Origin of the sequence: Pseudomonas sp. NPDC089406 (assembly GCF_044900265.1) — a bacterium.
GTDB lineage: Bacteria > Pseudomonadota > Gammaproteobacteria > Pseudomonadales > Pseudomonadaceae > Aquipseudomonas > Aquipseudomonas fakonensis.
This window is the reverse complement of record NZ_JBJDNC010000044.1, coordinates 1-46,715: the sequence shown is the minus strand read 5'-3', so window position 1 is coordinate 46,715 and position 46,715 is coordinate 1. Positions and strand designations below refer to the sequence as shown.

Here is a 46,715-nt window from a genome sequence, read left to right as displayed (position 1 = left end):
CTTGCCGGCGATAGGGCCGGCACAGGCGAATGCTGGCACCGGCTGTGCCGGTGATCGCCGGCAAGCCGGCTCCTACAGGATCGCGCGAAGCCCGAGCCAAGCGCAGTCCCTGTGGGAGCGGCTTTAGCCGCGAAGCAGGCGCCGCGGTGTCTGGCACCGGCTTCGCCGGTGTTCGCGGCTAAAGCCGCTCCCACAGAATCTTCGTTAAATCAACGAGTTGTGATTTGTTCCAGAGGAGCCGACTTGCCGGCGATGGGGCCAGGGCTGGCTTCAACAAAACCCCTAAAGCGCCTTCTCCCGACAATGCAGCAGCGCATCCCGGATCATCGCATTCACCAACGGCGGCGACACCCCCAGAATCTTGGCGATCTCGCGCTGCTTCATGCCATGAATACGGCACATCTCGAACGCATAGCGGGTGCGTTCGGGCAGGTCGGCCAAGGCCCCGCTAACCCGCTCCAGTACCTGCTGGTCCGACACCAGCGCCTCGGGGGTATCGCCGAAGATCGTCGCCGACTCGCTGCTGTCGGTGTCAGAGCACATCAGCCGCTCCTCGAACTGGCGACGCCGGTAATGGTCGATCGACAGGTTGCGCACCACCCGGGTCAGGTACGAAGCCTGCGAACGGATCTGCTCCGTTTCGCCAGCATCGTCCACCTTCATGAACGCTTCATGAACGATGTCTTCGGCGTGGCTGCGGCAGCCAATGATCTTCGCGGCAAGCCCGATCAGGCGCGAACGCTGGTCAAAGAACACGTCAAGCAAGGGGGAACCGCTGCGGGCTGCACCGTGTTTTTGCATGAGGCACCTGATCCATTCTTGAAGTCTGCCAGCGAGGGTGGAGAATCTAGTATTGTTAAGAACTATTTGCAACAAGTCTCCGATTTCGCTGTAGGCAGGATCTGACAATCGGTTACGAAACAGTCTTCTGAAGTTATTTGACAGTCATTCGTCGATGTAGGAAATCGCGCCGCAGGCCATTGCGCCAGGCGCCTTCAACCGACAGAGACGGAGAGATTTCAGATGGCTTTCGACCGCGAAGACGCAACGTTCAAGGTACTGGTCAACGCCGAGGAGCAGTACTCGCTGTGGCCTGACTACAAGGCCGTGCCGGCCGGCTGGCGCGAAGCCGGCAAGAGCGGCGCCAAGCAGGCGTGCCTGGACTACATCGAGTCGGTCTGGACCGACATGCGCCCCCTGAGCCTGCGCCAGCACATGGACGGGCAGGCCGGCCGGTGAGCGCCGTGCTGACCCTGTTCTGCCTGCCCTATGCCGGCGCCAGTGCCATGGGCTATGCGCGCTGGCGGCGCAGCGCCCCGGCCTGGCTGGATATTCGCCCGCTGGAGCTGCCAGGGCGGGGCAGCCGCGCATCCGAGCCGCTGGCCACCGACCTGGTCGACCTGGCCGCGCAACTGGCCCGCGAGCTGCGCGGCGAAACCTGGCGCCCCTACGCGCTGTTCGGCCACAGCATGGGCTCGTTGCTGGCCTTCGAGCTGGCCTGCGCCCTGCGTGCCCAAGGCCTGCCGCCGCCGCAGGCGCTGCTGGTGTCCGGTGGCGCGGCGCCCGGCATGCGCGACTATTTGCGTTTTCGTAACCCGATGAGCGACGAGCAACTGCTGGCCGAGCTGGGCGCGTTGCAAGGCACCCCCGACGAAGCCCTGCAGGACCCGGAGCTGATGCGCCTGGCCCTGCCAGTGCTGCGCGCCGATTTTCTGCTGTGCGGCCGCTACCGCTTCCAGCCCACCGCGCCGCTGCAATGCCCGCTGCACGTGCTGGCCGGCAGCCAGGACACCGCCCGCGAAGCGCAGCTGCTGGCCTGGCGCAAGCTGGCCGCGGTCGGCTTCAGCCTCAAGCTGTTCGACGGCGGCCATTTCTTCATCCAGTCCCATGAGCGCGCGGTGCTCGCGCACCTGGCCGAATGCCTGGCGCCCCACGCGCCGGCGCCGGCCGCCCGCCCCGATTCCCACTTCTTAGCAAAGGTGTGACATGACAGCTCTCCATGGCTCCCTGATCGAGGCGCTGGTCGCCCATGCCGGCCAGCAAGGCAGCAAGCCTGCGGTGCATTTTCTTCTCGACGGTGAAAGCCAGCGCCTGACGCTGAGCTACGCCGAACTGGACCGCCGTGCCCGCGCCCTGGCTGCCGAGCTGCTGCGTCACACCCAGGCCGGGGAGCGCGCGTTGCTGCTGATGCAAAGCGGGCCCAGCTACGTGGTGTCGTTTTACGCCTGCCTGTATGCCGGCATCATCGCCGTGCCGGCGCTGCCGCCCGAGTCGCTGCGCCAGTACGAGTTGAGCCGGGTGCGGGCGATCCTCGACGACGCCGAGCCACGCCTGGTGCTGACCGAGGCGCATCTGGCCGACTCGCTGCAGCAGGCCTTCGCCGAGGCGCTGCCGATGGTGCTGGCGGTCGACGCCCTGGCGCTGGACGAAGCTGCAGGCTTTACCCCGCAGCCGCCGGCAGGCGAGGCCGTGGCTTTTCTGCAGTACACCTCAGGCTCCACCGCCACGCCCAAGGGCGTCGAGGTCAGCCACGCGAACCTTGTGGCCAACGAGAACATGATGGTGCACGGCTTCGACCTGAACCCGGGCGACACCTTCGTCAGCTGGCTGCCGCTGTACCACGACATGGGGTTGATCGGCTGCTTGCTGCTGACCGTCTACCGCGGCGCGACCCTGGTGCTGATGTCGCCGCGCCAGTTCGTCGAGCGCCCAGCGCGCTGGCTCGAAGCCGTCAGCCAGTACCGCGCTACCCACACCGGCGCGCCGGACTTCGCCTTCCGCCTGGCTGCCGAGCGGGTCAGCGACAGCGTGCTGGCCAACCTCGACCTGGGCAGCCTGCGGGTGCTGTTCTCCGGCTCCGAGCCCATCCGCCAGGACAGCCTGCAGGCCTTTACCCAGCGCTTCGCCGCCTGCGGCTTCAACCCGCTGGCGTTCCTGCCGTGCTACGGCCTGGCCGAGGCCACGCTGTTCGTCACCGGCACCACCGCCGCCGAACCCTTCGTCAGTGCAAGCTTCGACAGCCATGCCCTCGGTGAGCACCGCGCTGAACCTGGGCAGGGCAGCCTGCTGGTCAGCAGCGGCATCCTCCACCCCGGCCTGGACGTGATCCTGGTCGACCCGGCCAGCGGCCAGCGCCAGCCCGACAGCCGCATCGGCGAGATCTGGACCAGTGGCGACAGCGTCGCCCGTGGCTACTGGCGCAACCCCGAGGCCACTGCCCGCGCTTTTGTCGAGCGTGACGGGCGCACCTGGCTGCGCACCGGCGACCTCGGCTTTTTGCGCGAAGGCCGCCTGTTCATCACCGGCCGGCTCAAGGACATGATCATCGTCCGTGGCCAGAACATCTACCCGCAAGACCTCGAACGGGCCGTGGAGTACAACGTCGAAGGTGCGCGCAAGGGCCGGGTGACCGCCTTTGTGGTCGACCAGGCCGACGGCGAAGGCATTGGCATTGCCGTAGAGATCGGCCGCGCCACCCAGCGCAAGATCGGCGCCGCCCAGCTGTGCGCCGAAATCGACCGCGCGCTGGCCGACGTGTGCCAGCAAACCCCGGTGTGGGTGGCCCTGCTGCAGCCCGGCGAGCTGCCCAAGACCTCCAGCGGCAAGCTGCAACGCTCGGCCTGCCGGCAAATGCTCGAACGTGGCGAGCTGGACTGCTTCCACCTGCGCCGCAACGACCAGCGCCCGCAGCGCCAGGGCCAGCCCCTGCAAGGTGAGCACCAGCAGCAACTGGCGGCAGTGTGGGCCGAAGTGCTCGGCCAGGGCGAGGTGTTCGCCGACGACAACTTCTTCGCCCTGGGCGGCAACTCCATCGCCGCCGCGCAAATCATCGGCCGCCTGCGCGAGCGGCTGGGGGTGAGCCTGCCGCTGGCTTGCCTGTTCGACCACCCGGTGCTGGCTGCCTTCGCCGGGCAAGTGGCCGAAGCCGCCGCCGCCCACGCCCAGCCGTTGCTCGCTGCTGACCCCCAGGCGGCCCTGGTGCCATCGTTCGCCCAGCAGCGCCTGTGGTTCGCCTGGCAGCTGGAGCCGCACAGCTCGGTGTACAACGTGCCGATGGCCCTGCACCTGCGCGGCCCGCTGGACAGCGAGGTGCTGCGCGCCGCCTTCGCCACCCTGCAGCAGCGCCATGGCGTGCTGCGCACCACCTTCCACGCCGACGGCGAGGGCGTGCGCCTGGTGCAGCACGCTAGCCTGGCGCTGGCTTTCAGCGTCGAACAAATCGCAGACCTTGCCGAGGCCCGCCAGCGTGCGGCGCAACAGGCGCGCCAGCCTTTCGACCTGGCCGCAGGCCCGTTGCAGCGGGTATGCCTGCTGCGCCTTGCGCCCCGCGAGCATGTGCTGTTGCTGACCACCCACCACATCGCCGTTGACGGCTGGTCGATGCGCAACCTGGTCGACGAGCTGGAGGCGCTGTACGCCGCAGGCCTTGCCGGGCGCGACGCCGCGCTGCCGGCGCTGGCGGTCGGCTACGGCGACTTCGCCCGCTGGCAACGCGCACTGCTGGCCGGCCCCGAGCAGGCCCGGCAACTGGCTTACTGGCAGCAGGCCCTGGCCGGCGAGCAGCGCTTGCTCGAGCTGCACAGCCAGCGCCCGCGCGGCACCGGCGCCAACGCCGTGTGCGAGCAGTTCAGCTTCAGCGGCGTGCAAACCAGCGCGCTGCGCGCCTACGCCAGCGCCCATGGGGTGACGCCGTTCATGCTGCTGCTCGGCGCCTTTGCCATCAGCCTGCGCGAACAGAGCGGCGAGTCGCGCATCCGCCTGGGCAGCGATATCGCCAACCGCAGCCACCCGGCCGCCGAGCCGCTGGTGGGCTTTTTCATTAACCAGCTGGTGCTGCAACTGGACCTGGACCTGGCCGCCGGCAGCGATGCGCTGCTCGAGCAATGCCGGCGCGTGGTGCTGGGCGCCGCCGGGCACCAGGACCTGCCGTTCGAGCAGTTGGTCGAGGCGCTGCGCCCACCGCGCCGGGCCGGGCGTTCGCCGTTCTTCAGCATCAAGCTCAACTACCAGGAAGGCGAGCCACCGTTGCCGCGCCTGCAGGATGTACGGGTCGAGGCCTTGGCCTGCGAACACCAGGCCGCCGAGCTGGACCTGATCCTCGGCTTCTACAGCAGTGCCGGGCGCCTGGAAGCCCGCTTCGAGGTGCCCCAGGGCCTGTTCCAGGCCTGCGAGCTGGCCGAACTGTTCGCCCAGATCCAGGCCGTACTCGACTGCTGGCTGGGCCAGCCCGGCCGTACCCAGGCCGACCTGCTGGAGGCCGCCGCCCAGGTGCGCCGCGCGGCGCGCAGCGCCGACAACCAGCAGCGCCGGCAACTGCTCGACAGCCAACGGCCGATGCGCCGGCGCGCCGTGCAGCCCACCCCTAACGCACAGAGTGTTCAGGAGCAATGATGAACGACGCCAAGGTCACGGCACTGCCCAGCATGGGCCGTGCACGCAGGAGCATCACCGCCGGCCAGGAACAGCGGGTCGTGTTCACCCCGTTGCTCGAAGGGCATGCCCTGCCGGCGCTGTGCCGGCCACGCTTTGCCGGCACCGACCTGGTGGCGTGGCTGGCGCAGAACCGCGATCAGGTGGAGGCGCGCTTGCTGGAACATGGCGCCATCCTCTTCCGCGGCTTCGACGTGGAGGGCATCGATGGCTTCGACCGCTGCGTGCAGGCGGTTTCGGGGGGGGCGCTGGAATACCTGTTCCGCGCCTCGCCGCGCACCCAGATCACCCGTCAGTTCAATATCTACAGCTCCACCGACTACCCCAGCAACGAGCGCATCTTCCCGCACAACGAGCACTCCTACTCGCCGGTGTTCCCGCTGCATTTGTACTTCTACTGCGACCTGCCGTCGCTGACCGGCGGCGAAACACCGCTGGGCGATACCCGTGCGCTGCTGCAGCGCATCGACCCGGCGGTGCGCGAGGAATTTCGCCAGCGCCGCATCATGTACGTGCGCAACTACGGCGATGGCATGGGCCTGCCCTGGCAGACCGTGTTCCAGAGCGAAGACCGCGCCGAGGTGGAAGCCTACTGCGCGCGCATCGGCATCCGCCCGGAGTGGAAACCCGGCAACCGCCTGCGTACCCGCCAGGTTGGCCCGGCCATCGTCCGCCACCCGCGCAGCGGCGAACAGCTGTGGTTCAACCACGGCACCTTCTTCAACGCCCTGACCCTGCCCGACACCCTGCGCGCCGCGCTGATCGCCGAGTTCGATGCCGACGACCTGCCGCAGAACACCTTCTACGGTGACGGCGCGCCGATCCCCGACGAAGTCATTCGCCACCTGCAGCAGGCCTACCGCGACGTCATGGTGGAGTTCCCCTGGCAAAAGGGCGATGTGGTGCTGCTCGACAACATGCTCTCGCTGCACGCCCGTAACGCATTCACCGGCCCGCGCAAGATTCTCACCGCGATGGCGATCGCCCAGAAAAGCGCCGACCTGGCACAAGATTGAGGTTCCCCCACATGCAACTGCCTGCCCACCAAGACGCCTTCCCCCTTTCTGCCCAGCAGGGCGCCGTGCTGGTTCGCCCCGGGCAACCGCTGGCGGCCTTTGCCCGTGTGCGCGTGCCGGGTGCCTATGACGAGGCCCGCCTGGGCCAGGTGCTCGCCGAGCTGCAACGCCGCCACGAAGTGCTGCGCACCCGCTACCTGCGCCTGGACGGCCTGCGCCGCCCGGTGCAGGTGGTGGAGCAGGGCGCCCTGGCGCCGCTGCAGCCGGTTGCCGGGCGCGAGGGCCTGGAGCAACTGCCCTGGGTCGCGGCGCTAGAGCAAGTGGAGGGCGACAGCTTCGTCGTGCGGCTGGGCGTGGCCCTGGCCAGTGTCGACCGGCAGGCGCTGCAGCAACTGGCCAGCGAGTTGCGCGCCGGTTACGCCGGCAGCCTGGCGCCGGCCGACGAAGAGGCGTTGCAGTACATCGACTATGCCTCGTGGCAGGGCGAGCTGGCCGGCGAGGACATGGGCCTGCGCGGCGCCGCCTACTGGCGCGGCGTGCTCGACGCCATCACGCCACGGGCGACGCTGCCATTCGAACACAGCGTGGGAGCGGGCTTGCCCCGCGATGCGGCCCGGCAGGTCACCCTGCCAGCCGCCCCCCTGCTGCAAACCCTCGATACCTACGCCAGCGAGCAAGCCCTGGCCAGCGACGACCTGTTGCTGTTCCTGTGGGCCGGTTTCCTGTGCCGCCTGGGCGAGCAGACCCAGGTCTCGCTGCTGGCCTGCGTGGACGGTCGCAACGCCCAGGTCGAAGGCATGCTCGGGCGCTTCGAACGGCACATGCCACTGAACCTGGCATACCCTGCCGACGCCACCCTGGCCCAGGCCCTGGAAGAGTTCCGCAGCCGCCTGGAGCAGGCCCGTTCGTGGCTCGAATGCCTGGACGAGGTGGCCGTCGAAAATGCCGACAGCCTGTACGCTTTCGCCGCCAGCCACACGCCGCAGGACGGTGTCGAACTGGAGCTGGATGCCAGCGTACTGGCGCCGCTGGGCCTGGCCCGCGTGGGTAATGAACTGCAACTGCACTACGTTGCCGACCAACTGGAACAAGACGTGGCCGCGCTGTGGCTGGGGCAGTTCGCGGTATTTGCCGCCCTGGCGCTGGGCGACTTCGAGCAGCGCCTGGCCCAGGTCAGCCTGCTGGGCGAACCGGAGCGTGCGCGTATCCAGGCCTTCGAGCAGGGCGCGGCCATGCCGCTGGCCAGTCCAGGCTTGCTGCACCGTTTGTTCGAGCAGCAGGTTGCCCGGCAAGGCCAGCGCGGCGCCGTGCGCCAGGGCGACCAGGTGCTCGACTACCTTCAGCTGGAGCAGCGTGCCAACCAGTTGGCCCACGCCCTGCAGGCGCAGGGGGTCGGGCGCGACAGCATCGTTGCCGTGTACGCGCCGCGTTCGCTGGCCGCGCTGGTGGCGATGCTGGGTATTCTCAAGGCCGGAGGCGCCTACCTGCCGCTGGACCCGGACTACCCGGCCGAGCGCCTCGGCTTCATGCTGGCCGACGCCGACGCCGGCGCCCAGTGCCTGCTGGCACTGGATGCCCCGGCCGCCGACCTGGTGCTGCCCGCCGGCCTGCCGGTGCTGTCGCTGGCCGAGGCCTCGCCGGTGTGGCAAGGCCCAAGCACACCGCTGGCGGTGGCGGTCGGCGCTGACGACCTGGCTTATGTCATCTACACCTCCGGCTCCACCGGCACGCCCAAGGGCGTTGCCGTAAGCCACGCCAACGCCCTGGCCTCGACCCTGGCGCGTTTCGTTCATTACCCGGCGCCGGTCGAATCCTTCCTGCTGCTGTCGTCGCTGTCGTTCGACAGCTCGGTGGCCGGGCTGTTCTGGACCCTCGGCCAGGGCGGTTGCCTGCACCTGCCGAGCGCCGCCCAGGCCAAGGACCCACAGGCCATTGCCGCACTGCTGGGCGAGCAGGGCATCACGCACTACCTGGCCTTGCCAGGGCTGCACGCCGAAGTGCTCGAGCACCTCGGCCAGCACGCCCTGCGCACCGTGGTGGTGGCTGGCGAAGCCTGCACCCCGGCGCTGCTGGCCCGCCACCAGGCGCGCCTGCCCGGCGTGCTGCTGAGCAACGAATACGGCCCCACCGAAGGCAGCGTCTGGTGCACGGCGTGGAACGCAAGCCAAGGCCCGGTCTCCATCGGCCGCCCGGCGCCGGGCATGCGCGTGCTGGTGCTCGACGCCAACCGCGAGCCGGTGGCGGTGGGGCAGGTGGGCGAGCTGTATGTCGCCGGCCCCGGCGTTACCCGCGGCTACCTGGGCCGCCCGGCACTCACCGCCGAGCGTTTCCCGACCCTGGCCGACGGCAGCCGCGGCTACCAGACCGGCGACCTGGCGCGCTGGCGCGCCGACGGCCTGCTGGAGTTCCTTGGCCGGGTCGATGCGCAGGTGAAAATTCGCGGCTTCCGTATCGAACTGGGCGAAGTGGAGGCGGTGCTGGCCAGTTGCGCAGGCGTTGCCGAAGCCGCAGTGGTGGTGCGCGAGGGCGCCAGCGGTGCACAGCTGGTGGCCTTTGTGGTTGGCGCCGACGAAGACGGGCAACTGGCCGGCCGCCTGCAGGCGGAACTGGCCCGGCGCCTGCCAGCGCACATGCTGCCCACCGCGCTGCGCAGCCTGGCACGCCTGCCGTTGATGCCCAACGGCAAGGTCGACCGCCGCGCCCTGGCCGCCGAGGCCGTGGTCGGCCAGGCCTACCAGGCGCCGCAGAGCGAACTGCAGTGCCTGCTGGCCGGCATCTGGCAGGAGGCGCTGGGGGTTGAGCGGGTCGGGTTGCAGGACAACTTCTTCGCCTTGGGCGGCCACTCGCTGCTGGCCACCCGCCTGCGCGCGCGGTTGCAGGAGCAGATGGGCATCGAACTGCCGCTGCGGCTGTTCTTCGAAGGCGACACCCTGGAGCGCTTCGCCGCCAAGGTGGCGGAGCTGCAACAGGCCCCGGGCAACGACCTGGATGCCCTGGAGAACCTGTTCGCCGAAGTGGAGGCACCATGACTGTGGTCGATCGTTCCCTCGCCCTGGCCCGGCGCTTCGCCGAGCTGGACCCGGCCGCACGCCGCGCCCTGGGTGAAAAGCTCAAGGCCCAGGGCATGAGCCTTGAAAGCCTGCCGATTCCACCGCGTGCCGAAGGCCAGCCTGTGGTGGCCGCCTCCTATGCCCAGCGCCGGCTGTGGACCCTGTGGCAACTGGACCGCAGCAGCGCCGCCTACAACCAGGCCGGCGTGCTGCGCCTGGACGGCGTGCTGGATGTCGCCGCCTTGCAGGCAGCCGTGAACGCCCTGGTGGCGCGCCACGAAATCCTGCGCACCCACTTTGCCGAAACCGATGGCCAGCTCACCCAGGTGGTAAGCCCGGCGGCCGGCCTTGCCCTGGATCACCTCGACCTCAGCGCCAGCGCCGACCCGCAAGCGGCGCTGCAGGCCGCCTTGCAGGCCGCTGCCGGCCAGGCCTTCGACCTGTACCAGGGGCCGCTGCTGCAGCTCACCCTGGTGCGCCTGGGCGAACAGCGCCACGGCCTGCTGCTGGCCATGCACCACATCATCTCCGACGGTTGGTCGATGCAGATCCTGCTCGACGAGCTGGCCCAGGGCTACGCCGCCCACCTGCAAGGCCAGGCGCCGCAGTGGCCGGCCTTGGCCGTGCAGTACGCCGACTACGCCCTGTGGCAACGCAACTGGCTCGAAGCCGGCGAAGGCGAGCGCCAGCTGGCCTACTGGCGCGCCACCCTGGGTGAGCGCCCACCCATTCTCGAACTGCCCGCCGACCGCGCGCGCCCGGCCGAAATGAGCCAGCGCGGCGCAAGCCTTGGCTTCGAGGTGCCCGCAGCGCTGGCCGCGCAGCTCAAGGCCCTGGCCGCCGCCAGCGGCACCAGCCTGTTCATGGTGTTGCTGACGGCGTTCAAGGCGGTGCTGCACCGCTATACCGGCCAGCAAGAACTGCTGGTGGGCGTGCCGGTTGCCAACCGCCAGCGCGCAGAAGTACAGGGGCTGATCGGCTTTTTCGTCAACACCCAGGTGCTGCGCAGCACGCCCCACGCGCGCTTGGCGTTCCGCACCCTGCTCGGCGAAGTGCGCCAGGCCGCCGCCGCCGCCCAGGACTGCCAGGACCTGCCGTTCGAAGAACTGGTGGACGCCCTGGGCGTGGAGCGCAGCCTGAGCCGCAACCCGCTGTTCCAGGTGATGTTCAACCACGAGCAGCGCGGCGCCAGCAGCCTGGCCGGCCTGCCCGGGTTGCACGCCTGGCTTGAAGTGGCAGCCCCGGAGGTAGCCAAGTTCGACCTCAGCCTGGACACCGAAGAGCTGGCCGACGGCCTGCTGCGCGGCGCCTTCACCTACGCCACCGACCTGTTCGATGCAGCGCGCATCGAGCGCCTGCGCGGGCATTTTTTGCGCCTGCTGGGCGACTGTGCCGAGCGCCCCGACAGCCCGCTGGGCGACCTGGCCATGCTCGAGCACCACGAGCAGCAGCAAGTGGTCGAGGCGTTCAACGCCACCGCCGTCGACTACCGCCAGGCACAGTGCCTGCAAGTGCTGATCGAGGCCCAGGCAGCCGCCACGCCGGATGCCACGGCGTTGATCGCCGATGGCCTTGAGCTGAGCTACGCCGAGCTCAACGCCCAGGCCAACCGCCTGGCCCATTACCTGCGCAGCCGCGGCGTTGGCCCCGAGCAACTGGTGGGCATCTTCGCAGAGCGCTCGCAGGCCATGGTGGTGGCCCTGCTGGCCGTGCTCAAGGCCGGCGCCGCCTATGTGCCGCTGGACCCGGACCAGCCCGACCAGCGCCTTGCCTACATGCTCGAAGACAGCGGCGCGAGCCTGCTGCTGACCCAGCAGCAGTTGCTCGGGCGCCTGCCCGCCGGCCTGCACGAAGTGCTGTGCCTGGACTTTGATGCCGGGCAGTTTGCCGCCAGCCCCGACAGCAACCCGAGCCTGCAAAGCCACCCCGACCAGCTCGCCTACTGCATCTACACCTCCGGCACCACCGGCCGGCCAAAGGGCGCGGGCAACAGCCACGCCGCCTTGTGCAACCGCCTGCAATGGATGCAGGCCACCTTTGGCCTGGGCGCCGGTGACCGGGTCCTGCAAAAGACCCCGTTCGGCTTCGACGTGTCGGTGTGGGAGTTCTTCTGGCCGCTGATGACCGGCGCCACCCTGGTGATGGCGCCGCCCGGCGCCCACCGCGACCCCGCCGAGCTCAAGGCGCTGATCGCCGGCCACGGCATCAGCGTGCTGCACTTCGTGCCGTCGATGCTGCAGGCCTACATGGCCAGCGAAACCCTGGCCGGCTGCCCCAGCCTGCGCCTGGTGATGTGCAGCGGCGAGGCACTGCCGCTGGACCTGCAACAACGTTTTCTGGCCCAGAGCAGCGCCGGCCTGCACAACCTGTATGGCCCAACCGAGGCGGCCATCGACGTCAGCCACTGGGCCTGCCACGACGCCCCTGGCCTGGGCAGCGTGCCGATTGGCCGGCCCATCGCCAACCTGCGCCTGTACGTGCTCGACGGCCAGTTGCAGCCGGTGGCCAGCGGCCTGCCGGGTGAGCTGTACATTGGCGGCGTGGGCCTGGCCCGCGGCTACCTGGGCCGCCCGGGCCTGACCGCCGAGCGCTTTGTCGCCGACCCGTTCGGCCACGGCGCGCGGCTGTACCGCACCGGTGACCTGGCGCGCTGGCGCGACGACGGCGCCGTGGAGTACCTGGGGCGCATCGACCACCAGGTGAAGATCCGTGGCCTGCGCATCGAGCTGGGCGAAATCGAGGCGCGCCTGCTGGAACACCCGGCCGTCAGCGAGGCGGTGGTGGTGGTCAGCGAGGCTGCTGCCGGTGCCAAACAGCTGCTGGGTTATGTGGTGGCAAGCGCCGACGACGGGCTGGCCGATGCCTTGCGCCTGCAACTGGGCGAGGCGTTGCCGGACTACATGGTGCCGGCGCAGGTGATCGTGCTTGCGCAGATGCCGCTGAGTGCCAACGGCAAGCTCGACCGCAAGGCGCTGCCGCAGCCGGTAGCGGTCGAGCGCGCCTTCGAGGCCCCCCAGGGCGAGGTGGAGCAGGCCCTGGCCAAGGTCTGGGGCGAGGTGCTGGGTATCGACCCGGTGGGCGCCCAGGACAACTTCTTCGAACTGGGCGGTGATTCGATCATCGCCATCCAGGTGGCCAGCCGCGCCCGCCAGGCCGGCTGGCAGTTCGGCCCGCGCGAGCTGTTCCGCCACCAGACCTTGCGCCAGCTGGCCCAGGTGGCCACGCCGCTGGGCGGGCAGGGCGCAGGTGCTGCGCGCCCCGAACGCGGGGTGATTGCCCTGACGCCGCTGCAGCAGCGCTTCTTCGCCATGCCCATGGCCCAGCGCGGGCACTGGAACCAGGCCCTGCTGCTGGCGCTGGAAACTCCACTGGCCGCTGAGCCACTGGAGCAGGCACTGAACGCGGTGGTCGCGCACCACGACGCCTTCAGCTTGCGCTTCAGCCAGGGCGAGCAGGGCTGGCAGGGCGCCTACGCGGCCAACCTCGCCGTCGAGCTGTGGGTACGTGAAGCCGAGGACGAGCAGGCCCTGCTGGCCATCGCCAACCAGGCCCAGCGCAGCCTCGACCTTGCCGCCGGCCCGCTGCTGCGTGCCGTGCTGGTCAACCTGCACGGCGCCGGCCAGCGCCTGCTGCTTACCGCCCACCACCTGGTGGTGGACGGCGTGTCGTGGCGCATCCTGCTCGAAGACCTGCAACAGCTGCTGGCCAACCCGGGCGCCAGCCTGCCACGGCGCAGCCACGCCTTCGGCGACTGGACCCGCTTCCTCGTGCAGCACGCCCAGGCCAGCGAAACCCTGGCGCAGCTGCCTTGGTGGCTGGCCCAGTTGGGCGAAGCCGCAGCCGAGTTCCCGGGCGCCCGGCATGCCGGCCCTGCGCCGGTGGCTGAAGCCATCACCCTGCCGCTGGCGCTGGACGAGCAACTGACCCGCCAGCTGCTGCGCGATGCCCCGGGTGCCTACCGCACCCAGGTCAACGACCTGCTGCTGTGCGCCCTGGCCCGCGCCTGGCAGCGCTGGAGCGGGCAGCCAGAGCTGCTGGTGGAACTGGAAAGCCATGGCCGCGAAGAGCACCTGGCCGGGCTCGACCTCAGCCGCACGGTGGGCTGGTTCACCGCCACCTACCCGCTGCGCCTGGCCGCCAGCGACGACCTGGGCCACAGCCTCAAGGCCATCAAGCAGCAACTGCGCCAGGTGCCGGACAACGGCCTGGGCTTCGGCCTGCTGCAACAACTGGCGCCCGCCGAGGTGCGCGCACAGCTGGCAGCGCGGCCACAGCCGCGCATCACCTTCAACTACCTGGGCCAGTTCGACGCCAGCTTCGCCCCCGGCATGCGCCGCGCCGAGCAAACTTGCGGCGACAGCCAGGACCCGGCCGCCCCCCTGGCCAACTGGCTGTCCATCGACGGCGGGGTCAACGAAGGCCGCCTGCAACTGGGCTTTACTTTCAGCCCCCAGCAGCTCGACGCCCAAGGCCTGGCGCAACTGGTGGCGCTGTTCGAGGGCGAGCTGCAGGCGCTGGTCGGGCATTGCCTGGCGCCCGGTGCCGGTGGCGCCACGCCATCGGACTTCCCCCTGGCCAATCTCGACCAGGCGCAGCTCGACGCCCTGGGCCTGCCGATCACCCAGATGCAAGACCTCTACCCGCTGTCGCCGATGCAGCAGGGCATGCTGTTCCACAGCCTGTACCAGCCCGGCGACGGCAGCTACATCAACCAGGTGCGCATGGATGCCGAAGGCCTGGAGCCTGCGCGCCTGCGCGCGGCCTGGCAGGCGGCGCTGGACAACCACGCCGCGCTGCGCACCGCCTTTGTCAGCACTGCGGCGGGGCAGCCGCTGCAAGCAGTGCTGCGCCAGGCGCAACTGGCCTGGCGTGAAGCCACCGGCGGCGACCTTGACGCCCTGGCCGCCGAGGAGCGGCGCCCCTTCGACCTGCAGCAACCGCCGCTGATGCGCCTGCTGCTGGTGGCTACCGATGCCGGCCACCACCTGGTCTGGACCTGCCACCACCTGCTGCTGGACGGCTGGAGCCAGGCGCAACTGTTCGCCGAGGTGATGCAACGCTACGCAGGCCAGGCACAACCGGCACCCGTGGGCCAGTACCGCGACTACATCGCCTGGCTGGCCGGGCGCGACCAGGCTGCCAGCGAGCAGTTCTGGCGCGAGCAACTGGCACCCTTGCAGGCGCCGACCGCGCTGGCCGGCGCGGTTGCCCTGGAGCAGCCCGGCAGCGGCACTGCCGAGCACCGCGCTAGCCTGCCGGCCGCCGCCAGCGAGCATCTGCGCAGCTTCGCCCGCCAGCGCAAGGTGACCCTCAGCAGCTTGTTGCAGGCCGCCTGGCTTTTGCTGTTGCAGCGCTACACCGGGCAAAGCTGCGTGGCCTTCGGCGCCACCGTGGCCGGGCGCCCGGCGCAGTTGCCGGGCATCGAGCAGCAACTGGGCCTGTTCATCAACACCTTGCCAGTGGTCGCAAGCCCCGATGGGCAGCAGACCGTTGGCCAGTGGCTCGAGCAGGTGCAGGCCCTGGGTGTGGCCGTGCGCGAGCACGAACACAGCGCGCTGTACGACATCCAGCGCTGGGCCGGGCAGGGCGGACAGGGCCTGTTCGACCAGATCCTGGTGTTCGAGAACTACCCGCTGGACAGCGCCATGCTCAGCGGCCAGGGCGACGGGCCGCGCTTCGCCAACCTGGTCAGCCGCGAGCAGGGCAATTACCCGCTGATGCTGCTGGTCAACCAGGGCGAGGCGCTGAGCTTCTGCTACAGCTTTGACCGGGCACGCTTCGATGCTGCGGCCATCACGCGGCTGCACGGGCACCTGCAACAGCTGCTGCAGGCGTTGAGCGAGAGCGCCGAGCGCCAGCTGGGGCAACTGCCGCTGCTGACGGGCGTGGAACGCGATGAGCTGCTGGCAGCGGGTGCTGCCGATAGCCATGGCATCGGCGCGTTCGACCTGGTCGAACAGTTCGAACAGCAGGTTGCCCGTGTGCCCGAAGCAATCGCCGTGCGCCAGGGCGAGGCTTCGCTCAGCTACGCCGAGCTGAACCGCCGCGCCAACCAACTGGCCCACCGCCTGCAAGCCGCAGGTGTTGGCCCGGATGTACGTGTGGGCGTGTGCCTGGAGCGCACCCCGCAACTGCTGGTTGCCTTGCTGGCGGTACTCAAGGCTGGCGGTGCTTACGTACCGCTGGACCCGGAGTTCCCGGCCGAACGCCTGCGCCATATGCTCGACGACAGCCGTGCACCGTTGCTGCTCAGCCAAAGCTCGCTGCAACCGGCGCTGCAAGCGCTGGGTGCCGAGGCCGAATGCTGGTGGCTGGATCAGCTGGTCGAAGAGCGCAGTGAAGCCAACCCGGCGTTGCAAGCCCAGGGCGACCACCTGGCCTACGTCATCTACACCTCCGGCTCCACCGGCAAGCCCAAGGGCGTGGCCGTGCGCCGGGCCGGCGTGGGCAACTTCCTGGCGAGCATGGCCCAGGCCCCGGGCCTGGCTGCCGACGGGCGCATGCTGGCGCTGACCTCGCTGTCGTTCGATATCGCCGTGCTGGAGCTTTACCTGCCGCTGGTCAGCGGTGCCAGCGTAGTGCTGGTGGACCGCGACACCGCCCGCGACCCCGAGCGCCTGTGGGCGCAGATCGAGCAGCAGCAGGTCACCGCCATCCAGGCAACCCCCTCGACCTGGCGCATGCTTGCCGACCACCCACGCCTGCCGGCGTTGGCCGGGCGCCAGGTGCTGTGCGGCGGCGAAGCACTGCCGGCAGACCTGGCCGAACGTCTTATCAACGTGGCCGGCAGCCTGTGGAACCTCTACGGCCCGACCGAAACTTCGGTGTGGTCGGCCCGTTGCCACCTTGAAGGCCAGCAGCAAGTGATGCTGGGCGAAGCCCTGGCCCACACTGCACTGCATGTGCTGGACGACGACCTTGAACCACTGCCGCTTGGCGTGGCCGGCGAGCTGTACATTGGTGGCGAAGGCCTGGCCCGTGGTTACCACGACCGCCCGGGCCTGACTGCCGAGCGCTTCGTCGCCGACCCGTTCGGCAGCGGCGCGCGCCTGTACCGCACCGGCGACCTGGTGCGCCGCCGCGCCGATGGCGCGCTGGAGTACCTGGGGCGGATCGACCAGCAGGTGAAAATTCGCGGTTTCCGTATCGAGCTGGGCGAAATCGAAGCCTGCCTGCTGGCCGAGCCTGGTGTGCGCGAGGCCGCCGTGGTGGCGCGCCAAGGGCAACTGATCGGCTATGTAGTGGCCGACGATGACGCGCTGCTGGCAGCCCTGCGCGAGCGCCTGCAAGCGCAACTGCCGGATTACATGGTGCCGGCACGCCTGATGCGCCTTGAGCACATGCCACTGACACCGAACCGCAAGCTCGACCGCAAGGCATTGCCCGAGCCGGAGCTGCAAGTACGCGAGCACGTGGCGCCGGAAGGCGAGGTGGAGTGCACCCTGGCGCAGATCTGGCAAAGCGTGCTGAACCTGCCGCAGGTGGGCGCCGAGGACAACTTCTTCGAGTTGGGTGGCGATTCGATCGTTTCGGTGCAGGTGGTTGCCCGTGCCCGCGAAGCCGGCCTGGCATTCACCCCGCGCGAGCTGTTCGAGCAACAGACCATCCGCCGCCTGGCCAAGGTGGTTGGGCAGCCGGCAACTGTCGCCGCCACCACACCAAGCACCGGCCTTGCACAACTCAGCGCTGCCGAGCGGGCGCGCCTGCCGGCGGACCTGGAGGACGCCTACCCGCTGTCGCCGATGCAGCAAGGCCTGCTATTCCATGGCCTGAGCGGTGCGGGCGAGGGCGAGTACATCAACCAGCTGGCCTTCGACCTGGACGCGCTCGAGCCTGCGCACCTGCGCGCGGCCTGGCAGCAACTGATCGCGCGCCACCCGATCCTGCGCAGCGGCTTTGCCTGGGACGGCCTGGAGCAGCCGCTGCAACTGGTCTACCGCCAGGTGCCCGAGCTGTGGCAAGAGCACGACTGGCGTGGCCAGGAGTGCAGCAGCGAGGCGCTGGACGCCTTCGCCAGCCAGCAGCGGGCACAGCCGTTCGACTTTGCCCAGCCGGCCCTGCAACGGGTAGCGCTGCTGCGCCTGGCCAACGGCCGCCACCGCCTGGTGTGGACCTACCACCATCTGCTGCTCGACGGCTGGAGCAGCGCGCGGCTGATCGAGGAATGGCTCGGCCGCTACGTGGGCGAAACCCCGCAGGCTGCGGCTGGGCGCTACGGCGACTACATCGCCTGGCTGCAACGCCAGGACCCGCAGCGCGGCGAAACCTTCTGGAAGGCCCGCACCGCGCAGCTCGATGCACCCACCTTGCTGGCCGCCAATGCGCCGGTGGCAGCGGGCGGCAGCGGGCAGCACGCCTGCGAGCTGCTGCTCGATGCCGCGCACAGCGAGGCCCTGGCCGCTTTCGCCCGCAGCCAGCGGGTCACCCTCAACACCCTGGTGCAGGCTGCCTGGCTGCTGCTTTTGCAACGCCACAGCGGCCAGCGCGTGGTGTGCTGCGGCGCCACCCTGTCGGGGCGCCCGGCAGAGCTGGCTGGCAGCGGCGACATGCTGGGGCTGTTCATCAACACCTTGCCGCTGATTGCCGAGCCTGCGCCGCACCAGGCGCTGGGCGACTGGCTGCAGGCCTTGCAGGGTGAAACCCTGGCCCTGCAGGAGCTGGCCCACGTACCGCTGTACGACGTGCAGCGCTGGGCCGGCAGTGCCGGGCAGTCACTGTTCGACACCTTGCTGGTGTTCGAAAACTACCCGGTAGATGCCGCCCTGCGCAGCCAGGCGATGCAGCAACTGGGCATCGATGGCGTGGCCCAGCGCGAGTCGACCCACTACCCGCTGACCCTCACCGTGCACCCCGGCGAGCGCCTGCAACTGGCCCTGGCAGCCCGCGCCGATGCCTTCAGCAGCGCCACGCTTGCGCAACTGGCCGAGCACCTGGGCCAGTTGCTGCGCAGCCTGCCGGGCAACCCGCAGCGGCGCCTGGGCGAGCTGGCGATGTTGTCGGTGCAGGCCCGCCGCCAGGCCCTGGCCCGCGCCGCGCAACAGCCGGTATTGGGCGCCGGGCAAAGCCTGCCGGCGTTGTTCGCCGAACAGGCGCGCCGCAATGGCACGCTGTGCGCGGTGAGCGACGGCGCGCAGCGCCTGGACTACGCCAGCCTCGACCAGGCCTCCAGCTGCCTGGCCCGGCACCTGCTGGCCCATGGTGTGGGCGCCGGCAGCCTGGTGGCGGTGTGCCTGGAGCGCGACGCGCAACTGCTGGTGACCCTGCTGGCGGTGCTCAAGGCCGGCGCCGCCTATGTGCCGCTGGACCCGGAGTTCCCGGCCCAGCGCTTGCGCCACATGCTCGACGACAGCGGCGCGCAGCTGCTGCTGACCCATAGCGCCTTGCTGGCGCAACTGCCCGAGGCCGCTGCCGGCCAGCAGCGCTGGTGCCTCGACCAGCTGGCACTGCCCGCAGGCGACACGAGCGCCTTGCCCGCCATCGACCCCGAGCAACTGGCTTATGTGATCTACACCTCCGGCTCCACCGGCCTGCCCAAGGGCGTGGCCGTGCGCCACGGCGCGCTGGCCAACTTCCTGTTGAGCATGGCTGAAGCACCGGGCTTGGCCCGTGGCGAAAAAATGCTCGCGCTGACCTCGCTGTCGTTCGACATCGCCGCGCTGGAGCTGTACCTGCCGCTGCTGCAGGGCGCCAGCGTGGTCATGGCCGACCGCGCCATGGCCCGCGATGCCGGGCGCCTGCTCGACTACATCGTCGCCCAGGGCGTGGGTTGCGTGCAGGCCACGCCGTCGACCTGGCGCATGCTCAGCGAGCACCCGCGCTTTGCCAGCCTGCAAGGGCTGCGCGCGCTGTGCGGCGGCGAAGCGCTGGCCGGCGACCTGGCAGCGCGCCTGCAAGGCGTGGTGGGCGAGTTGTGGAACCTGTACGGGCCCACCGAAACCACCATCTGGTCGGCGCGCATGCGCCTGGGCCAGCAGGCCACCCAGGTGCTGCTGGGCGAAGCCATCGCCGGCACCTCGCGGCATGTGCTGGACGAGGCCCTGGAGCCGGCCGCCGATGGCGTGGCCGGCGAGCTGTACATCGGCGGCGCGGGCCTGGCCCGTGGTTACCACCGTCGCCCGGGCCTGACCGCCGAGCGCTTTGTCGCCGACCCGTTCGGCGCCCCGGGCGAGCGCCTGTACCGCACCGGCGACCTGGTGCGCTGGCGCGGCGAGGCGCTGGAGTACATCGGCCGAATCGACCAGCAGGTGAAGATCCGCGGCCACCGCATCGAGCTGGGCGAAATCGAAGCCTGCCTGCGCCGTTGCCCTGGCGTGCGTGAAGCCGCCGTGGTGGCGCGCCCAGGCCCGGCCGGCCCGGTGCTGGTGGGTTACGCCGAGGCCGACGACGCGCCGCAGCTGGCCGTGCAGCTTAAAGAGGCGCTGCAAGCGGCGTTGCCCGACTACATGGTGCCGGCCCAGGTGCTGGTGCTGGCGCGCATGCCGCTGACCCCCAACGGCAAGCTCGACCGCAAGGCCCTGCCGGCCCCCGACTGGCAGGCCCGCGCGCATGTGGAACCGGCCACGCAGCTGGAGCGCCAGCTGGCGGCGATCTGGTGCGAGGTGCTGGGGCTCGAGCGGGTCGGCAGCACGGACGACTTCTTCGAGCTGGGCGGCCACTCGCTGTTGCTCACCCGCCTGGTATCGCGGGTGCGCGAGGCGCTCGGGGTGGACCTGGCACTTCATGAAGTTTTTGACCACTCAAGCGTCAGTACCCTTGCAGCACACCTGCAAAGCGCGCCCCCGGCCGCTGACGACTTGCTGGAAGTGGATTTCATGAACGATTTGCTGGAAGAACTGGAGCAGGCTGAATGAGTAGTGTCCTCGACCCCAAGGTAGCGGCGCAGGACCGTGAGCTGCAGGCCATCGGCGCACGCCTGGCGCAATTGGCGCAGGACAAGCAGCAACTGTTCCTGGCCAAGCTGGTGGCCGCTGGCGTCAACGTGCGCCGCCTGCCGGTGCCAAGCCTGCCGCGTGACGGCGCCCTGGCGCTGTCGGCGGCGCAGAGCCGGCAATGGTTCATCTGGAAGCTCGACCCCCAGGCGCCCACCTACAACCTGCACCGCGCCGTGCAGTTGCGTGGGCCGCTGGACCGCGAGGCAGTGGCCGCAGCCCTGCGCGCCATCGTAGCCCGCCACGAGAACCTGCGCAGCCGCTTCCACGAGGTGGAAGGCCAGCCGCAACTGCTGATCGAGCCCAAGGCTGAGCTTGAGGTGGTATTCGAGGACCTGACCGCGCTGCCTGCGCCTGAGCGCCAGGCCCGTGCCGACGCGCTGGGCATGGCCTGCGCCGTCACCCCCTACGACCTGGCCGCCGGCCCCTTGCTGCGGGTGACCCTGCTGCGCCTGGGCGCCGAAGAGCACCGCCTGCTGCTGGGCGTGCACCACATTGTTGCCGACGGCTGGTCGATGAACCTGCTGGTGGACGAGTTCACCCGCGGTTACAACGCCCACTGCCGTGGCCAGGCCAGCGAGCTGCCGCCGCTGGCCGCGCAATACGCCGACTGCGCCGCCTGGCAGCGCAAGCTGCTGGCCGCCGGGGAGGGTGAGCGCCAATTGGAATACTGGCTCAAGCGCCTGGGCGGCGAAGCGCCGACCCTGGAGCTGCCGGTTGACCGCCAGCGCCCGGCACGCCCCAGCGGGCAGGGCGCGGTACTGTGCTTCGACATCCCCGAGGCCTTGGCCGGCGCCCTGCGCAAGGTCGCCCAGGCGCGTGGCGCGACGCTGTTCATGCTGTTGCTGGCGGCGTTCAAGGTACAGCTGTACCGCTACACCGGCCAGCCTGACCTGCGTGTCGGCGTGCCGGTGGCCGGGCGTGGCAACGGCGAGAGCCAGCGCCTGATCGGCTTTTTCGTCAATACCCTGGTGATGCGCACCGAGCTCGATGGCCGCGAGCGCTTCGACAGCGTGCTGGCCCGGGTGCGCCAGGGCGCGCTGGCCGACCAGGCCCACCAGGAGCTGCCGTTCGAGCAACTGGTGGAGGCCCTGGCGCCGCACCGCAGCCTCAGCCACAACCCGCTGTTCCAGGTGATCTACAACCACCAGTGGCATGACACCGACGCCCTGCAGACCCTCGACGGCGTGGCCATGGAGTCGCTGGCGCCGCTGATGCGCGCGGTGGATTGCGACCTGGCCCTGGACACCGCCGAAGACTCCGCCGGCCGCCTGCGCTGCGAAATCAGCTACGCCACCGACCTGTTCAGCGCCGCCAGCATCGAGCGCTGGCGCCGGCACTTCGAGGCCTTGCTGGCGCAGATTGCCGCGCAGCCCGAGGCCCGGGTGTGCGACTTCGAGCTGCACGAGCCCGCCGCCTGGGCGCAGTTGCAGGCCTGGAACGCACTGCCCGAAAGCACTGCTGAAGAGCCGCTGGTGCACCAGCTGATCGCCGCCTGGGCGCAGCGCACGCCAGACGCCCCGGCGGTGCGCTGTGGCGAGCAGGTGTTGAGCTTCGCCGAGCTGAACCTGCGCGCCAACCAGCTGGCGCAGTATCTGTGTGCCCAGGGTGTCGGCCCCGAGCAGCGGGTGGGCGTTGGCCTGCCGCGCTCGCCGCAGTTGCTGGTGGCGCTGCTGGCAGTGTTCAAGACCGGCGCCGCCTACGTGCCGCTGGACCTCGACTACCCGCAGGAGCGCCTGGCCTACCAGGTGCGAGATGCCGGCCTTGCCTGGCTGATCGGCGACAGTCGCGACCCGCGCCGGGCCGCCTTGCCCGAGGGTGTGCAGCGCCTGGACCTCGACCTGCTCGAGCTGGCCGCCTGGCCGGCCGAGGCACCGGCCGTGGCGCCGCACCCCGGCAACCTGGCCTACCTGATCTACACCTCCGGCTCCACCGGCCTGCCCAAGGGTGTGGCCGTGGCCCACGGCCCGCTGGCCATGCACTGCCGCACCATCGGCGTGCGCTACGAAATGACCCCCGCCGACCGCGAGCTGCACTTCATGTCGTTCGCCTTCGACGGTGCCCACGAGCGCTGGCTCACTGCCCTGACCCATGGCGCCAGCCTGGTGCTGCGTGACGACAGCCTGTGGACCCCCGAACAGACCTACCAGGCCATGGGCCGCTACGGCGTGACCGTGGCCGCCTTCCCGCCGGCCTACCTGCAACAGATCGCCGAGCATGGCGAAGGCCGCGACGACGTGCCGGCGGTGCGGGTGTATTGCTTCGGTGGCGACGCAGTGCCACACGCCAGCTTCGAGCAGGTGCGCCAGGTGCTGCGCCCGGCCTGGATCATCAACGGCTACGGCCCCACCGAAACCGTGGTCACGCCGATGATCTGGAAGGCCGGCCCCGGCGACCACTGCCAGGCCGGCTACGCGCCGATTGGCGACCGCGTCGGTGCGCGCAGCGTGTGGGTGCTGGACGGCGACCTCAACCCGGTGCCCACCGGTGTGTGCGGCGAGCTGTACCTGGGCGGCGAAGGCCTGGCCCGGGGTTACTTCCAGCGCCCGGGCCTGACCGCCGAGCGCTTTGTCGCCGACCCGTTCGGCGCCCCGGGCGGGCGCCTGTACCGCACCGGTGACCTGGTGCGCCAGCGCGCCGACGGCATCATCGACTACCTGGGCCGCGCCGACCACCAGATCAAGGTGCGTGGTTTTCGTATCGAGCCGGGCGAGATCGAAGCGCGCCTGCGCGCCGACGCCCGGGTACGCGAGGCGCTGGTGGTGGCCCGCGAAACCGTGGGCGGCAAGCAACTGGTGGCCTACGTGGCCGCCGACGACCCGCAGCTAGGCAGCGAGCTGCGCCAGCTGCTGCGCGAGCAACTGCCCGACTACATGGTGCCGGCCCGGGTGATGGTGCTGGCGCAGCTGCCGCGCAACGCCAACGGCAAGCTGGACCGCAACCAGCTGCCGGAGCCGGTGTGGCAGAGCGACAACAACGGCTACCAGGCCCCGCAAGGCGAGCACGAGCAGTTGCTGGCCGAGGTCTGGAGCGAGGTGCTGGGCCTGCAGCAGGTCGGCGCGCTGGACCACTTCTTCGAGCTGGGCGGCCATTCGCTGCTGGCGGTGCAGGTGGTAGCGCGGCTGAAAAAGCGCCTGGGCATCGAGGTGCCGGTACGTCAGCTGTTCGACACCCCGCGCCTGTGTGACCTGGCGCTGGCCGTGGCGGGCGCAGGCAGCGCAGGCAGCGCAGGCAGCGCCCCGGCCTTGCAAGCCCTGGCCCACGAGGGCGGTGCGCCGCTGTCGTTCAACCAGCAGCGGCTGTGGTTCCTCTGGCAGTTGGCGCCACAGAGCGCGGCCTACAACATCAGCGGTGGCCTGCGCCTGCGCGGCCAGCTGGTGGTACCTGCACTGCGCGCGGCCTTTGAGCAGTTGCAGGCGCGCCACGCCTCGCTGCGCACGGTGTTCAGCGACGACGGCGAGCAGGTGCGCCAGCAGGTGCTGGCCAACCCGGCGCTGGCCCTGCGCGAAACCAGCCTTGAGCAACTGCCGGTCGGCGAGCGTGAAGCCTGCCTGGTGCAGTGCCTGGCCGAGGAGGGCGCCGCGCCTTTCGACCTGGCCTGCGGCCCGTTGCTGCGAATCAACCTGCTGGGCATGGCCCGCGATGAACATGTGCTGGTGCTGACCCTGCACCACATCATCGCCGACGGTGTGTCGGTGAAGGTGCTGCTGGACGAGTTCGCCACTTGCTACCAGGCCGCCCTCGAAGGGCGCGATGCAGTGCTGCCGGCCCTGGCGGTGCAGTACGCCGACTTTGCCGTGTGGCAGCGCCAGTGGCTGGCCAGCGGCGAGTGCGAGCGCCAGCTGGCCCATTGGCGCGCCCACCTGGGCACTGAACACCCGCTGCTGGAGCTGCCCCTGGACCACCCGCGCCCGGCGCAGCAAAGCCTGCGCGGCGACAGCGTCGGCTTTGCCGTGGCGCCTGAACTGGCCAGCCAACTGCAACAGCTGGCGCAAGCCCGTGGCAGCTCGCTGTCGATGCTGTTGCTGGCGGCCTTTGGCACCTTGCTGATGCGCTACAGCGGCCAGCGCGACCTGCGCATCGGCCTGCCGATTGGCGGGCGCCAGCAGCAGGAAAGCGAGAACCTGGTGGGCTTTTTCGTCAACACCCAGGTGCTGCGCCTGCAAGTGGACGGTGAGGGCTCGTTCAACCAGTTGCTGGCCCAGGCCCGCAACCATGTGCTGGACGCCCAGGCCAACCAGGACCTGCCGTTCGAGCAACTGGTCGAGGCCCTGCAACCGCAGCGCAGCCTCAGCCACAACCCGCTGTTCCAGGTGCTGTTCAACCACGACCGCACCAGCGGCCTGGACAACCTCACGTTGCCGGGGCTCAGCGTCGAGCCGCTGCCCAGCGCCCGGCGCAGCACCCAGTTCGACCTGGTGCTCGATACCCGCGAGCACGCCGACGGCCAGCTGTCGGGCAGCTTCGGCTATGCCACCGACCTGTTCGAGCACACCACCATCGAGCGCCTGGCCGGGCACTTCCAGCGCCTGCTGGCGGCCATCGCCCACGCCCCGGACGAGGCCCTGGAGCGCCTGGCGCTGCTGGCCGAAGGCGAGCGCGAGCAACTGCTGCATGGCTGGAACGCAACCGCCCGCGATTACAGCCGGCAGCCCATGCTGCCCGAGCTGATTCGCCAGCAGGCCGAGCGCACGCCGCTGGCCTGCGCCCTGGTGGACGGCGAACGGCGCTTTACTTACGCCGAGCTTGAAGCGCGCAGCAACCGCCTGGCCCACTGGCTGCGTAGCCAGGGGGTGGGCTGTGATGTGCGGGTGGGGGTGTTTGCCGAGCGTTCGGCGGAGCTGGCCATTGCCCTGCTGGCCATCGTCAAGGCTGGCGGCGCCTACCTGCCGCTGGACCCGGACTACCCGGCCGAGCGCCTGGCGTTCATGCTCGAAGACAGCCAGGTGCCGCTGCTGCTGACCCAGCAGGCGCTGTTGGCGCGCCTGCCGGCAAGCAGCGCGCCGGTGTGGTGCCTGGACCGCGACTGGGCGCAAACCGACGCCCAGCCTGAGCACGCACCAGCCATTGACTACCCGGCGCAGAGCCTGGCGTATTGCATCTACACCTCCGGCTCCACCGGGCGGCCCAAGGGCGTCGGCAACCACCACGCCGGCCTGCTCAACCGCCTGCAGTGGATGCAGGACCAGTATCAGCTGGATAGCGCGGACCGGGTGCTGCAAAAGACCCCGTTCAGCTTCGACGTGTCGGTGTGGGAGTTCTTCTGGCCCTGGTTCACCGGCGCCACCCTGGTGATGGCTGCCCCCGGCGCCCACCGCGACCCGGCGCGGCTGCGCCAGGTGATCGTCGAGCAGGGCATCACCACGCTGCACTTCGTGCCCTCGATGCTGCAGGCGTTCATCGCCGCCGGCGAGCTGGCCGCCTGCACCAGCCTGCGCCAGGTGATGTGCAGCGGCGAAGCCTTGCCCCATGAGCTGCAGCAGCAGTTCCAGCAACACCACAACGGCGCGCTGCACAACCTGTACGGCCCCACCGAGGCAGCCATCGACGTCAGCTACTGGCACTGCCTCGACGAGCCGGGCCGGCACAGCGTGCCGATTGGCCGGCCAATCGCCAACACCCAGCTGATGATCCTCGACAGCCAGTTGCAGCCAGTACCGGTGGGCGTGGCAGGCGAGCTGTACATTGCCGGGCACAACCTGGCGCGTGGCTACCTGGGGCGCGCCGGGCTTACCGCCGAGCGCTTTGTCGCCAACCCGTTCGGCGCACCTGGCGAGCGCATGTACCGCACCGGTGACCTGGCGCGCTGGCGCCCGGACGGGGTGATCGACTACGCCGGGCGCATCGACCACCAGGTCAAGCTGCGCGGCCTGCGCATCGAGCTGGGTGAAATCGAGGCGCGCATGCTCGAACAACCCGGCGTGCGCGAGGCGGTGGTGGTGGCCTGGCAGCAGGCCGGTGGCGCGCAGCTGGTGGGTTACTTGACCGGCGACAGCCCCCAGGCCGAGCCGCAGGCGCTGCTGGATGCGGTGCGCGAAGGCGTGCGCGAGCACCTGCCGGACTACATGGTGCCGGCCCTTCTGGTGTACCTGGAGGCGATGCCGCTGAGCCCCAACGGCAAGCTGGAGCGCAAGGCGCTGCCGGCGCCGCAATGGCAGGCGCGCCAGTACAGCGCCCCGCAAGGCGCGCGCGAAACCGCCCTGGCGGGCCTCTGGCAGGCATTGCTGGGGGTGGAGCGGGTTGGCCGCGACGATGACTTCTTCGAACTGGGCGGCCACTCGCTGCTGGCGGTGCGGGTGGTGGCCAAGGTGCGCGAGGTGTTCGGCGTGGAGCTGGCCCTGCGCGCGGTGTTCGACACCCCGACCGTGGCGGGCCTGGCCCAGGCCCTGGGGCGTAGCCGCGGCCAGCTGGCCACAGGCCCGCAGCGCCGCGAGCGGCCGGCGCGCCCGGCACTGTCGTTTGCCCAGCAACGCATGTGGTTCCTCTGGCAATTGCAGCCAGGCAGCGACGCCTACAACATGCCGGTGGCCCTGGAGCTGGACGGCGAGCTGGACCGCGCGGCGCTGCAGCGTGCCTTCAGCGGCCTGCTGGCGCGCCACGAAGCCTTGCGCACCTGCTTCCCCAGCGAGGGCGGCGAGGTGTACCAGCAGGTGCTGCCGACGGCCGGCTTCGAGCTGCCCTGCAGCGACCTGCGCGGCGCCGACGACCCCTATGCCCAGGCCCAGGCGCTGCGTGCAGCCCAGGCCCAGGCACCGTTCGACCTGGTCAACGGCCCTGTACTGCGTGGCCAGCTGTTGCGCCTGGAGCGCCAGCGCCACCACCTGCTGCTGACCCTGCACCACATGGTTGGCGACGGCTGGTCGATGGACATTCTGGTGCGCGAACTGGGCCAGCTGTACGCCGCCGAATGCAGCGGCCAGCCGGCGGCCCTTGCGGCGTTGCCGATCCAGTACCTGGACTACGCCCTGTGGCAGCGCGAGTGGCTGGCCGGCGGCGAGGGCGAGCGCCAGCTGGGTTACTGGCAGGCGCAACTGGGCGATGCACCGCGCATCCTCGAGCTGCCTGCCGACCACCCGCGCCCGGCGCAGCAAAGCTACCGCGGTGCCAACCTCAGCCTGCAACTGCCGGCGCCGCTTGCCGCCAGCGTGCTGCGCCAGGCCCAGGCGCAGCAGGTGACGCCGTTCATGCTGTTGCTGGCGGCCTTCAACGTGCTGCTGCAGCGCCATGCCCGCCAGGATGACCTGTGCGTCGGCGTACCGGTGGCCAACCGCCTGCGCGCCGAGTGCGAAGGGTTGATCGGCCTGTTCGTCAACACCCAGGTGCTGCGTACCCGCATCGACACCGCGCAGCCGTTCGCTGCGCTGCTGCAGCAGGTGCGTGACAGCGTGCTGGCGGCCCAGGCCCACCAGGACCTGCCGTTCGAGCAACTGGTCGAGGCCCTGCAGCCAGAGCGCAGCCTCAGCCATAACCCGCTGTTCCAGGTGCTGTTCAGCCTGCAACGTCACGATGTGGCGCTGGGCGACCAGCTGGCCGGCCTGCGCATGGCCAGCCTTGAACAGGAACGGCGTACCGCCCAGGTCGACCTGGGGCTGTTCGTCGACCAACAGGGCGAGGGCGGGTTCAGCTTGACCTTCAACTACGCCAGCGACCTGTTCGAGCGGGCCAGCATCGAGCGCCTGGCCGGGCACTTCCTGCACCTGCTGCAGGCCTTGCTGGAACAGCCGGGGCTGCCATTGGTGCAGGTGTCGTCGCTGACTGCTGGCGAACGCGATGAGCTGCTGGCAGCGGGTGCTGCCGATAGCCATGGCATTGCTGGGTTCGATTTGGTCGAACAGTTCGAGCAGCAGGTTGCCCGTGTGCCCGAAGCAATTGCCGTGCGCCAGGGCGAGGGTTCGCTCAGCTACGCCGAGCTGAACCGCCGCGCCAACCAACTGGCCCACCGCCTGCAAGCGGCAGGCGTCGGCCCGGACGTGCGCGTGGGCGTGTGCCTGGAGCGCACCCCACAACTGCTGGTGGCCTTGCTGGCAGTGCTCAAGGCGGGTGGCGCTTACGTGCCGCTGGACCCCGAGTTCCCGGCCGAGCGCCTGCGCCATATGCTCGACGACAGCCGAGCGCCGTTGCTGCTCAGCCAAAGCTCGCTGCAACCGGCGCTGCAAGCACTGGGTGCCGAGGCTGAATGCTGGTGGCTGGACCAATCGGATTACCAGGGCAGTGAAGCTAACCCATTGAACCTGGCTCAGGGCGACCACCTGGCCTACGTCATCTACACCTCCGGCTCCACCGGCAAGCCCAAGGGCGTGGCCGTGCGCCGGGCCGGCGTGGGCAACTTCCTGGCGAGCATGGCCCAGGCCCCGGGCCTGGCTGCCGACGGGCGCATGCTGGCGCTGACCTCACTGTCGTTCGATATCGCCGTGCTGGAGCTTTACCTGCCGCTGGTCAGCGGTGCCAGCGTAGTGCTGGTGGACCGCGACACCGCCCGCGACCCCGAGCGCCTGTGGGCGCAGATCGAGCAGCAGCAGGTCACCGCCATCCAGGCAACCCCCTCGACCTGGCGCATGCTTGCCGACCACCCACGCCTGCCGGCGTTGGCCGGGCGCCAGGTGCTGTGCGGCGGTGAAGCACTGCCGGCAGACCTGGCCGAACGCCTTATCGGCGTGGCCGGCAGCCTGTGGAACCTCTACGGCCCGACCGAAACTTCGGTGTGGTCTGCCCGCTGCCACCTTCAAGGCCAGCAGCAAGTGATGCTCGGTGAAGCCCTGGCCCACACCGCGCTGCACGTGCTGGATGACGACCTGGAACCCCTGCCGCTGGGCGTAGCCGGCGAGCTGTACATCGGTGGCGAAGGCCTGGCCCGTGGTTACCACGACCGCCCTGGCCTTACCGCCGAGCGCTTCGTTGCCGACCCGTTCGGCAGCGGCGCACGCCTGTACCGCACCGGCGACCTGGTGCGCCGCCGTGCCGACGGCGCGCTGGAGTACCTGGGGCGGATCGACCAGCAGGTGAAGATTCGCGGTTTCCGTATCGAACTTGGCGAAATCGAAGCCTGCCTGCTGGCCGAACCCGGTGTGCGCGAGGCCGCCGTGGTGGCGCGCCAAGGGCAACTGATCGGCTATGTAGTGGCCGACGATGACGCGCTGCTGGCGCCGCTGCGTGAGCGCCTGCAAGCGCAACTGCCGGACTACATGGTGCCGGCACGCCTGATGCGCCTTGAGCACATGCCGCTGACGCCGAACCGCAAGCTTGACCGCAAGGCACTGCCCGAACCGGAACTGCAAGTGCGCGAGCACGTGGCGCCGGAAGGCGAGGTGGAATGCACCCTGGCGAAGATCTGGCAAAGCGTGCTGAACCTGCCGCAAGTGGGCGCCGAGGACAACTTCTTCGAACTGGGCGGCGACTCGATTGTTTCGGTGCAGGTAGTAGCCCGTGCCCGCGACGCCGGTTTGGCCCTGACCCCGCGCGATTTGTTCCTGCACCAGAGCGTCCGCGCCCTGGCGGCCCAGGCGCAGCCGTTGCAACAGGCCGCCACCCAGGTTGTGGCACGGCTGGACCTCAGCACCCTGAGCGACGCCGAGCGCGCCGCGTTGCCGGTGGCGCTGGAGGCGGTCGAGGACATCGTGCCGCTGTCGCCCATGCAGCAAGGCATGCTGTTCCACGCCCTGGACAGCGGCACCGACCTGTACGTCAACCAGCTGGACGTGGTGATCGACGGCCTGGATGCAGCGCGCTTCATCGCGGCCTGGGACGAAGTCAGCAACCGCCACGACAGCCTGCGCGGCAGCTTCGTGTGGCAGGGCTTTGCCGACGCCATGCAGGTGATCCAACAGCACGTCAGCTTGCCGGTGGAGCAACTCGACTGGCAGGGCCGCACCTTCACCGCCGAGGAGGCCGAGGCCGTTGCCCGCGAACAACGCGAGCGCGGCTTCGACCTGGCCCTGGCGCCATTGCAGCGCTTGCTGCTGGTGCAACTGGGCCCGCGTCGTTACCGGCTGGTCTGGACCTACCACCACCTGTTGCTGGACGGCTGGAGCCTGTCGCTGCTGATCGGCCAGGTGCTGCGCCGCTACCTGGGCCAGGCGCTGCCCAACCCGGGCCGCTACCGCGACTACCTGGACTGGCTGCAAAGCCGCGACCCGCTGGCCAGCGAGCGCTTCTGGCGCGAGCGCCTGCAAGCGCTGGAAGAACCCACCTTCCTCGCCCAGGCCCTCGCCGGCGAGCGTGGCGAAGCGGGCCACCAGGCCATCTACAGCCACCTCGACCAGGCCCGTACCGAGCGCCTGAAACAGTTCGCCCGCAGCCAGCGGGTCACCCTCAACACCCTGGTGCAGGCGGCCTGGCTGTTGCTGCTGCAACGCTACACCGGCCAGCGCTGCGTAGCCTTCGGTGCCACCGTGTCGGGGCGCCCGGCAGAACTGCCGGGTGCCCAGGACACCCTGGGGCTGTTCATCAACACTTTGCCGATCGTCCAGGCGCCACGCCCCGAGCAACCCCTGGGCGAATGGTTGCAGGTCCTGCAGGCCTACAACCTGGCGGCCCGCGAGCACGAGCACACGCCGCTCAGCCAGGTGCAGCGCTGGGCCGGCCGTGGTGGGCAGGCGCTGTTCGACAGCATCGTGGTGTTTGAAAACCAGCCGGTGGACCGCCTGCTCAGCGAGTGGGACGACGGTGAGCTGCAGTTCGAGACCGTGCGCGGCCATGGCGTGACCAACTACGCCATGGACCTGATGGTGACCCTCGGCGACAGCCTGGAAATCGAGTACATGTTCCTGCGCCAGCATTTCAACCTGGCCGAAGTGGAAGGCATTCGCCGCCACCTGGAACAACTGCTCGAAGGCTTCTGCGCCGGCGCCGAGCGCCCGTTGGGCGAACTGGCCATGCTCGCCGAGGGCGAGTGGCTGGCGCGGGCCGAGGCCAACCGCCTGCCGGCGCCGCGGCCGTTGCCAACGGTGACCGAGGGCATCGCCGAATGGGCACGCCGCAGCCCGGACTGGGACGCCGTGCTGTGCGGCGAGCAGCGCCTGAGCTTTGCCGCGCTGGAGGCGCGCGCCAACCGCCTGGCCCATTGGCTGCGGGCGCAAGGCGCGGGGCCGGAGAAAGTGGTCGGCGTGGCCCTGCCACGCAGCACCGACTGGCCGGTGGCACTGCTGGCGGTACTCAAGTGCGGCGCCGCCTACCTGCCACTGGACACCAGCCACCCGGCCGAGCGCCTGGCGTTCATCATGCGCGACTCCGGCATGCACCTGTTGCTGGCCCATTCGAGCCTTGCGCAGCAGCTGCCCGCGCTGGCCGACGTACCCCGCGCCGAGCTTGACCGCCTGGCGCTGGATAGCCTGCCGGCCACTGCCCCGGCAGTGGCCCTGCACGCCGACAGCCTGGCCTACCTGATCTACACCTCCGGCTCCACCGGCCAGCCCAAGGCCGTGGCGGTGGCCCATGGGCCGCTGGCCATGCACTGCGAGGCCATCGGCGAGCGCTACGGCATGAGCCCGTCGGACCGCGAACTGCACTTCATGTCGTTCGCCTTCGACGGTGCCCACGAGCGCTGGCTGGTGCCGCTGCTGTTCGGCGGCAGCGTGCTGCTGCGTGACGATGAGCTGTGGACTCCCGAGCAGACCCTGGCCGCCATGGGGCGCCACGGCGTCACCGTGGCGGCGTTCCCGCCGGCCTACCTGCAGGCCCTGGCCAGCCAGGCCGAAGCCGACGGCACGGCGCCGCCGGTGCGGGTGTACTGCTTCGGTGGCGACGCGGTGCCGGACGCGGCCTTCGAGCGTGCCCGCGCGGCCTTGCGGCCACGGGCGATCATCAACGGCTACGGCCCGACTGAGACGGTGATCACCCCGCTGCTGTGGCGCGCCGAGGGCGACACCACCTGCGGCGCGGCCTACGCGCCGATTGGCGAGCGGGTGGGCGCACGCACCCTGCATGTGCTGGACACCGAGTTGAACCCGGTGCCCGAAGGCGTGGCCGGTGAGCTGTACATCGGCGGCCAGGGCCTGGCGCGTGGTTACCACGGCCGCCCGGGGCTGACCGCCGAACGCTTCGTCGCCGACCCGTTCAGCGCAGGCGGCAGGCTGTACCGCACCGGCGACCTGGTACGGCGCCGCGCCAATGGCACCTTCGACTACCTGGGCCGGCTGGACCACCAGGTGAAGGTGCGCGGCTTCCGTATCGAGCTGGGTGAAATCGAGGCGCGCCTGCGCGACCAGCCGGATGTGCACAGCGCCGTGGTGGTGGCCCGTGACGGGCAGGGCGGCAAGCAACTGGTGGCCTACGTGGCCGCCGTGGCCAGCGAAGGGCTGGGCGAGTCGCTGCGCCAGCGCCTGCGGGCGCGCTTGCCCGACTACATGGTGCCGGCCCACGTGGTGGTGCTGCCGGCATTGCCGCTGAACGCCAACGGCAAGGTCGACCGCCTGGCGCTGCCGGCGCCGGTGATTGGACAGGACAGCCGCTTCGTCGCCCCGCGCAACGAACAGGAGCAGGCACTGGCTGGCATTTGGAAAGCGGTGCTGGGTGTCGAACGGGTTGGCGTTGAGGATAACTTCTTCGAGCTGGGTGGCGATTCGATCCTCAGCCTGCAGGTGGTGTCGCGGGTGCGCAACCACCCCGGCCTGCAACGGGAAATCCGCCTGCGCGACCTGATGCGCCGGCCGACCATTGCCCAGTTGCTGGCTGAGGCGCCGGCGCAGGTTGTGCAGCAGGGCGAGGTGCAACTGGCCGATGGCGAGCTGTTCAACCTGCTGCCGATCCAGCAGTGGTTGTTCGAGGTGCCAATGGCCGAGCGCGGGCACTTCAACCAGGCGCTGTTGCTGGATGTGCTGCAACCCTTGCAAGGCGATGCCCTGCAACATGCGGTGGAGCAGTTGCTGGTGCGCCACGAGGCCCTGCGCCTGCGCTTCGTCGAAGGGCCAGGTGGCTGGTCGCAACGCTATGCCAGCGTTGAAGAGGCGGCCCAGGTGCCGGTGCTGTGGCAGGAACAACTGGCCGACAGCGCCGCCATGGAGGCGGCCATCCAGCGCGCCCAGCGCAGCCTCGACCTGACCCAGGGGCCGCTGCTGCGGGTGCTGCATGCGCGCCTGGCCGAGGGCGGCGAGCGCTTGCTGCTGGTGGTGCACCACCTGGCGGTGGACGGGGTGTCGTGGCAGGTGCTGGTCGAAGACCTGCTGGCGGCCTACCAGGCGGCGAGCCGTGGCCAGGTGGTGCAGCTGCCAGCGCCGACCAGCCGCTACCGCGACTGGGCCCAGCGCCTGCAACAGCTGGCCCGCAGCCCCGAGGGCGAGGCCGAGCTGGGTTACTGGCAGCAGCAACTGGGCAGCGATGCACCAGCCGAACTGCCGGTGGACAACCCGCGCGGGCGCAACCTGGTGGGCACCCAGGCCGAAGCGCACCTGCGCCTGGACAGTGAGGCCACCGCGCGCCTGCTCAAGGTTGCTCCGGCTGCGCTGCAGGCGCAGATCAACGACCTGTTGCTGACGGCGTTGTCTCGGGCCGTGTGCGGCTGGAGCCAGGCGGCCTCGATGCTGGTGCAACTGGAGGGCCATGGCCGCGAGGACTTGTTCGACGAACTGGACCTGAGCCGTACCGTGGGCTGGTTCACCAGCATGTTCCCGCTGCACCTGAACCCCGGTGCCGGCACGCCGGGCGAGTCGCTGCGGGCGGTGCGCGAGCAGTTGGCGCAGGTGCCCGGGCGCGGCCTGGGTTACGGCGTGCTGCGCTACCTGGGCCGCAGCCAGGTGCGCGAAGCCCTGGCGGGCCTGGCGCAGCCGCGCATCACCTTCAACTACCTGGGGCAACTGGACCAGGCCAGCGATGGCCAGGGGCTGTTTGGCGCTGCCGGCGAAAGCCTGGGCGACTTCCACAGCCCGACGGCGCCGCTGGCCAACTGGCTGGAGATCATCGGCCAGGTGCAGGACGGTGAGCTGGCCATGCGCTGCATCTACAGCCGCAAGCGCTACCGCCCGCAAACCGTGCAAGCGCTGATGGAGGCCTTCAAGGCCCAGTTGCACGAGCTGATCAACCTGTGCGGGCGGCCGGCATGAGCCGCTTGCCCGCTATTGAAGGATTACCCGGTATGTCTTTGCACCCTGAATTGAGCGCGTTCCTGGACCTGGTGGAGGAGGGCCGGCTCGCCGGCCGCCCGCCGCTGCATGCCCTGAGCCCGCAGGCGGCGCGTGAGGAGTTCGAGCAGGCCTCGCGCGGGCTGGTCTGGGCCTGGCCGCAGGTTCAGCGCCAGGCGCTGAGTGCCCGCAGCCGCGACGGCGCGGCGCTGGGCCTGCGCCTGTACCGCCCGCAGCAGGCCGGCGACGGGCCGTTGCCGGTGTTGCTGTATTTGCATGGCGGTGGCTATGTGGTCGGCAGCCTGGACTCCCACGACGGGATTTGCGCCGAGCTTGCTGCACGCACCCCCTGCGCGGTGCTGGCGGTGGATTACCGCCGGGCGCCGGAGCAGCGCTTCCCTACAGCAGTATTCGACGCCGAGGACGCCTTGGCCTGGCTGCTGGCCGAGGGCGCGGCCCATGGCCTGGACGTTGCCCGCCTGGCCGTGGGCGGTGACAGCGCCGGGGCGACGCTGGCCACCGTGCTGGCGATTCAGGCGGCGCAGGCGGGTACGCCGCAGATTCGCCTGCAGCTGTTGTGCTACCCCAGCACCGATGCGTCGCGCACCACGGTGTCCAACGACTTGTTCGACGAGGGTTACCTGCTGGAGAGCGCGACACTGGAGTGGTTCTACCAGCAGTACCAGCGCACTGCGGATGACCGCCTGGACTGGCGTTTTTCGCCGTTGCTGTGTGAAAACCTCAGCGGCGTGGCGCCGGCCTTCGTCGCCCTGGCGCAGTACGACCCGTTGCTGGATGAAGGCCAGGCCTATGCAGAGCGCTTGCAGCAGGCGGGGGTGGCGGTGAACTGCCAGCGCTATGCCGCGACCCACGACCTGCTGCGCATGGCGGCGATCATGCCGGGGATTGATGAAGTGTATGGGCAGATGGCGCAGAGCCTGGGGGAGGCGTTGAGGGCTTGAGGTAGGTCTTCAGCGCCTCTGAAATCGAGCGCCGCCTTGCCAGCTCCTACAGGTTCAGTGCAGGGCTTGGCCTTGGCGCAATCCCTGTGGGAAGCGGCCTTGTGTCGCGATGGGCTGCGAAGCGGCCCCAAGATTTTGGCATCATGCAAAATTGTCGGGGCTGCTTCGCAGCCCATCGCGACACAAGGCCGCTTCCCACAGGGATTGCATGAGCTTCAGGTCAGTGCCGTACCTGTAGGAGATCACCCAGCCCATGCGCTGTCGCGCAGAGAACTGGGGACGAACCCGCCGCGACCCCTGTGGGAGCGGGCTTGCCCGCGAAGCAGGCGACGCGGTGTTTGGCACCGGCTTCGCCGGTGTTCGCGGGCAAGCCCGCTCCCACAGGTCCTTGCTAAATCAATGAGTTGTGTGCAGTTCTGCAACAATCTCAGCCAACCAGCACCGGCCCGAAATCGCGGCGCTCGAGCAGCATCAGCGCGGCGCGCTTGTGCGGGAAGTCGAACTCCTTCTCCTTGTAGAACCCCACCGACTCCATGTAGCCGATCATCTTCGCGTTGTCGGCCCGCGGCTCGGCCACCACGCGGGTAGTGCGCGGCTCGTCCAGCAGCAGCCAGCTCACCAGCGAGCGCAACCAGCAGTCGACCTTGGCCGGCCCGCGGTGGTGTTCCTCGCCCACCAGCATGTGGATGCCGCGGTCGAACTCGCCGGCCGGGTAGAACGGCGCAATACGGTCGTCCTGGGCCCAGTACACCTCGTAGTAGGCGAACGGCTCGTCGTCGAAGCAGCCGATCACGCTGAAGATATGCGGGGTGTCGGCGACCTTCTGCAGGTATTCGCGGTGCTCGTCGAGGCTGCCTTGTTCTTGCCAGAAATGCGCCACCCGGGCGCTGTTCTGCCAACGGTTGAAGCGCTCAAGGTCTGTCTCGATGTCCAGGGTGCGCAGCGAGAACCACGCCCCCACGCGCTCGTCGAAACGCCGGTACAGCTCGCCGCTGGGCTTGCTGCGGGGCAGGGCGGGGCTCAGTGGCCCGGTGCTCATGTTCATGCTGCGGTTTCCTTAAGGCCCTGGCGCTGGTCGCGTTGTTCGGCAGCCTCGGCGTTGGCCAGCAGGGCTTCGGAGATTTCCCAGGCGCGCGCCGGCAGCACCGACAGCAGGGTGTCGCTCAGGCCGTGGTTGGCCTCGGAGAAGCCCTGCACGAACACGCCGGCTTTCAGTGCCGGGGTGGCGCGCACGCGGTAGCTGCGCTCCACGTCGAAGTCGCCCAGGTACTCGGCCAATGGCGCCAGCAGGGCCTTGTGCGACTTGCGCTCGTAGCCGGTGGCGAGAATCACTGCATCGTAGTGGTGGGCCTCTTCCTGGCCGGTGGCGATGTCGCGCATCTGCAGGCGCACACCGTGCTCCTGGCTGCTGGCGTTGAGCACCTGGGTGCGGCAGCGGAAGGCGTGGCGCGGTTTGCCCGAGACTTTCTGGCGGTAGAAGATGCCGTAGATCTGCTCGATCAGGTTCAGGTCCACCACCGAGTAGTTGGTGTTGTGGAACTCGCTGATCAGCCGTTCGCGCTCGGTTTCGGGCTGGTCGAAGAACAGGTGGGTGTTTTCCGGGGCGAAGATCTGGTTGACGAACGGGCTGTCGTCCGCGGGCTTGAGCACTTCGCTGCGCAGCACCAGGTCGACGCGCACGTTGGGGAAGCTGTCGTTGAGGTCGATGAAGGCCTCGGCGGCGCTTTGCCCGCCGCCGACCACGGCAATGCGCATTGGCTCGCCGCGGGCGCAGCGCTGCTGGTTGATGCGGCTCAGGTACTGCGAGTGGTGGAACACCCGGGTGTCGTCGCGCAGGCCCTGGAACACCGTGGGAATGCGCGGCGTGCCGCCGGTGCCGACCACCACCGAACGGGTGCGCCGGCGGTGCTCGCGGCCGTGGCTGTCGACCGAGATCACGTCCAGCAGCTCGATGTCGCCACCACCGTTGTTGACCGGCTCGATGCGCTCGACGCGCTCGCCGTACTGGCACTGATCACTGAAGTGGGTGGCCACCCAGCGCAGGTAGTCGCTGTATTCCATGCGGCAGGGGTAGAAGGTGCCGAGGTTGATGAAGTCGATCAGGCGGCCGTGCTGCTGCAGGTAGTTGACGAAGCTGTAGCGGCTGGTGGCGTTGCGCAGGGTGACCAGGTCCTTGAGGAACGAGATCTGCAGTTCGCTCTGGCTGACCAGGGTGTCGCCGTGCCAGTGGTAGTCGGTTTGGCGGTCGAGGAACAGGCTGCGCGCGCGGCGGGCGCCGTTTTCGGCCTGCTCCTCGAGGGCGATGGCCAGGGCCAGGTTGGATGGGCCGAAGCCGACGCCGATAACGTCGAAGGGCTGGGTGCTGGGCATGCGCGGATCCTCCTTTGATGGGCTGCCCTGGGTCGCCGACAGGGGGCGGTGCAGGGGCGTTCATCAGCGTTGACGAATGAGCGGCGGGGATGTTCAGTGATACCTGTGCCGGCGACGGGGTTAATTCCTAAAAACGCAGAATTGGGGCTCCAGGCCACCACAAGCCATTGACTTGGAGTAAGCTTGGCGAAATTTCCATACCGCCAGCCGCACATGCCAACCCCTCCCCAAGCCCCTAAAACTCCCAGCGAAATGGCCGCCGACTGGTGCGTGCGCCTGCATTTCGATGATGAGTGCAGCGACGCCGACCGCATCGAATTCCTGCGCTGGTACGACGCCGACCCGGTGCACGCCGAGGAGTACCTGAACATGTGCCGGGTGTGGCAGGTCAGCGAACAGTTGCCGCCGCGCCCAGCAGCACCCGTGGCGCTGCCTGTGCGCCGGCGGCGCTCGGGCGCCCTGCTGGCGCGCGCGGCGGCGGTGCTGCTGGCGGTAGGTGGTGCCTGGGCCGCAGGCTGGTCGTGGGGCGTGCTGCCCGGCAGCGTGCGTTATTACATGGCCGAGCAGGGCCGCCGCCAGGTGCAACTGCCCGACCACAGCGAAGTAGAACTGAACCTGCGCACCAGCCTGCTGTACCTGGGTTTTCGCGACCAGCGCCAGGTACTGCTGCGCGACGGCGAGGCCTACTTTGCCGTGCGCCGCGACCTCGACAAACCCTTCGTGATCAGCGCCGACAATGCGCGGGTGCGGGTGACCGGCACACACTTCAATGTGTGGACCGCCGAGGTGCAGACCACCGTCACCGTGACCGAGGGCACCGTACTGGTGTCGCGCAATGACGGCGGTGAGGGGCGCAACCAGGGCGCCGAGCTGACCGCCGGCATGCAGGCGGTGGTGCGCCACGGGCGCATGTTGCAGTTGGGTCGCACCGACCCTGCGCGGGCCCTGGCCTGGCGCAATGGCAAGCTGATGCTCGATGACATCAGCCTGCGCGACGCCCTGCCGCAGATCAACCGCTACCTCGACGTGCCGCTGCAACTGGACGCCAGCAGCACGGCTGGCGAGCTGCGCTTTGGCGGTATCTACGACACCCGCGACCTGAGCCAGCTGGTCAAGGCCCTGCCACGGGTGTTGCCGGTGCAATTGCGCCAGGGTGACGGCGTGATCTTGATTTCCTCGCGCTGAGGCGTGCGCCAGGGCTGATGGCCCTATCGCCGGCAAGCCGGCTCCTGCCGTGATCGCTCCAAGCTCTGTCCCCTGCAACATCGCCGGGGCTGCTACGCAGCCCAGTCGCGACACAAGGCCGCTTCCCACAGGGTTCGCATGACCTGCTGGCCGATGCCGTCCCTGTAGACGCCGGCTTGCCGGCGATGGGGCCGGTACAGGCAACACCAGACAGCCGCCCGCAGAAAATTCGCTGAACAAAAACCAACCTCATTCGTCGTTCAGGCAAGACCCGCCTGGAACCCCGACGATGAGCACTCCCCCAAACACCAACCTGCGTGAACTGACCCAGATTCTGCGCCCGTTCTGGCCGCTGCTGCTGGTCTCCACCGTGCTGGGTATTCTCGGCGGCCTGAGCATCACCGGCCTGCTGGCCACCATCAACCATGCCCTGCACGCCGAAGGCGGCGCCAGCCGTGGCCTGCTGCTGGGCTTTGCCGGCCTGTGCCTGCTGGCGCTGCTGGGCTCGGTGGTTTCGGACATCGGCACCAACTACGTTGGCCAGCATGTGATCGCTCGGCTGCGCAAGTCGCTGGGGCTGAAGATTCTCAGCGCGCCGATCGACCAGTTGGAGCGCTACCGCAGCCACCGGCTGATCCCGGTGCTGACCCACGACGTCGACACCATCAGCGATTTTGCCTTTGCCTTCGCACCGCTGGCGGTGTCGGCCAGTGTCACCCTCGGCTGCCTGGTGTACCTGGTGCAACTGTCGCCGGCGATGTTCATCACCACCACCGTGGCCATTCTGCTGGGCTCGGTGGCGCAGTTTTATGCCCGCTCGCGGGGGATCAAGGGTTTCTTCGAGGCCCGCGAGCTGGAAGACGACCTGCAAAAGCACTACCGCTCCATCGCCGAGGGCGCCAAGGAGCTGCGCATCAACCGCCCGCGCCGCCTGCGTCTACTTGGCCAGAGCATCGAGGGCACTGCCGATGCGATCTGCCAGAAGCAGGTCAACTCGATCAACCAGTTCGTCGTGGCCAAGGGCGTGGGCTCGACCCTGTTCTTCATCGTCATCGGCGTGGCGCTGGGCTTCCAGGCCATGTGGCCGAGCACCAGCACCGCCACCCTCAGCGGTTTCATCCTGGTGCTGCTGTACATGAAAGGCCCGCTCGAACACCTGCTGGGCACGCTGCCGAACATCGGTCGCGCCCAGGTGGCGTTCCGCCGGGTAGCGGAGCTTTCGGAGCTGTTCACCTCGCCCGAGCCGTGCCTGCGCGAGGCCAAGGACGCCCCGGCGCGCACTGCCATCGACAGCATCGAACTGCGCGACGTGCATTACCAGTACGCCACTGAAGACGGCGCTCCGGGCTTTGCCATTGGCCCGGTGAACCTGTCGCTGCGCAAGGGCGAGATCGTGTTCATCGTCGGCGAGAACGGCGGCGGCAAGACCACCCTGATCAAGCTGCTGCTGGGCCTGTACGTGCCGCAAAGCGGCAGCGTGCTGCTGGACGGTGCGCCGGTGGACGAACAGCAGCGTGACGATTACCGCCAACTGTTCACCACGGTGCTTTCGGACTTCTTCCTGTTCGAAGACCTGGTGCAGGCCGGCGGTGATGTGCCGGCTGATGCCATGGCCTACCTGGAGCGCCTGGAGATCGCCCACAAGGTCAGCCTCGACGATGGCCGTTTCTCCACCCTCGACCTGTCCACCGGCCAGCGCAAGCGCCTGGCGCTGCTGCAGGCCTGGACCGAAGGCCGCCCGGTGCTGGTGTTCGATGAATGGGCCGCCGACCAGGACCCGACCTTCCGCCGCATCTTCTACACCGAGCTGCTGCCCGACCTGCAACGCCTGGGCAAGACCATCGTGGTGATTTCCCACGACGACCGTTACTTCGACGCCGCCGACACCTTGCTGCGTATCGAGCAGGGCCGCCTGGTCCGCCAGCACGCCGGCGCCACCGAGGCCGACCTGACGTGACCCTGGCCGAGCGCCTGCCGGCGGACTTGCAGCCGCTGGCCGCACGCTGGCGGCAGTTGCCGCACAGCGACGCGCCGTCGCTGAGCCGCTGGCTGGAGCCCGAGCTGCTGGGCGCTGCCCTGGCGCGTTACGCCCGCACCTGGCCGCAGGCCGACCCGCGGGCGGTGGCCTCGCAGTGGCACCAGGAAAGCTGCGCGCTGCTGCTGCCGCCGCTGCTGCTGGGCGGGCTGCTGGAGGCTGAGCCTCCGAGCCTGGACCCGGCCCGCCTGCGCATGACCGTCGATGCCCAAGGCGCGCCGGCCGAACTGCACCTGCCGCCGCCTTCAGGCGCGGTACCTGGCGAGCGCAATGGCGCGCGCCTGCTGGACCTGCTGCAAGAACAACTGCTGCACCCCCTGGTCAGCCGCTTCGCCGCCCACACCGGGCTGGCGCCGCGGCTGCTGTGGGGCAACGTGGCGCTGTGCATCGACTGGGTGCTGGACATGGCCCAGGGCTGGCTGCCCGACCGCGCGCTGGGGGAAGCACGCGCGCATTTTCGCGATACCCGTCGGCAGGATGCCTGCGGTGCCTTGCGTGCAGCCTTGCGGCGTGATGCCGCCGGGGTGACGCGGCGGGTCTGTTGCCTGCGCGAGCGCCTGCCGTTGCAGCGCTGCGTGGTCTGCCCGCTGGCCAGGCGCCAGAACCTCATCAATACGCCAACATAACCATAATTGTCAGGAGCATCATGAGCGCGTTTTCGTTGAATCAACCGGCCATCCGGCTGCGCCGCTGCATCGCCGCCGCCACCCTGGGCCTGGCCATCGCCGCTGCACTGCCGGCCCAGGCCGAGCCGGTGCGCATCGACATCCCGGCCAAACCGCTGGCCTCGGCGCTGTCCGATCTGGGCAACCAGGCCAACCTGCAGATCATCTACAACCAGGACACCGTCTCGGGCCTGCGCAGCCGCGGTGTGTCCGGGCAGATGGAGCCGGAAGAGGCGCTACGCCAGCTGCTGCAGGGCACCTCGATCGCCTACCGCATCGAAGGCAACCACGTCACCCTGCAGGGCAGCAGTGACGACGCCGCGCTGATGCTGCCGAGCACCAGTATCTCGGGCCAGGCCTACAGCTCGGTGACCCCGGACGACGGCTACGTGGCCAAGCGCGCTTCGGCCGGTACCAAGACCGACACGCCGATTCTGGAAACCCCGTACTCGGTGTCGGTGGTAACCCGCGAGCAGATCCAGGCCCAGCAACCCAAGACCGTGGCCCAGGCCCTGCGCTACACCCCGGGCATCAACTCGGAGCTGGCCGGCCCGCAGTTCGTCACCGACCAGCTGACCATCCGCGGCTTCCAGCAGGGCACCGGGCGCATGCTGCGCGATGGTACCCGCACCTTTCTGCCGGACTTTCTAGGGTGGGACGCCCCTGAGCCCTATGGCCTGGAGCGCATCGAAGTGCTGCGCGGGGCCAGCTCGGTGCTGTACGGCGCCTCCGACCCCGGTGGCCAGATCAACCTGGTGAGCAAGCGCCCGACCACCGAGCCGCTGCGCCAGGTGCAGTTGCAGGCAGGCAACCACGACTACAAGCAGGCGGCCTTCGACCTGGGCGACAAGCTGGACGAGGAGGGCGTGTGGAGCTACCGCCTGACCGGCCTGTTCCGCGAAGCCGATGCCCAGGCCGACCACATCACCAACCGCCGCGAGTACCTGGCCCCGGCGGTGAGCTTCCGGCCCAACGCCGACACCGAGCTGACCGTGCTGGCCGAGTACCAGAAGCAGACCGGCAACTTCGCCAACCCACTGCCGGCCCAGGGCACGGTGTTCCACGACCCGCGCGGGCGCCTGGACCGTGATACTTATGTCGGCGACAGCGCCTACGACTACATGACCAACGAGAAGACCTCGCTGGGTTATGTGTTCGAGCACCACCTGGACGAAATCTGGACCCTGCGCCAGAACGTGCGCTACAGCGACTACCGCCAGTCCAGCGCGGAGATCGCCATCCTCATGCCGATCGCCGACCAGTACATGCGCTACGCCGATGCGCGCAAGGGCGACGGGCGCCTGTTCACCATGGACAACCAGGTGCAGGCCAACTTCGCCACTGGCCCGGTGGAGCACACCCTGCTGACCGGCGTGGACTACAACAACGGCAAGTTCGACCAGACCCAGTCACTGAACCTGATCAACGGCCTGTTTGACGTGTACAACCCGGTGTATGGCCAGCCGCTGGGCTTTACGCCGTTCAGCAGCGCCAGCTACGAGCAGAAGCTGTCGCAGACCGGCGTGTACCTGCAGGACCAGCTGAAGATCGACAAGTGGGTGTTCCTGCTCGGCGGCCGCTACGACTGGGCCAGCAACCAGAAGGACGACCGCGACCCGCAGACGCAGAAGGACGAGAAGTTCAGCGGCCGCGCCGGCATCGTCTACCTGTTCGACAACGGCATTGCCCCGTACGCCAGCTACAGCGAGTCGTTCCTGCCGGTGATGGGCGTGACCGCCAACAACTCGCAGCTCGACCCCGAGGTCGGCAAGCAGTACGAAGTGGGTGTGAAGTACGAGCCGCCGGGCGGCAACAGCCTGTACACCCTGGCAGTGTTCGACCTGACCAAGCAGAACGCCACTGAGACCGTCAACGGCTTCTCGCGCCAGGAAGGCGAAGTACGTTCCCAGGGCGTCGAGCTGGAAGCCAAGACCGAGATCAGCAAGGGCTTCAACGTGATCGGCAGCTACACCTGGAACGATGTCGAGGTGACCAAGTCGGACCTGGGCACCAAGGGCAACACGCCGTTCCGCATCCCCGAGCACATGGCCTCGATCTGGGGTGACTACAGCTTCCAGGGCGGCCTGCTCGAAGGGCTGCGCATTGGCGCCGGCGCCCGTTACGTGGGCAGCACCTTCGGTGACTCGGCCAACAGCTTCAAGGTCGACAGCTACACCGTGGTCGACGCGCTGGTGGCCTACAACCTGGGCAAGGTGGACAAGTCGCTGGACGGGCTGGAGGTGTCGCTGAACGCCACCAACCTGTTCGACGAGGACTACGTGGCCGGTTGCTTCAGCAACGTGGGTTGCCAGTATGGCCAGCAGCGCACGATGTACGGCACTGTGACCTACAACTGGTAAGCCGGCGCGCCAACAGGGGGCGGCTGCGCGGCCATCACATGATGACGTTCAGGCCGCCCTTGATCACGCATTCGTACGGGTCACCGCCCATGTCTTCGGGCAGAAAGGCGGTGAGGTCGTAGGGCAGCAGCACGGTGTCCAGTACGAACGAGAAGGGCGCATCGATCAAGAACGGCCAACTGCTCATAGTGTCGGGGTGGTTGGCCCAGGCCCAGGATGCCCGGGTGCCGTGGTACACGCAGCGCTCGCCGCTCATGTGGCCGAGGGTACTGAAGCAGCCGCCCAGCGACAGCAGGGTGGTGATCAACAGAATTCTTGCGGGCATACAGTCCCTGTATGGATGGGGTGGTTATCCGTGCGCGGATACTACAGGTGTGGTGCTTTGGCGCAACCCTGTGGGGGCGAGTCCATCGATTACAGGTACAGCGCCTGATTCAGGCTTCGCGCAACCCTGTAGGAGCCGGCTTGCCGGCGATCACCGGCGCAGCCGGTGCCATGATTCGCGAGCAGCCGCGCAAGCATTCCCGTACACTCCCGCCCCCGAAAAATCAGGATGCATGGCGAAAGGGAGTTCCAATGCAACGGGTAATGATCGTCGGCCAGCCAGGCTCTGGCAAAAGCACCCTGGCCCGCCAGCTGGGCCAACGCACCGGCCTGCCGGTGGTACACATCGACACCATCCACTGGCAGCCCGGCTGGGTGGAGCGCAGCCCGGCCGAGAAGACCCGCCTGTGCCACGAGGTCGAGGCCCGTGAGCAGTGGGTCTTCGAGGGCGGCCACTCCGCCACCTGGGGCAACCGGCTGGCCCGCGCCGACCTGCTGATCTGGATCGACCGCGGCGCGCCGCTGCGCTTCTGGCGCGTGCTGCGGCGCACCCTGGCCCAGCGCGGCCAATCGCGGCCGGACCTTCCGGAAAACTGCCCGGAGCGGCTGGGCAGCCTGCCGGAATTCTTCGGGTTCATGTGGCGTACGCGCAAAACCGCGCGGCTGAAAATGCGGCAACTGATGTTGGCCGCGCCGCCGACCTGCCGTGTGGTCTACCTGCGCTCGAACCGTCAGGCCAAGGCGTTTTTGTGCAGCATCGATGCCTCACCCCAACAGCCGCCGGTGCAAGCCAGGCGCTGAAAAACGGTGGTATTTCTGCGTCTATTCCATCCAGAACTTCAACTGATGGATGAGACGCCAATGAACTTGACCCCTAACGCCGCAGAAGCCCTGCTCGACGGTGGCATCGATGCAACTGCCGCCCTCGACAGCAGCTTGCAGCGCATGCTGCAGCACCTGCCCGATGAGGACCATGCAGCGGCCAAAGAAGCCATTGGCCTGGCCATGGCGGGTGTTCTGCAGGCAACGGTGGATGTGGCGCTGCGCGCCTACCCGGCGTTGCAGCCCGACCGGGAGGCATGGCTGCGGATCGCGCGGGAGTGCGCTGGCAGAAGGGCTGGTTGAGAGCCCAGGGCCCCTCGATAAATTTGTCATCCCAGCCTGTGAACCAGTGCTGAGGCGCGCAGTCCTAGGCGAGCCTTTCAAGCACCCACAGAGCTGTCCGCCCCATGCGCCTAGTAGCCCGCTGCGCCCCTGTTGTCTCGCTGTGCCTCCTGCCGTTGCTCCCGCTGTTCGCCAGCCCCGTCCAGGCCAGCGGCGAGCGGCAGTTGGTGGACGTGATCAATGGCTACCGCACCCACCCGCAGCGTTGTGACGGGCGCATGGCGCAGGCTGCGGCGCCGCTGGTGCTTGAAGCCAACCTGGCGTTGCCAGTCGGCTTTGCTGGTGCCTTGCGCGAGCGCTTGAAGGCTGTTGGCTACCAGGCAGTGAAGGTGCGTGCCATCCGCCTGGTCGGTGCCGAGGATGCCGGCCAGGCGTTTGGCATGTTGCGCAGCAAGTACTGCTCATCCTTGCTCGAGGCGCAGTTTGCCGACATTGGCGTCAGCCGTACGCGCAACGAGTGGCAGGTAGTGTTGGCGCGCCCGCTGCTCGATGCCCGGCTTGGCGATGGGCGCGCTGCGGGCCAGGCGTTGCTGGCACAGGTCAATGCTGCGCGGGCCAAACCGCGGCTGTGTGGCCGCCAGCGCTTTGCCGCTGCGCGCCCGCTGGCCTGGAACAGCGCTTTGGGCGTGGCGGCGCAGCGGCACAGCCGGGCGATGGCCAACGATAACTTCTTTGCCCACCGTGACCGCGATGGCGATTGGCCGGCGGACCGTGCGCGGGGGGCTGGGTACCGTGGCCGGCAGATTGGCGAGAACATCGCAGCCGGGCAGGGGGCGCCGGGGGCGGCGATGGCGGGTTGGCTGGCAAGCCCGGGGCATTGTGCCAACTTGATGAACCCGATGTTTACGCAAGTGGGGGCGGGGGTTGCCGAGAATTCTCGTAGTGATGAGGGGGTGTATTGGACGATGCTGTTTGGGGCGCCGTAGTGGCGGGGCTGTGTTGGTGGCTTATATTGTGGTGTATGCCATTGGTTGGTTGGTTGGTTGGTTTTGATAGTTGTATGCGCATTCATTATTTGTATTGACGCTTATTCACCTTTCCGCCCTTACGGCGGGTAACTTTTTGAGGGATCAAAAAGTTACCAAAAAATCCTCGCTCCATTCATCCGGCCCCTGCGCTTCGCTCCGGGGTACCCTCACTCCGGGCTTGCTCCGGGGGTACGCGCCGACGGGCCG

19 protein-coding genes and 1 pseudogene are annotated in these 46,715 nt (G+C 69.0%); 16 read left to right on the top strand and 4 right to left on the bottom strand.

What is annotated here, in order from left to right:
• Positions 1-282 precede the first annotated feature (282 nt).
• Positions 283-756, bottom strand: a complete 474-nt coding sequence (locus tag ACI2KK_RS24300; protein ID WP_263975052.1) for an RNA polymerase factor sigma-70 — start codon at positions 754-756, stop codon at positions 283-285.
• Here ACI2KK_RS24300 and ACI2KK_RS24295 point away from each other — a divergent pair.
• The 9 genes from ACI2KK_RS24295 to ACI2KK_RS24255 all read left to right on the top strand — a co-directional run bounded on the left by ACI2KK_RS24295 (position 673) and on the right by ACI2KK_RS24255 (position 35,437).
• Positions 673-906, top strand: coding sequence for a hypothetical protein (locus ACI2KK_RS24295; protein WP_404670949.1), 234 nt, complete (start codon positions 673-675; stop codon positions 904-906). The two genes, ACI2KK_RS24300 and ACI2KK_RS24295, sit on opposite strands and share 84 nt — an antisense overlap.
• A 117-nt stretch (positions 907-1,023) precedes the next feature.
• Positions 1,024-1,239 carry an MbtH family protein gene (locus ACI2KK_RS24290; protein WP_404670948.1) on the top strand — a complete coding sequence of 72 codons (216 nt, stop codon included), beginning with the start codon at positions 1,024-1,026 and terminating at the stop codon, positions 1,237-1,239.
• 5 nt (positions 1,240-1,244) lie between these two features.
• A complete protein-coding gene (locus ACI2KK_RS24285; RefSeq protein ID WP_404670947.1) occupies positions 1,245-1,985 on the top strand; it encodes a thioesterase II family protein in 741 nt (246 codons plus the stop codon).
• A gap of 1 nt (position 1,986) precedes the next feature.
• Positions 1,987-5,391, top strand: coding sequence for a condensation domain-containing protein (locus ACI2KK_RS24280; RefSeq protein WP_404670946.1), 3,405 nt, complete (start codon positions 1,987-1,989; stop codon positions 5,389-5,391).
• Positions 5,391-6,446 (top strand): TauD/TfdA family dioxygenase, encoded by a 1,056-nt coding sequence (locus tag ACI2KK_RS24275; protein ID WP_404670945.1) that lies wholly within the window; start codon positions 5,391-5,393, stop codon positions 6,444-6,446. Before ACI2KK_RS24280 ends, ACI2KK_RS24275 begins: the two co-directional genes overlap by 1 nt.
• An 11-nt stretch (positions 6,447-6,457) precedes the next feature.
• Positions 6,458-9,475: an amino acid adenylation domain-containing protein gene (locus ACI2KK_RS24270; RefSeq protein WP_404670944.1), complete on the top strand. Its 3,018-nt coding sequence runs from the start codon at positions 6,458-6,460 to the stop codon at positions 9,473-9,475.
• Entirely contained in the window at positions 9,472-20,346 is a 10,875-nt protein-coding gene (locus ACI2KK_RS24265) for an amino acid adenylation domain-containing protein (protein WP_404670943.1), read from the top strand. The genes ACI2KK_RS24270 and ACI2KK_RS24265 overlap by 4 nt, the downstream gene beginning before the upstream one ends.
• Positions 20,343-34,457: a non-ribosomal peptide synthase/polyketide synthase gene (locus ACI2KK_RS24260; RefSeq protein ID WP_404670942.1), complete on the top strand. Its 14,115-nt coding sequence runs from the start codon at positions 20,343-20,345 to the stop codon at positions 34,455-34,457. The genes ACI2KK_RS24265 and ACI2KK_RS24260 overlap by 4 nt, the downstream gene beginning before the upstream one ends.
• 32 nt (positions 34,458-34,489) lie before the next feature.
• Positions 34,490-35,437 carry an alpha/beta hydrolase gene (locus tag ACI2KK_RS24255; RefSeq protein WP_404670941.1) on the top strand — a complete coding sequence of 316 codons (948 nt, stop codon included), beginning with the start codon at positions 34,490-34,492 and terminating at the stop codon, positions 35,435-35,437.
• A gap of 427 nt (positions 35,438-35,864) precedes the next feature.
• On the opposite strand, the pseudogene ACI2KK_RS24250 reads toward ACI2KK_RS24255, so the two are convergent.
• Positions 35,865-36,482: pseudogene (locus ACI2KK_RS24250) on the bottom strand (GNAT family N-acetyltransferase); the annotation flags it as partial.
• Entirely contained in the window at positions 36,479-37,807 is a 1,329-nt protein-coding gene (locus ACI2KK_RS24245; RefSeq protein ID WP_404670940.1) for a lysine N(6)-hydroxylase/L-ornithine N(5)-oxygenase family protein, read from the bottom strand. The pseudogene ACI2KK_RS24250 and the gene ACI2KK_RS24245, both read right to left, overlap by 4 nt.
• Positions 37,808-38,020: 213 nt before the next feature.
• Here ACI2KK_RS24245 and ACI2KK_RS24240 point away from each other — a divergent pair, with 213 nt between their 5' ends.
• The 4 genes from ACI2KK_RS24240 (at position 38,021) to ACI2KK_RS24225 (ending at position 44,052) form a co-directional block, all read left to right on the top strand.
• On the top strand, positions 38,021-38,992 hold the full coding sequence (locus ACI2KK_RS24240) for a FecR family protein (RefSeq protein WP_404670939.1): 972 nt from the start codon (positions 38,021-38,023) through the stop codon (positions 38,990-38,992).
• Positions 38,993-39,281: 289 nt separating this feature from the next.
• The gene (locus ACI2KK_RS24235; RefSeq protein ID WP_404670938.1) at positions 39,282-40,949 is read left to right on the top strand and encodes a cyclic peptide export ABC transporter; all 1,668 of its coding nucleotides are present in this window, start codon (positions 39,282-39,284) and stop codon (positions 40,947-40,949) included.
• Complete coding sequence (gene fhuF / locus ACI2KK_RS24230; protein WP_404670937.1) at positions 40,946-41,653, top strand: siderophore-iron reductase FhuF; 708 nt, start codon at positions 40,946-40,948, stop codon at positions 41,651-41,653. Before ACI2KK_RS24235 ends, fhuF begins: the two co-directional genes overlap by 4 nt.
• A gap of 20 nt (positions 41,654-41,673) precedes the next feature.
• The gene (locus ACI2KK_RS24225) at positions 41,674-44,052 is read left to right on the top strand and encodes a TonB-dependent siderophore receptor (protein WP_404670936.1); all 2,379 of its coding nucleotides are present in this window, start codon (positions 41,674-41,676) and stop codon (positions 44,050-44,052) included.
• Between the two features lie 34 nt (positions 44,053-44,086).
• Here ACI2KK_RS24225 and ACI2KK_RS24220 read toward each other — a convergent pair whose 3' ends face one another.
• Positions 44,087-44,377, bottom strand: coding sequence for a YceK/YidQ family lipoprotein (locus tag ACI2KK_RS24220; RefSeq protein WP_404670935.1), 291 nt, complete (start codon positions 44,375-44,377; stop codon positions 44,087-44,089).
• Between the two features lie 251 nt (positions 44,378-44,628).
• Between ACI2KK_RS24220 and ACI2KK_RS24215 the strand changes: the two genes are divergently transcribed.
• The 3 genes from ACI2KK_RS24215 (at position 44,629) to ACI2KK_RS24205 (ending at position 46,466) form a co-directional block, all read left to right on the top strand.
• A complete protein-coding gene (locus tag ACI2KK_RS24215) occupies positions 44,629-45,177 on the top strand; it encodes an AAA family ATPase (RefSeq protein WP_404670934.1) in 549 nt (182 codons plus the stop codon).
• Between the two features lie 60 nt (positions 45,178-45,237).
• The gene (locus ACI2KK_RS24210; RefSeq protein ID WP_404670933.1) at positions 45,238-45,501 is read left to right on the top strand and encodes a hypothetical protein; all 264 of its coding nucleotides are present in this window, start codon (positions 45,238-45,240) and stop codon (positions 45,499-45,501) included.
• 104 nt (positions 45,502-45,605) lie between these two features.
• Positions 45,606-46,466, top strand: a complete 861-nt coding sequence (locus ACI2KK_RS24205) for a CAP domain-containing protein (protein ID WP_404670932.1) — start codon at positions 45,606-45,608, stop codon at positions 46,464-46,466.
• Positions 46,467-46,715: the final 249 nt, after the last annotated feature.

What these genes read in the sequence shown, in the direction of transcription:
- ACI2KK_RS24295 (WP_404670949.1), top strand. Translation starts at nt 673, where the DNA reads ATGAACGATGTCTTCGGCGTGGCTGCGGCAGCCAATGATCTTCGCGGC.
- ACI2KK_RS24290 (WP_404670948.1), top strand. Translation starts at nt 1,024, where the DNA reads ATGGCTTTCGACCGCGAAGACGCAACGTTCAAGGTACTGGTCAACGCC.
- ACI2KK_RS24280 (WP_404670946.1), top strand. Translation starts at nt 1,987, where the DNA reads ATGACAGCTCTCCATGGCTCCCTGATCGAGGCGCTGGTCGCCCATGCC.
- ACI2KK_RS24275 (WP_404670945.1), top strand. Translation starts at nt 5,391, where the DNA reads ATGAACGACGCCAAGGTCACGGCACTGCCCAGCATGGGCCGTGCACGC.
- ACI2KK_RS24270 (WP_404670944.1), top strand. Translation starts at nt 6,458, where the DNA reads ATGCAACTGCCTGCCCACCAAGACGCCTTCCCCCTTTCTGCCCAGCAG.
- ACI2KK_RS24265 (WP_404670943.1), top strand. Translation starts at nt 9,472, where the DNA reads ATGACTGTGGTCGATCGTTCCCTCGCCCTGGCCCGGCGCTTCGCCGAG.
- ACI2KK_RS24260 (WP_404670942.1), top strand. Translation starts at nt 20,343, where the DNA reads ATGAGTAGTGTCCTCGACCCCAAGGTAGCGGCGCAGGACCGTGAGCTG.
- ACI2KK_RS24255 (WP_404670941.1), top strand. Translation starts at nt 34,490, where the DNA reads ATGTCTTTGCACCCTGAATTGAGCGCGTTCCTGGACCTGGTGGAGGAG.
- ACI2KK_RS24245 (WP_404670940.1), bottom strand. Translation starts at nt 37,807, where the DNA reads ATGCCCAGCACCCAGCCCTTCGACGTTATCGGCGTCGGCTTCGGCCCA.
- ACI2KK_RS24240 (WP_404670939.1), top strand. Translation starts at nt 38,021, where the DNA reads ATGCCAACCCCTCCCCAAGCCCCTAAAACTCCCAGCGAAATGGCCGCC.
- ACI2KK_RS24235 (WP_404670938.1), top strand. Translation starts at nt 39,282, where the DNA reads ATGAGCACTCCCCCAAACACCAACCTGCGTGAACTGACCCAGATTCTG.
- ACI2KK_RS24225 (WP_404670936.1), top strand. Translation starts at nt 41,674, where the DNA reads ATGAGCGCGTTTTCGTTGAATCAACCGGCCATCCGGCTGCGCCGCTGC.
- ACI2KK_RS24220 (WP_404670935.1), bottom strand. Translation starts at nt 44,377, where the DNA reads ATGCCCGCAAGAATTCTGTTGATCACCACCCTGCTGTCGCTGGGCGGC.
- ACI2KK_RS24215 (WP_404670934.1), top strand. Translation starts at nt 44,629, where the DNA reads ATGCAACGGGTAATGATCGTCGGCCAGCCAGGCTCTGGCAAAAGCACC.
- ACI2KK_RS24210 (WP_404670933.1), top strand. Translation starts at nt 45,238, where the DNA reads ATGAACTTGACCCCTAACGCCGCAGAAGCCCTGCTCGACGGTGGCATC.
- ACI2KK_RS24205 (WP_404670932.1), top strand. Translation starts at nt 45,606, where the DNA reads ATGCGCCTAGTAGCCCGCTGCGCCCCTGTTGTCTCGCTGTGCCTCCTG.